Origin of the sequence: Spirosoma sp. KCTC 42546 (genome assembly GCF_006965485.1) — a bacterium.
Lineage (GTDB): Bacteria > Bacteroidota > Bacteroidia > Cytophagales > Spirosomataceae > Spirosoma.
Map to the genome: position 1 here is coordinate 6357714 of NZ_CP041360.1, position 57671 is coordinate 6415384.

Annotated in this window: 38 protein-coding genes (2 of these 38 cut by a window edge); 18 read left to right on the forward strand and 20 right to left on the reverse strand. The window is 49.4% G+C overall.

The genetic code is table 11. The annotated features are described in order from the left end of the window. The 10 genes from EXU85_RS26235 to EXU85_RS26280 all read right to left on the reverse strand — a co-directional run. Positions 1 to 787 carry the 5' portion of a glycoside hydrolase family 28 protein gene (locus tag EXU85_RS26235; protein ID WP_142774925.1) on the reverse strand. It extends 725 nt beyond the left edge of the window, so the window shows 787 of its 1512 coding nt (coding positions 1-787); its start codon is at positions 785 to 787; its stop codon lies off the left edge, out of view. 22 nt (positions 788 to 809) lie between these two features. Continuing rightward, the gene (locus EXU85_RS26240) at positions 810 to 2441 is read right to left on the reverse strand and encodes a glycoside hydrolase family 28 protein (RefSeq protein ID WP_142774926.1); all 1632 of its coding nucleotides are present in this window, start codon (positions 2439 to 2441) and stop codon (positions 810 to 812) included. Between the two features lie 114 nt (positions 2442 to 2555). Then, positions 2556 to 4082, reverse strand: a complete 1527-nt coding sequence (locus tag EXU85_RS26245) for a hypothetical protein (RefSeq protein ID WP_142774927.1) — start codon at positions 4080 to 4082, stop codon at positions 2556 to 2558. Between the two features lie 90 nt (positions 4083 to 4172). Continuing rightward, positions 4173 to 5693, reverse strand: coding sequence for a hypothetical protein (locus EXU85_RS26250; RefSeq protein WP_142774928.1), 1521 nt, complete (start codon positions 5691 to 5693; stop codon positions 4173 to 4175). 83 nt (positions 5694 to 5776) lie between these two features. After that, complete coding sequence (locus EXU85_RS26255) at positions 5777 to 6928, reverse strand: hypothetical protein (RefSeq protein ID WP_142774929.1); 1152 nt, start codon at positions 6926 to 6928, stop codon at positions 5777 to 5779. 49 nt (positions 6929 to 6977) lie between these two features. Further along, positions 6978 to 7910, reverse strand: a complete 933-nt coding sequence (locus tag EXU85_RS26260; RefSeq protein WP_142774930.1) for an alpha/beta hydrolase — start codon at positions 7908 to 7910, stop codon at positions 6978 to 6980. Between the two features lie 13 nt (positions 7911 to 7923). Further along, the gene (locus tag EXU85_RS26265) at positions 7924 to 10719 is read right to left on the reverse strand and encodes a hypothetical protein (RefSeq protein WP_142774931.1); all 2796 of its coding nucleotides are present in this window, start codon (positions 10717 to 10719) and stop codon (positions 7924 to 7926) included. Beyond that, positions 10716 to 11414, reverse strand: coding sequence for an SGNH/GDSL hydrolase family protein (locus EXU85_RS26270; protein ID WP_142774932.1), 699 nt, complete (start codon positions 11412 to 11414; stop codon positions 10716 to 10718). The genes EXU85_RS26265 and EXU85_RS26270 overlap by 4 nt, the downstream gene beginning before the upstream one ends. A 51-nt stretch (positions 11415 to 11465) precedes the next feature. Continuing rightward, positions 11466 to 12878: a RagB/SusD family nutrient uptake outer membrane protein gene (locus EXU85_RS26275; protein ID WP_142774933.1), complete on the reverse strand. Its 1413-nt coding sequence runs from the start codon at positions 12876 to 12878 to the stop codon at positions 11466 to 11468. Positions 12879 to 12892: 14 nt separating this feature from the next. Further along, complete coding sequence (locus EXU85_RS26280; RefSeq protein ID WP_142774934.1) at positions 12893 to 16033, reverse strand: TonB-dependent receptor; 3141 nt, start codon at positions 16031 to 16033, stop codon at positions 12893 to 12895. 278 nt (positions 16034 to 16311) lie between these two features. Here EXU85_RS26280 and EXU85_RS26285 point away from each other — a divergent pair, with 278 nt between their 5' ends. Together EXU85_RS26285 and EXU85_RS26290 are read left to right on the forward strand one after the other, a co-directional pair. Next, positions 16312 to 17082, forward strand: a complete 771-nt coding sequence (locus EXU85_RS26285) for an SDR family oxidoreductase (protein ID WP_142774935.1) — start codon at positions 16312 to 16314, stop codon at positions 17080 to 17082. Positions 17083 to 17169: 87 nt separating this feature from the next. Then, a complete protein-coding gene (locus EXU85_RS26290) occupies positions 17170 to 17910 on the forward strand; it encodes an IclR family transcriptional regulator (RefSeq protein WP_142774936.1) in 741 nt (246 codons plus the stop codon). A 322-nt stretch (positions 17911 to 18232) separates the two neighbouring features. Here the strand turns inward: EXU85_RS26290 and EXU85_RS26295 are convergent, their stop codons facing one another. After that, on the reverse strand, positions 18233 to 19135 hold the full coding sequence (locus EXU85_RS26295; protein WP_142774937.1) for a hypothetical protein: 903 nt from the start codon (positions 19133 to 19135) through the stop codon (positions 18233 to 18235). A 342-nt stretch (positions 19136 to 19477) separates the two neighbouring features. Between EXU85_RS26295 and EXU85_RS26300 the strand changes: the two genes are divergently transcribed. Beyond that, positions 19478 to 21298: a hypothetical protein gene (locus tag EXU85_RS26300; RefSeq protein ID WP_142774938.1), complete on the forward strand. Its 1821-nt coding sequence runs from the start codon at positions 19478 to 19480 to the stop codon at positions 21296 to 21298. A 63-nt stretch (positions 21299 to 21361) separates the two neighbouring features. Here the strand turns inward: EXU85_RS26300 and EXU85_RS26305 are convergent, their stop codons facing one another. Both EXU85_RS26305 and EXU85_RS26310 read right to left on the reverse strand, forming a co-directional pair. Next, positions 21362 to 24919 carry an NHL repeat-containing protein gene (locus EXU85_RS26305; protein WP_142774939.1) on the reverse strand — a complete coding sequence of 1186 codons (3558 nt, stop codon included), beginning with the start codon at positions 24917 to 24919 and terminating at the stop codon, positions 21362 to 21364. 116 nt (positions 24920 to 25035) lie between these two features. Then, complete coding sequence (locus tag EXU85_RS26310; protein WP_142774940.1) at positions 25036 to 26721, reverse strand: PQQ-dependent sugar dehydrogenase; 1686 nt, start codon at positions 26719 to 26721, stop codon at positions 25036 to 25038. A gap of 265 nt (positions 26722 to 26986) precedes the next feature. Here EXU85_RS26310 and EXU85_RS26315 point away from each other — a divergent pair, with 265 nt between their 5' ends. The 6 genes from EXU85_RS26315 (at position 26987) to kdpA (ending at position 37119) form a co-directional block, all read left to right on the forward strand. After that, complete coding sequence (locus EXU85_RS26315; RefSeq protein WP_142774941.1) at positions 26987 to 28000, forward strand: zinc-binding dehydrogenase; 1014 nt, start codon at positions 26987 to 26989, stop codon at positions 27998 to 28000. Positions 28001 to 28106: 106 nt separating this feature from the next. Further along, positions 28107 to 29423: an MFS transporter gene (locus EXU85_RS26320; protein WP_142774942.1), complete on the forward strand. Its 1317-nt coding sequence runs from the start codon at positions 28107 to 28109 to the stop codon at positions 29421 to 29423. Between the two features lie 134 nt (positions 29424 to 29557). Next, positions 29558 to 32122, forward strand: coding sequence for a TonB-dependent receptor domain-containing protein (locus tag EXU85_RS26325; RefSeq protein ID WP_142774943.1), 2565 nt, complete (start codon positions 29558 to 29560; stop codon positions 32120 to 32122). 55 nt (positions 32123 to 32177) lie between these two features. After that, entirely contained in the window at positions 32178 to 32891 is a 714-nt protein-coding gene (locus EXU85_RS26330) for an outer membrane lipoprotein-sorting protein (RefSeq protein WP_142774944.1), read from the forward strand. A gap of 210 nt (positions 32892 to 33101) precedes the next feature. Next, entirely contained in the window at positions 33102 to 34901 is a 1800-nt protein-coding gene (locus tag EXU85_RS26335) for an ATP-binding protein (protein WP_142774945.1), read from the forward strand. Between the two features lie 502 nt (positions 34902 to 35403). Next, positions 35404 to 37119, forward strand: a complete 1716-nt coding sequence (kdpA, locus tag EXU85_RS26345) for a potassium-transporting ATPase subunit KdpA (RefSeq protein WP_142774946.1) — start codon at positions 35404 to 35406, stop codon at positions 37117 to 37119. Here kdpA and EXU85_RS26350 read toward each other — a convergent pair. Further along, positions 37106 to 37456 (reverse strand): DUF6516 family protein, encoded by a 351-nt coding sequence (locus tag EXU85_RS26350; RefSeq protein WP_142774947.1) that lies wholly within the window; start codon positions 37454 to 37456, stop codon positions 37106 to 37108. The two genes, kdpA and EXU85_RS26350, sit on opposite strands and share 14 nt — an antisense overlap. Continuing rightward, entirely contained in the window at positions 37453 to 37749 is a 297-nt protein-coding gene (locus EXU85_RS26355; RefSeq protein ID WP_142774948.1) for a hypothetical protein, read from the reverse strand. The genes EXU85_RS26350 and EXU85_RS26355 overlap by 4 nt, the downstream gene beginning before the upstream one ends. 31 nt (positions 37750 to 37780) lie before the next feature. Here EXU85_RS26355 and kdpB point away from each other — a divergent pair, with 31 nt between their 5' ends. The 5 genes from kdpB to EXU85_RS26380 all read left to right on the forward strand — a co-directional run bounded on the left by kdpB (position 37781) and on the right by EXU85_RS26380 (position 45213). Continuing rightward, entirely contained in the window at positions 37781 to 39865 is a 2085-nt protein-coding gene (gene kdpB / locus EXU85_RS26360) for a potassium-transporting ATPase subunit KdpB (protein WP_142774949.1), read from the forward strand. An 18-nt stretch (positions 39866 to 39883) separates the two neighbouring features. Further along, a complete protein-coding gene (locus EXU85_RS26365; RefSeq protein WP_142774950.1) occupies positions 39884 to 40447 on the forward strand; it encodes a K(+)-transporting ATPase subunit C in 564 nt (187 codons plus the stop codon). A gap of 229 nt (positions 40448 to 40676) precedes the next feature. Then, positions 40677 to 41798 (forward strand): porin, encoded by a 1122-nt coding sequence (locus EXU85_RS26370; RefSeq protein WP_142774951.1) that lies wholly within the window; start codon positions 40677 to 40679, stop codon positions 41796 to 41798. A 398-nt stretch (positions 41799 to 42196) separates the two neighbouring features. After that, a complete protein-coding gene (locus EXU85_RS26375; protein WP_142774952.1) occupies positions 42197 to 43327 on the forward strand; it encodes a sensor protein KdpD in 1131 nt (376 codons plus the stop codon). Positions 43328 to 43431: 104 nt separating this feature from the next. After that, entirely contained in the window at positions 43432 to 45213 is a 1782-nt protein-coding gene (locus tag EXU85_RS26380; RefSeq protein WP_142774953.1) for an ATP-binding protein, read from the forward strand. A gap of 12 nt (positions 45214 to 45225) precedes the next feature. On the opposite strand, the gene EXU85_RS26385 is transcribed toward EXU85_RS26380, so the two are convergent. From EXU85_RS26385 to EXU85_RS26405, 5 genes are all read right to left on the reverse strand, one after another. Continuing rightward, the gene (locus tag EXU85_RS26385) at positions 45226 to 48690 is read right to left on the reverse strand and encodes a PVC-type heme-binding CxxCH protein (RefSeq protein ID WP_142774954.1); all 3465 of its coding nucleotides are present in this window, start codon (positions 48688 to 48690) and stop codon (positions 45226 to 45228) included. Between the two features lies 1 nt (position 48691). Beyond that, entirely contained in the window at positions 48692 to 49939 is a 1248-nt protein-coding gene (locus EXU85_RS26390; RefSeq protein ID WP_142774955.1) for a GDSL-type esterase/lipase family protein, read from the reverse strand. Positions 49940 to 50114: 175 nt separating this feature from the next. Beyond that, positions 50115 to 51056 (reverse strand): DUF4886 domain-containing protein, encoded by a 942-nt coding sequence (locus EXU85_RS26395; RefSeq protein WP_142774956.1) that lies wholly within the window; start codon positions 51054 to 51056, stop codon positions 50115 to 50117. A 311-nt stretch (positions 51057 to 51367) separates the two neighbouring features. Beyond that, positions 51368 to 53023 carry an SMP-30/gluconolactonase/LRE family protein gene (locus EXU85_RS26400; protein ID WP_142774957.1) on the reverse strand — a complete coding sequence of 552 codons (1656 nt, stop codon included), beginning with the start codon at positions 53021 to 53023 and terminating at the stop codon, positions 51368 to 51370. 55 nt (positions 53024 to 53078) lie between these two features. Further along, positions 53079 to 54728 (reverse strand): DUF4980 domain-containing protein, encoded by a 1650-nt coding sequence (locus tag EXU85_RS26405; protein WP_142774958.1) that lies wholly within the window; start codon positions 54726 to 54728, stop codon positions 53079 to 53081. Positions 54729 to 55324: 596 nt separating this feature from the next. Between EXU85_RS26405 and EXU85_RS26410 the strand changes: the two genes are divergently transcribed. From EXU85_RS26410 to EXU85_RS26425, 4 genes are all read left to right on the forward strand, one after another. Beyond that, positions 55325 to 55615: a hypothetical protein gene (locus EXU85_RS26410; protein ID WP_142774959.1), complete on the forward strand. Its 291-nt coding sequence runs from the start codon at positions 55325 to 55327 to the stop codon at positions 55613 to 55615. Positions 55616 to 55746: 131 nt separating this feature from the next. Next, a complete protein-coding gene (locus tag EXU85_RS26415) occupies positions 55747 to 56094 on the forward strand; it encodes a hypothetical protein (RefSeq protein WP_142774960.1) in 348 nt (115 codons plus the stop codon). Between the two features lie 242 nt (positions 56095 to 56336). Further along, positions 56337 to 56669, forward strand: coding sequence for a transcriptional repressor (locus EXU85_RS26420; protein ID WP_142774961.1), 333 nt, complete (start codon positions 56337 to 56339; stop codon positions 56667 to 56669). A gap of 234 nt (positions 56670 to 56903) precedes the next feature. Next, on the forward strand, positions 56904 to 57671 hold the 5' portion of the coding sequence (locus EXU85_RS26425) for a TonB-dependent receptor (protein WP_142774962.1). Its footprint extends 1524 nt past the window's final position; the window shows 768 of its 2292 coding nt (coding positions 1-768); its start codon is at positions 56904 to 56906; the stop codon falls past the right edge of the window.

The following is a 57671-nucleotide window of genomic DNA, read 5'->3' on the forward strand; positions in this document are numbered from 1 at the left end:
CAATGCAGTTGGTAATGGTAATATCGCGGCAGCTTTCGCCGGGTGATAAGCTTTTCAGGCAAATGCCGTCGTCGCCACTGGTAATGAAGCAGTTGGAAACGCGCACAACCTGGCAATCAACCAGATCCATCCCGTCTGTATTTCGGCCTTTGGCGTCCGCATGACGGGATTTTTCGATGTCTTTATTTTCCCTGCTGTCGACTGTAATTCCGTCAATGACCATGTTCCGGCACGACTGGTAAAACTGCACCCACGATCCCGAATTGCGCAGCGTAACCTCCCGAACCTGTAGGTTATCACAGTTCCGAAAATGGAGTATACGGGGTCTGCCACTAAAGGAAGGCGACAGATAAGGCCCGTTAAACTCATCGCCCCGACCATCTATCGTCCCTCGTCCGGCAATTGAAATGTTGTGCGCGTCTTCCGCGTAAATGAACATTTTATCCGTCACCAGCTCCCCTCCGTAGGTCGGATAGTTTGAGGGAATGCTTGGGTAATCCGCTACGTTAGCGCTCCCCAGCAAGGTAGCCCCCGCTTCGACGTAGAGCGTTACGTTACTTTTCAGGTAGATCGTACCCGACAGAAACGTGCCGTTGTGCAGGTACACTTTTCCACCGCCCGCTTCGTGGCAGCGGTTGATAGCTAGTTGAATAGCCTTCGTATCCATCGTTTTACCATCACCATTGGCCCCATACGCAAAGGCATCCCATACACCGGTGGGTTTCTGGCAAAAACCGGCCGTCGTGAGCATCAGGCAGAAAAAAAAGATAGTGGCTAGGCTATTCATGGAAGCAGGGAAGTTTAACCGATTACTGGATGGTTCCAGATTCTTTGACGGATGCTTTTAAGGATGGGGCTTCTAAAAAGTACATTTGCGCTGATTGCCCCAACTGATTATTTATCAAGGCAATAGCGGATGATTTATCACCGTAAATCGATAGAAATGAGGTAACAGCTGCCGTTGGTCGCGAATCGGCAATAAGCGTTTTACGGGTATTGATAAGTCGAATCAGTTCCGGTGTTTGCGCTACACTCTGCGCTTTTAAGCCCCTAATTTCCAGCTCTTCCGTATCATCGAAAACCATCGCCGGTCGTTGATCTTCGTTCGCGAAGCGCAACTGTACCTGATCGAACGTAACGTTTCGGGCGTGCCGAACGTAAAACCCATACGCAGGCAACGTAGTACCGAACATCGTTCCAACCGGGTAAGCATCTGATTTTTCAGGTACCGCAGTTGGCTTAAACCCAGTAATTCCCCCTTCGAATTCGAAGTTCAGATTGCGAAGGGTCACATGCTCAACCGGATAGTCGGGCAGGCCCGTAATTGAACATCCCAAAGCGGCCAGTCGGCTCCCTTGGATATTGGTAATCAGGATGTCTTGCAAAGCCGGTGTATTGTTGGTTGTGTTTGTACCGAACTTCTTGTTGCGGGTGTTGAGTCGAACAAAAATTCCGGCGCGTTTTATGTTCCGCAGGCTAATGTTTGAGATTGTTACACGCTTTATCTGAGCGCCATCTACCGTCATAATCGCCAGACCATCCCCCCAGGTATCGAATACGGTGCAATTCTGAATGACGATGTCCTCAAAACGACCAGCGGTTTCGGTGCCAATCTTGATGCCACTAGCCCCGGAACTGACGTGACAATTCGTGATGCTGATATTCCGGCAAACTTTGTCGGGCGAAAAACTTTTGATACAGATGCCATCATCGCCACTGGTAATAAAACAGTTGCTCACGCGCACAAGCTCGCAATCGACCAAATCCATGCCGTCTGTATTTCGGTGCTTAACGGCGTGTTCGCGATTCGGATTCTCAACGTCTTTGTTCTCCCGGCTGTCTACCGTAATGCCATCAATCACCAGGTTTTTACAGGCCTGATAGGTTTGCACCCAGGAAGCCGAGTTCTGTAGCGTTACTCCTTTGATCAGGACGTTTTCACAACCCCGTATGTGAAGGATTCGCGGGCGGTATTTAAATGATGGGCGCAGGTACGGATCATTGGGACCTCGGTTGTCGAGTATATCACCTCGTCCGTCGATGGTTCCTCGCCCTTCGATACTGATGTTTCGACAGTTTTCTGCGTAGATTAAGGCTTTGCTGGTCAGCGGATGTTCGTCGTAGGTTGGGTAATCGGAGGTCTGGTCTGGAAAGTCAGCGACTTTAGGGCTTCCTAGTAACGTAGTCCCTGCGTCGAGGTAAAGCGTTACATTACTTTTCAGGTAAATCGTACCTGATAGAAACGTACCATTATGCAGATATACTTTCCCTCCTCCGGCTGTATGGCATTGATCAACAGCCGTTTGGATAGCTTTGGTATCCATCGTTTGGCCATCACCTTTGGTTCCATACGCCAGCACATCCCAAACCCCAGAAGGTTTCTGAGCAAAGGCGCTGGTCGTAAAAAGCAGGCAGAATAATAAGTGCGTTGCGTATGACATTTAGTTTTGATGGGTTTGAATTTCACCCCTAAATCCCCTAAGGGGACTTTGTCTATGAGCGAACCAAGTCCCCTTCAGGGGATTTAGGGGTCGCGGGCGACTTTGGGGGTTAGGTTACCCAGTTACGTTACTTTTTTCCATGATTAGCATAGGATAATCGTACAGCGGAAGCTGACGGAAAATCTGGGCTTCGGCACCAACCCGCCATTTGTCATTGTCGAATAGCTTCTCCTGATTCGGAATTTCGAGGATTTCACCGGATAGTGGGTCAACCAGAACCGGGTGTGTAAAGCCACGATCTTCCCAATCCCAGAGGAACAGGTGAACGCTGTCGGCGGGCGGGTTGTCGGCCGCTTTTTGGTCCGACCAATAGGCCAGCACCAGACCATTATCGGTGTTCAACGTAGCGGTGCAGACGCCTTCCAGACTCTTTTTCGTTCCATTGCCAAACGCCTGATATTCTTTCTCCGTTGCGGATTCCTTTCCCGACAACGTATTGACCGTAGCACTGCGGGTATGTACGTCACCATGTACCAGACTACCTAAATGTTGTAGCGCCTTATAAGCGATTTTAGGCTTGATTTCGGGCTTCTGCCGCAGAATACCTTTGTAATTCGTGTTGCCTGATCCTTTTGGGTAATCGTGCAGATCGACGATCAGGAACCACAACGTCATCGGCAAGTTCAGCGAGCAATCGGTGAGCAACCGACGTAGCATGACTTTGGCCTGAATAGTTTCCGTCCAAGGGCCTTCGCCCGAAAACCCGGTGCTATTCGGATCAGATGGGAAGCCGTTTTCGCCCTGCCAGATCTTGATGTTCGGATTATAGCGGTCAATTAACTGGCGTAGTCCTTTCGTCCGCTCGGTATAAGCTTCGGGCAAGGTTGTGTAGGGGTGGAACGAAAAAATATCGATCAAGTCCGCTAATCCTGCTTTAAATAATTCCTGCACGTACAGAATGGGCATTCGCGAAACCACACCGCCGACAATGATGGCGTCCGGGTTATTTTTTCGGATCAACGGCGCCGTTTCCCGTACTAATTGCACGTATTTTTTAGGGTCGGGCTTATCTGGTTTCCAGAAACCCGACAGGTTCGGCTCGTTCCAGATTTCGTAGTGCTGTACTTTTCCTTTGTAGCGTTTGGCAACGGCCACCACAAATTTCTGCCAGGCGGCATTGGCCACGGGGTTGGCCGTTGATGGATAGAAGCCAACTTCGCCCTCCTGATAATTCGTGTTGCCATACCCCACGTTAAAGAATGGCTTTACACCCCGGCTCACCAAGCCATCCACGCTTTCGTCCAGCCACGCCCAGTCGTACTTGCCTTTTTCGCGCTCTACCCGTGCCCAACCCGTCTGCAAACGTCCCCATTTGACCGGCAGATCGTCGATCCAGGGATAGACTTCTTTCGGTTTCCACAGATCCCGATCAAGTGTTTCGCAGCCGATACCGAAGGGTGAGTTTTTGATTTCGGTTGGTTTTTTCAAACGAACGGTGCCGATTTTTTTCAACGGTGCAGACGCAGAACCATCGCTCACGGGCATTGTTGACTCGGCCAATCCTGATGTTGGATCGGTTAGTGAAGTCGATAACGGAAGGACGGATAAGGTCTTTAGAAAGGTACGGCGATTATTATCCATGATTGGTTTCGGTTTTACCCCTAAATCCCCTGAAGGGGACTTGGCTCGTGCTTAGACAAAGTCCCCTTCAGGGGATTTAGGGGTAATTATTCACACCACGTTACTTTTTTCCATAATCAGCATGGGATAGTCCTGCAACGGCAATTGCCGAAATACCTGAGCCTCCGCATCCACTCGCCATTTGTCTTTATCGTATATTTTTTCGTGTTCCGTCAATTCGAGAATATCACCCGAGATTGGATCGACCAGAACGGGTTCAGTAAAGCCCCGGCCTTCCCAGTCCCAGAAAAATGCGTGAATCGTGCGGGCCGCTGGTTGGTCGGCCGCTTTGGCTCCCGACCAGTAGGCAAAAACGGTTCCGTTATCCGTATTCAGAACCGCTGTACAAATACCGTCCAGACTCTTTTTTAACCCATTCCCAAACAGGCGATACTCTTTCTCGGTAGCGGGTTCATTACCGGCCACGGCGTGTACAATTGAACTGCGGGTGCGTACGTCGCCGTGAACCAGGCTGCCCAGGTGTTGCAGCGCTTTGTAGGCAATCTTGGGTGTAACCTCTGGCTTTTGCCGCAGGATGCCTTTGTAATTCACCTTCCCGGAGCCTTTTGGGTAGTCATGCAGATCAACAATGAGAAACCAAAGCGTCATGGCGATATCCAGCGAACAATCCGTCAGCAACCGTCGCAGCATGATCTTGGCCTGAATGGTTTCCGTCCAGGGCCCTTCTCCACCATAACCCGTGCTGTTTGGGTCGGATGGAAAGCCGTTTTCGCCCTGCCAGATTTTGAGTTTCGGATTGTGCTGGTCCAGCAATTTGCGTAGCGCTACCGTACGCTCCGAATACGATTCAGGGATGGTTGTGTAGGGGTGGAACGAAAAAATGTCGATCAAATCGGCCAGACCGACCTTCAGCATTTCCTGTATGTAGTAGGTCGGCATCTGCGAAACGACACCCCCTACGATAACCGCTCCAGGGCAGTTTTTTCGGATTATGGGTGCCGTTTCCCGCACCAGTTGCACATACTTTTGCGGATTGGGTTTATCCGGACTCCAGAACCCCGCCAGATTGGGTTCATTCCAGATTTCGTAATGCCTGATCTTGTTCTTGTAACGTTTGGTCAGGGCGGTCACGTAGCGTTTCCAGGCCTCGTTTGCTTCGGGCGAGTCCAGCGGATGATACCCAACCTCCCCCGCCATGTAATTCGTGTTGCCGTAGCTGACATTGAAGAATGGCGTTACACCCCGACTTATTAAGCCATCTACACTCTCATCCAGCCAGGCCCAGTCATACTTCCCCTTTTCCCGTTCAACCCGTCCCCAGCCCGTTTGCAGCCGTCCCCATTTGATCGGCAAACTATCGACCCAGGGATAGACTTCTTTGGGCTTCCACAGGTCCCGATCAAGTGTTTCGCAGCCGATACCGAAGGGTGAGTTTTTGATTTCGCCTGGCTTTTTCAAGCGAACCGTCCCGATTTTTTTCAAGGGGGCAACGGCTGGATTATCACTCGCAGGCGTTACTGATTCTGCCAAGCCCGATTTTATATCCGTTAACGAAGTCGATAACGGAAGCACTGAGAGTGTCTTTAGAAAATTACGGCGGTTGTTTTCCATACGTTGGTTTAGGTTTGAGCATTATCCCTAAATCCCCTGAAGGGGACTTTGCTTATGCTTGAAAAAAGTCCCCTTCAGGGGATTTAGGGGTAATTCAATGGTTCGTTGAACACATTGCAGACGTGTAATGAATGACTGTTAAAGTGATACGGGCCTTCATAGCCGGTGTCGCCGAGCAGGTGGCTTACCAGCGCGATGGAAAGTGGATAAAACCAGGAACCCAGCATAATGTGGGTGCGATTTGGGTCTTCGTCGCGTAGTTCCGCCCGGGCAGACGTTTCGCCTTCCTGCCAGATCCAGTGAGGGCGCGGCACCCAGTCTTTTGGCTGGCTATCCCGACGATGCAGCAACCAGCCAACGCCATCCGGGCTTTCATGCTGAAGCGCATGGGCCAGATAACGACGACAAGCCGCTTCAACATCGTCCCGACGATAGTCAGTCAATGAGGCTAGATTAACTAATTGATAGGCCCCATCGAAATCGGGGCAGTCAGAGCCACCTGGCCAGAACGAACCATCGGGTAACTGGCAAGCCAGTGTTGAATCGATGGAACGTTCCAGGTGCCGAAGTGGCCAACCTAAGGCGAAATAAATGGGCACGACGTGAATGGTACCAAATAAACCATTCGCGCGATCTGCACCGAACTGCGTCCCCCAGTAACCGGTCTGGCTGTCCTGCAATTCTTCGAGCGCCGGAAACATCGCTTTCTCCATCAGCGAATCCACTTCCGATGCCCCAAACCAATCCCGCAGCGCAAACAGAGCCGTAGCGGCAGCCAACACCTGGTTACCTGCAGACCATGAATTACGCCAGTCGTAGTGTTTTACCCAGCGGTACAGCCGGTCGGCATTGAGCAGCGGCTCCAGGAAGCGAAGTTCCCGTTCGGGCTTACGATCGAGCATGCGGAGCGCCCAGATGTTCCCACGGGTGTAATGCCAGACGGGTTCCAGTTCGTCCAGCGTCCGGAAACGATTGAATTCCGAGGCTTTTCCTGAGAAAAAACCCTGTTCGGTCTGCCGACTCTGGAATTGATTCGCCCAGCTATCCAGATCGGCGGCTGGTCGGTTCTGTAATTCACCAAATAAATCCAGCACATGGGCGGCATGATAGGAGCCGTAAAAGCTTTCACCTTCGTCCTTTTCTTTGCGGTACACACCGGGTTTATCGCCAATTTTCATGGCGTTGACGAAGTTCAGCGATGCTTCCTTAATGCGTTGATAACCGGGCGTTTCCATCTTATTGTTAGTTGTATTCGGACTATAGTTTACGTATGTCTTTTCCTGATCAGGACCGATGTAAAAAGCCTCGATTGCGCAGCCAGATTTCCAGTTGCGTCATCCAGGAATCGGGTAGGTCAGGTTTGATGCCGAAGCCGTGACCTCCTTTTTCGTAGAGGTGTAGTTCGGCAGGTACATTCACCTTTTTGAGCGCTTCGTAAAAACGGATGCTATTACTGAATGTCACCGTCGGATCATCACCAGCATGGACCAGGAATGTCGGAGGTGTAGCGGCTGTTACGTGTTCTTCAGGTGAGTAATCGGCCAGTTGCCCGGCGGCTGGATGATCGCCCAGCAGGTTTTTTACCGAACCCTGATGGGCAATGTCGGGCCGGAAGCTGACGACAGGCCAGCATAAGACCAGAAAATCGGGCCGTAAGGCGGTAGTGTCTTTCCCCAGCTCAAACACCTTTGAAAACTGAGTTGCTGCCATAGCGGCTACGTGGCCACCCGCCGAAGAACCCAGGATACCGATCCGCCTGGTCTGAAGCTGCCATTCCGCTGCCCGCTGACGCACTATACGAAGTGCCTGCTGAGCATCCTGAAACGGTCCCACTGCCCGATCCTGCATCAGGCCATCGGTGGGTAACCGATACGTTAAAACGAAGGCTGTAATGCCCCATTGATTGAGTCGCTGGGCGATGAACCGGGCATTTTCGGTATTCAGATTCCGGTAGCCACCACCCGGACAGATGATCAAACCTGTCCCATTGGGGGAGGCAGCCCGGTAAACGATCAATCGCGGAACAAGCACATGGGATACGGCTGTCAACCGTCCAGTCTCATCGTATGTCCGTTTTTCGGGCTGTGTACTGGCCACCGAGTTTGGAACACCGTTTGGATACAAGGGCACTTCTGGCTCTTGCTGGGCCATCATTCGCCCAGGCAGCAGGAGGGCTGCCAGCAGAAGATAGGGTATTCGTGCCCTTGTTGTGTTCATGACGCGTTAGAACTTATTGGTTTTCAGACAGGCTAATGATCGATCGGTCGGCAATCAGAATGGGTGAATCGTAGAGCGGAATCTGACGAAATAGATTCTCCTTTTTCCGCCAGCTATCTTTCGGAATTTCATACACAGTTCCGGCAATCAAATCCACCCAAACCGGGTTTTTGAACCGGGCATTGGCAAAGGTGAGATCACACAGGATTTGCTCGTTGTTGTTGGACGGTACGTTGTCTTTGATCCAGACCGTTACGGCCTGAAGCTGGCTGGCTTTATCCGCAAAGGCATATACTGATAGGCTGCTGTTATCCTCTTTTTTAGCCGAATACGGATACGTATCTAAGCGGCCCAGGCGGTCGTCGAATACCGAAATCAGATTCTGAAACGCGTAATAAGCGGGTTTGGCATAGGCCACGGTCATATCCTCTTTCGCTTGAAGCAATCCTTTATGGTTCCATTCCTGCGGGGTTTTGGCATCCATGATCGTAAAGCAGCACGACTCTTTATCATGGCCCAAATCGGTTAGCAGTCGGCGCAGAATGTGTTTTGATTGTGTCAGTTCCGTCCAGGGATAGTTGTTCATGGCGAAATTTTTATTCCACTCCGACGGGCAACCAGCTTCACCCTGACGAATCCGGATTTTCGGAAGACCAGCGCTCCGATTGTATTTGGCCACAACCTTCTCCAGTTCGATCTCGGGTTCCCGGTTGTCGGGATTTGCAATGTGCCGGTGATGACTGATTTCGTCTACTAAATCGAGCTTGCCTTTTTCCTTAAGGATTTTCAGTACGTTATCGGCGAATTTGTAATCGACTCCACTGCCGAGGGCAAACGCAATAATACGTGCCTTAGGTTGTATTGATCGGACGGTTTCGGCGCTCGTAATAAAGAAGTCGGCATAATCAGGAATGGCAATCTTATAGTTTGGTTCGTTCCAGATTTCCCATTCAGTTACCTTATCGCGATAGCGATTGACGATAGCGGCCACGTAATTCTTCCAGCCTTCCAATGCTTCGCCCGAGTAGGGAATTGCTGCATTCAGCGTAGTACCACCCCCGCCCGAATAAATGGGATTGCCGTACGACAGATTGATCCAGGGCGTTACGCCTTGTTTCACCATGTCGTTCACAATCTCATCCAGCCACGCAAAATCATACTGTCCCTTCACCTTCTCGCACTTTGCCCAGCCCGACTGAATGCGCGCTTTTTTGACACCGAGTTTGCCCAGATAGTCTTTCCAGTTGGCGTAAACCGTGTAATCCCGGTCCATGTATTCGGCCCCCACCGACCAGTTAGACGAACGAATATCGCGTGACTGTTTTGGGGTTAGTTTTCCCAGATAGTTAAAGTTCGGATTGGCCGATTGACCCGTAGGCGTTGTAAGCGATAACGCCGACTTTTCGGCAATTACCAGGGGATAATCCACCACCGGAATGGCGGTAAATGTGTAGCTATTGCCCGATTTTTTCCAGCCGCTTTTCGGGATCTCATACACACGTCCTGTGATCAGATCGGCCAGAACAGGCGTAATAAATTTCCCTTCAATCGTTACGTCGGTCAACTTCGGCTCATAGGTTTCGGCGGGTCGCGCTTCACCACTCCACAGCGTAATAAGGCTGCCCCCATTTTTCCGGTGGCGGTACTGAAAAGCGGATACGGTTGCCTGGCTGACAGTCGGTCTGGCTTTATCAAGAAGCTCAAGCTGGTCATCGAACGTAGTAAATACATGTTGGGCCGCTTTGTAGGCTAGTTTAGGCCGGTCGATGGTTTTGTCGGGGTTGGTTTTTAGCAAGCCTTTTGTATTGACACCCGTCATATGGTCGCCCGCTGCGTAGTGAATATCGCTGATGGTAAACAGGTTGGTTGCGATACCCCGGCCATGATCGCCCAGCATTCGGCGTAAATCCCATTTGGCCTGGCTAAGTTCGGTCCAGTCGTACTGTCGTAGTGCCCCGATAGTGACGGCACTTGCCGTTGACGGAGCACCGTTTTCGCCCTGCATGAAAATAACGTTTGGATTATACCTCCAAACCAGTTTGCGCATTTCTTCGATCTTTGGGTACGATTCATCAGGATTCGCGGCATAGCCGTGATAGGTTAGAATGTCGATCAGATTGAGCGCGTTTTCCTTTTTGAGCCTGTCCAGGAAAGGTTTCATGAACGTCTCGCGTGGCACCCCGGCCATACCCAGCGCAATCAGTTTGGCATTGGGCTGAATCGACTTCACCAGCCTGGCCGTTCGGATGTAAAATACAGCCACTTCGTCGCCGGTATTCTCTTTATTCAGATCCGGTTCGTTCCAGATTTCCCACTCTGGCACCTGAGCTTTATAGCGATTCACGATGGCTTTCACCCAATTATCCCAGGCTGTGAGTCCTTCCTCCGACGTTGGAATCCGGCCGCCTAACTTCGGCTCGCCACCACCCGCGTAAAGCGGGTTGCCATACGACAACTCGACCCAGGGTGATACGCCCCGTGCGTGAGCATCCGGGATAACGGCATCGAGCCAGGCAAACTCATACTCATCCTTTACTTTCTCGCACTTGGCCCAGCCGCCCTGCAATCGGATACGTTTAGCGCCTAATGGCCCCAGATACGGTTTATAGGACTGATAATCGGTGTAATCGCGATCCAGGGTTTCGCCCCCAATGGACCAGGTTGAGGCATTGATTTCTTTCGCTGATCGCGGACGCAACTGCCCGATCTCCCGAAAACCTTTGGGTTCGGGAGGAGCCTGGCCAAAAGCTGTTGGCAGGCTTATACTGAGAAGACTTACAGCGAGAATAGAGTGATTGAGTAGGCTCATTTTCGTTTAGGCGTTAAGGGAAGCAGGCCTTGTAAAAAACCAGCGATGTAGCCCGCCTGTAATTGCATAGCCGAATCATCGTAGTGCACATGATCCACGAAATGCTCGCTGCCCAGACTCCGCGTGAAGGTGTACAGGTCAATGATCGAAACGCCATGTTTCCGCATTACGTCATCCGCAATGGCATTGTAGGCATCCAGATCACGGGCATACCGTTTGAACGCTTTCGAGCGGGTGTTATGCCGTTCGTCCTCCACCGAAGTGGTACGCATCCATACCAGCCGGATATTCCGTTTATGAAGCAGTTGATAAATGGCTTCCAGGTTTTTGCGATAACTGGCCGAATCTACCTGAATCGCGTTCGTTTCCGGATTTCGTTTAATGTCGTGCAGGCCACAGTTCAGGAGCAATACATCCGGTTGAAAGGACTTGTCGGGCGCTTTCAACTTCAGGTATTCCAGTACCATACGGGAATCCCCCCCGTTGGCTCCGACGGGTACGTCCAGATTTTTGGCGGCCTGTCCATCATCACTTTTCCGATCGTACTGCCAAACGCCCTGTACGTATTTTTCCAGGAATGGCCCGTATCGCATCGAAATACTGTCGCCAATGACGTATAACTTCGGCAACGATGGAGCAGCACCGAGGAGCAAATAAGCAAGCAGAACAATGGGTATGATTTGGGAAAGTTTCATGCACCAAAAGCGTTAAAATCGTAATCAACTGTGACCTGATTAAGCATAAGCTCAGTAACCCGGATTCTGCTTCAGGCTTTTATTTAGATCAATCTCCCGCTGTGGAATCAGAAATAGCGTGTTGAAGTCCTGAACTTTAAGCCCTTTCGCGTTCATAACTGTAACGTACCGGCCCGTCCGAACCAGATCGAACCAGCGCTGATTCTCAAAGGCAAACTCAACCCGCCGTTCCTGCTCGATGGCCAGTCGGAAACTGGCCTGATCCGCGGCTTTCGTATCTGCCAAACCGGCTCGCTTACGGACCTGATTCAAATAGGTTACGGCCTCCGGATTAAAGTCCACTTCGTTGAGCGCTTCTGCATACATGAGCAGTACATCGGCGTACCGAAGCACGGGGAAGTCGATATCGGAATCGCTGGCTAAGGCACCGAACTGAACGTATTTGCTGACGTAACGCTGATTAACAAGTTGCCCGGTAGCGTCGAGATAGGACGATTTCATCGAGAAGCTTTTGCGCTGATCACCAGCCTCGTAAGCCGTTTCCATATCGGCCGTTGGGTACCGCATACTACCGCCGGTAATGCGGGCTCCTTCGCTGGCCTGCACAGGTCCGAAACCGCTTCCCTGACCTGTATTGCCCGATTTATATTGGACGTTGAACAGGATTTCGGCGTTGGTTGGGGTAGCATAGCTGAACACATCGGCGTATTTGGGCAACAGCTGATACTTGCCCGACGTGATGACTTCTTTTAGTTTAGCAGCCGCCGTAGCCCAGTCTTTACGCGTCAGATACACCTTACCCAGCAGGGCCTTGGCTGTGCCTTGTGGCACCCGCCCAATATCCGCAGTTCCGTAGGAAATCGGTAGCGCTTGTTCCGCACTTTGCAGGTCGCTGATGATCAGCTTATACACGTCCTCGGCTGGTGTCCGGGTTAAACTGCTGGCGCCATCGGGGGTTGTAATTTCAGTAGTGATCAGCGGAATATCCCCAAACAGGCGGACCAGGTCGAAATAGAACAGGGCTCGTAAGAACTGCGCTTCGCCTTTGTACTGCATTTTCAGGTTATCCGCAATTTTGGCGCTTTCAATCCGGGTCAGGATAGCATTGGCGCGGCTGATACCTCGGTAGTGATCCCGCCAGGCCGAGAAGATAATGTCATTGAGCGAGGTATACGTATGATCGACGAACTGAAAATTATCGACGTTAACAGCCTGTCGGGTGTTTACGCCAAAGTCGGTGTTATCAGTCGATACTTCACCCATCCAGTACAAGGATGTGCCGTATACGCCCGACAGTTTGAGCGCATTATAGGTACCGACAACCGCATTATTAAAGTCGGCGGCCGTCTGATAAAAATTGGTGGTGTTCCGATCCGTTTCCGGCGTGAGCGACAGAAAATCGTCGTTACAACTGGCTAGCGAAAGCAGACTCAATAGCGGTATAAAAAGATGCTTGATTTTCATGATAGATGGGCTGGCTAGAAGGTGAGACTTAAACCAAGCGTGTAGGAACGAGCGGGTGGATACCCCAGGTAATCAATGCCGGAAGCCAGCATATTGTCGCCCGAGTTACTGATCTCGGGATCGTAGCCAGGATATTTTGTGAAGGTGTACAGGTTGTTGGTGGTCAGATAAACCCGTCCACCCTGCATCCCAATCCGTTTCGCCAGATTTTGCGGCAGATTGTAATTCAGCGTTACGTTCCGAATCCGCAGATAAGATCCGTCGAAGTTGAAAAAAGAGCTGTAACGCAGGTTGTTATTCAACGCGCCCCGGATAATGCGGGGAGAATTGCCATCGCCGGGTTGCGAGGGCGATTTGTAGTAGTTTTCGATGACTTCGGCGAGGTTGTTCTGTACGCCATGATACCCACGCACAAACACGGCACCCGCCCAGAATACGTCTTTGCCCTGAACACCGTTCATCAGAATGTTCAATGACCAGTTTTTATAGGTGAACGTATTGTTGAAACCGTAATAGGCTCTGGCCTGCGGATTCCCCAGAATAGTCCGGTCGGCGTCGCTGATTACCCCGTTCCCGTCGATGTCTTTGTACATGAAATCGCCGAGCTTAGCCCCCGTTTGTTTAGCATGCGTTGATAGCTGTTCCTGGGTCGTGAAAATACCTTCAACCTGGTGGCCGTAGAAACTACCGATGGGTTGTCCTACCTGCGTGATGCTGACATCGCCCCGGCCACCGTCGGAGAAGAGCTGTTCACCTTCCGTACCGAGACGTAGCACTTTGTTCCGGTTGAAGGTGATGTTGAAGCTACTGGTCCAATTGAAATCACGCGTAGCGAGCGGTTTGCCCGACAGTGCCAGTTCGACGCCTTTGTTTTCCAGTTCGCCGATATTGACCCAGGCGGAGGTATAGCCCGTTGTCGACGGAATGGCTTTATTGAGGAGCATATCCGTGTTCCGACGATTGTAGTAATCGCCGGTGAATTGCAGACGACCATTGAAAAAGGCCAGGTCCAGACCAATATCCACCTGCTTGCTGGTTTCCCAACCCAGGTTATTATTTGTGAAACTTGCTTGCGATAGTCCCGGAACCTGCGTGTTACCCAGCACATAATTGGTTGCCGACAGTAAGCCCAGGTAGCGATAATTGCCAATGGAGTTGTTACCGGAAAGCCCATAACCGGCCCGAATTTTGAAATCGTCGAATAGATTCAGGCTTTTCAAAAAAGGCTCTTCTGATAAGCGCCAGCCGACGGAGAACGAAGGGAACGTACCCCAGCGATTCGCCGAACCAAACCGGGACGAGCCATCCGAACGAACGGTCGCGGTTACCAGATAGCGGTCATTATAGGCATAGTTGACCCGGCCGAGATAAGACATCAGCGACCACTGTCCTACGCTATAGCTACCACCCGTAATCTGTCCACCATTGATATTTTCGAGGAGGTCATCGGCAAAGTTCGTGGCGTTCGTTGTGGTTGCGGTTCCGGTTGATTTCTGGATGGTGAAGCCACCCAGCGCATCGATGGAGTGAGCGCCAAAGTTTCGGCGGTAATTGAGCGTATTTTCATTCAGCCAGTTCACATCCGACGAATTGACGATGCTGGCGGTGGCTGGTGATACGGAGGCACTCGTCGATAAGGTCGACGGTTTAAAACTATTCGTTGTGAAGTAGTTAAAATCCGTTCCTACGCTCACTTTGAACTTAAGGCCTTGGATAATCTCATATTCACCAAATAGATTGCCCAGTATCCTGAATTGCGAGTTGGTGCTTTTATACTCGTTAGCGGTTTGAACCGGATTGGGGATAGCCCCCATCCCTAGGTTTGTCAGGGCATTGGTATTGCCATAGGTACCGTCTGGATTGTAAACCGGAATCATCGGAGGCATAGACAAAGCCTCGGCTACAATATTAAAATCGCTGTAGTGGCCTGACGATGGTACGTTGTCGGTGGCCGTATACGTAGGTGCTAAATTCATGCTGACCTTTAACCGGGGAGTAAGCTGACCGTCAAGATTGATGCGGGCTGAAAAACGCTCAAAACCGGAGCTGATAAGAATCCCTTTCTGGTTGAAATACCCGCCTGACATAGCATACCGTAACTTATCATTGCCGCCCGTGGCGCTGATCTGATAATTCTGGATGGGAGCTGTACGAAAAATGACCTTTTGCCAGTCGGTATCCACCTTTGGGAGATTGTTCAAGTCCTGCCATTCTTCCGGTATCCGGTAGGAAGTAGACCGTACGCTGTTAGGGTCGGTGATTTTAGCGTTAGGACCGCCATTGTCGAGCCACCCATTGTTATGCCCTTCAATGACGAATTCAGCAAATTGCCGGGTGTTCATCATCTTTAGCAGTCGGGCGGGTTGCTGAATACCGGTATAGGCATCTACTGTAATCTGCGCCTTGCCTGATTTGCCACGCTTGGTTGTCACAATAACGACGCCATTAGAGCCCCGTGACCCATAAATAGCAGTGGCAGATGCATCTTTTAGCACTTCGATAGATTCAATATCACCCGGATTGATGGTGTTCAGCGGATTCCCCACGCCCGCATTGTTGATTGGAAATCCATCGACGACAAACAAGGGGTCATTCCCACCGGACACCGAACCTATACCACGTACCAGAATATTCGTATTACCGCCTGGTGCACCCGATGTGGAGGAAATCTGTAAGCCAGGAACCTGCCCCTGCAACGCCTGATCCAATCCCGAAACGGGCAAACGCTGAATGTCTTTAGCGGTTACCGAAGATACGGCCCCGGTCAGGTCTTTTTTCTGCTGTGTACCGTATCCCACCACCACCACTTCGTTCAGGGCTTTATTGTCTGGTGCCAGCTGAACATTAATGACTGAACGATTATTAATAGCAACTTCCTGACTCGTATACCCAACATACGAAACAACCAGCGTTGCATTTCCAACCGGTACCGATAGTCGATAATCACCTTTGGCGTCGGTGGTGGTACCATTACTACGGTCCGCCGATGCGGTATTCTTGACAAGTACAGTAACACCCGGTAGGGGCTGCCCCGATTCGTCGGATATCCGCCCTGTAACTGTGTTGTTAGATTGGGCTAGCAATTGGCTTATGGTCAGAAGCCAGCTCAATCCTAACAGCCAGGCTCGACTTCGATAGAGTGAAAGGTTATGCATGAGAGTTTAGTTATTATTCATCATTGATAAATTAATATTTATCAATGCAATACTATATTCTAATAGGGTATTTGTCAACTTTTTCACTTATTATTTTTTTTATAGAACTATTCTCATTTGACACACTACTCGAATAATTATAACCTACTCTATTTTTACCGCTAGTAACCTCAATTTGTACTTAGAAAAGTACAAATAGCTCATCTTATACTTAATTATACTCTTTGTAATTCCACTTTAATCATGTAATCTTGCGATTACTATCACAATGATACAGTATGAGTATTTTGCAATCTTTTGATTTATCGGGTAAGACAGCAGTAGTTACAGGCTGTAAACGAGGAATTGGCCGAGCTATGGCAGTAGCCCTGGCCGAGGCAGGCGCTGATATACTTGGCGTATCCGCATCGCTCGAACTTGAAGGCAGTGCCGTTGAACAGGAAGTGCGGAAACTGGGTCGATCGTTTCGGGCCTATCAGGCTGATTTGAGTAGTCGGTCGGGCGTGTATACGTTCCTGAAAGCCTTGCAGAACGATGGCGCAGTGGTTGACATTCTGGTAAATAATGCCGGAACCATTCTACGAAAACCTGCCGCCGAACACCCCGATGACTATTGGGATACCGTCATCAATACCAATCTAAACGCTCCCTTTATTCTGACTCGCGAAATTGGTCGGGGTATGATTGAGCGGGGTTCTGGCAAGGTCATTTTCACGGCTTCCCTGCTGACCTTTCAGGGCGGCATTACCGTACCTGGCTATGCGGCTAGCAAAGGGGCTATTGGCAGTTTGGTAAAAGCCTTTGCCAACGAATGGGCGTCAAAAAATGTCAATGTCAACGCCATTGCACCGGGCTATATCGCAACTGACAACACCGAAGCCTTACGCCAAGACGCCGAACGCAGCCAAAGCATTTTAGCTCGTATACCAGCGGGGCGTTGGGGTGAGCCGGAAGATTTTAAAGGGGTTACCGTTTTTCTCGCTTCTGAAGCCTCCCGATACGTTCACGGCACCGTAATTACAGTAGACGGTGGATGGATGGGCCGATAATCCGTAGGATGTATGCTGTATAACGTCGACGTTTACAGCATACATCCTACAGCATACCTCTCATATCTCACATCATACATAGTCAACATGGTATTAGTTATTGTAAAGGCACTGGACATTCTGGAGCTTGTGGCGCAGGATCCTGGCCGGGCACATTCGCTCACGGAGATTGCCGAAACACTGCAAATGAACCAGGCAACCTGTGTTAACATCCTGAAAACACTCGTTGATAAAAACTATCTGGAACACTTGGGCCGGAAGAAGGGGTACCGTTTGGGGCCAATGGCGTACAACCTGACGAACAATCTTTCCTACAGCCAGGATTTAGTGCTGGTGGCAAAAGATATTATGCAGGACTTGACCCATCGGCTCAACGAAACGTCTATTTTGGGGATTATTCGCAATCAGAAACGATTCATTGTCCATTTAGTCAATAGTGATCAGGATCTCCAGGTACGAAGCCGCACGGAACGCAACATTTATGAAACAGCATCAGGGCGATTACTACTGGCCTTCATCTCTGGCAAAGAGCTGGAGAGTCTAATTAACTCTATTGGCTATCCCACCCCTGACATTTGGCCCAATGCTACCACCCCACAGGGTTTAGACGCTGAGTTAGCAAAGATTCGCGTTCAGGAGCTCTCCATGACTCGCTCTCAAACGCATATCATTGGTCTGGCTGTACCCATCCGTCGTCAAAATCTGGTGATTGCCAGCCTAAGTATATTCCTGCCCGAGATTCGCTGTAGCGCCAGTCGCCAGAAAGAAATTGAATTGGAATTACGATCAGCAGCCCAATTAATTAGTCGGCGACTTTCTGTGTCCTAACTCTCGTACGCCAGGGATTAAGTCATCCTCTGTATGCAAGGGTGCCTGCACAATCCGATGGTTTCAGGACGGGTCAACTATAAAACCGTTCAATAAAACTTCCGTATAGTAAGAGCATCAACCTTCTTGCCAAATCTTCCACAATATCTCCTTTAAGACTGTCTCAAATTATTAGCTCATAAATCAATGCCTCACCTTTCTTTACTCAGTTTGTAATACATTGTATTGAGCTGCGGTTTTCTTCTACAACTGGCGTTAGCAGCCCTCATCGCGCTGCCCGTAACCTACCTTTTCTTCGAAAATGGGGTACTCACCCGTTGACTCAAAAAGACTCATACTCAAAATATAAAGTTCCTCTTACAGAATGGTCAGGCAAGGGACTTCGAGCGGTCCGACTGATAGGCAAGCCTGAACTAGTATACGTATAGCTATACTCATTATAGCCATCGGAGAGGATATTATTCCGGCTCAGCGATAATAAATTGGCGATACCGTCATTCTTGGGCGGATAGACAAAAACCGATATAGGAGCAATGGTGACGGGGTCTTGGTTAAGGGTGGCAATAGGCATGATGATTCCGTAAAAGGGGTTTATTTTGGAATCATAGGTAAACGTATATTCGAAAGATTGACCGCTCGGGACAAAGGTTACATGGGCTGTTGTTAAATTATTATTGGAATATAGGTACTTGCTCGTAAATTGAACTGACTCATAGCCATTATAACTATCAACCTGATTTCCATCTAGTTGATTGGCTGCATCATAGTGGGGTTTACATAGAAAAAGAAGACCATTGGCCGCATTATTGACATACCGTATTTCCGCAATTTGGCCCGCCCCTGTATAGCTAAAAGTATAACTGTCGGTTTTCGTTATTGGCGGTTCCTGGGGTAGTACAGGTAGTATAATCTGGATAACCCGTTGTATCTGACCTAACCGATTTTGATTATCATAGATATAGGTGCTTTGCTCCCACCGAGCTGAGTCTGACTTTTGTGTTTTAATGCCGCTTAGCCTTCCTTGTTGGTCATATTGAAACTGACTAACCAACTGTAAACTACCACTTTGTTCGGTAAGGGTTTTCAGCCGGACTCGACTTGGACTTAATCCCGGAAACCGGTGGTCATTACAGGCAAAAAGGGTGGCTATCAGTAGGAAACTAATTAACCTCAACAGTATAGGATGGCTAAACATGATCGTGAAAATTGGTTTTGAATCAGTCATTGATTACCTATACAAAGAACACGTTTGGGAAGGTGGGCTACTATGATGATTATCAGGAAGTCATATGATATTAATCGAATAACGGCCTTCTCAGGCGATAATCAGCTAGTCAACTAGGAAGGCCGTTATTCGATTAATATCATGTGACACTTTTTTCTACCAATATCTTGATGCAATATCCGAATTTACCGTCTCGCGAGACGCCCGTGTAAGGAAACCATTGGGGCTTTGCATACCAGGAAATCTTTAGCTACCTGTTTAGATAAATTTCTACCTATAGACATAAAAAGGCAAAAATGTCTGGCTCCATATTAAATAACGCCCCTAATACGTACTAATAGAATGAAACAATTATTGACCCTAAGTTTTAGTGCCTTAATCCTGACGCAAAGCCTGTCCCAGACACGCCCACCTGTTTCAAATGAAACAGTCAATTTTGGTAGAAAAGGTGATGGTTATTATTGGGAAAAAACTAAAACAGGCGTTGAGCGGCCCATACGAGTTGAGCCTAATACGAACCGCATTTCAGTTTTTCAGACAATAAAGGAGGTTCGCTCATACACTCTTTCTCCTAAGGTAGCGCCGAAAGTAATTAACCTAACCGACCAAGGAAAATCGGGCTATTATGTCCTTGACTCTTTAGATCATAGTAGTAAGGATAATACAGGAACAGTGCTGGTTACTTCTTCCGGGCTTCGTTACAAACGTCATTATGAAGGCGTAATCCAAGCGGAATGGTTTGGTGTAAAAGCCGATGGAACGACCGACAATTACACAGTTCTGAATCTGATTAGCAAGACCTTTCCTGCCGGTATTACCATTATGCTACCAGTCGGTAACGTCACTTGGTCAGGAACTTGGTCAATTAGCCCTTATATGAAACTTATTGCTCAGGGACGAGGAGCTACTACCTTAACGAATACGAATGATGGTGTATATGCCATTGAGTGCCTGACAGCTCTGATGGACTCTCCCTATGATGTCAATGCCAGCTTGCAGTTGGAAGGCTTTACGCTAGTCAGTAAATATGGAATTCGCCTGAATCAGCCGGGTAACTTTGCTACTGTTTTCAACAAACTGGGGCACATTAAAAAGCCGATGATTCTGAACGTAGATTTTGTGGGGAAATATGGGCTTAAGGGTAACATTGACCCAAATGCAGTGAGTGATATACCCATTATCGAATCCGACCTGGAAGCCTATGGAGTAGGGTTAAAGCTTATAAAAGTTTTTGGGGGAACCTATCAGAACCTCCGCTTTCAGAACTTCGGTACCTGTGCAAGTCTGGACGGCTGTGATATTAATCTATTTAACACATGCCGTTTTGAAGGATCCGGCCGACATATATATTCTTATGGCCACAATACATATGGGAGCCAAACACTGTATTTAAACTGCGAATGGATGCACTGTCTACGGGTAGGTGGATTCTATACCGTTAACACACAGTTTGAGCATATTCAGGGAGGGTATTTTGAGTGCTATACAAAAGCAGCCCAGTACATCAAGACCGAAAACGATCGGGAAACCCTCATAGAAGGCGCTCGGTTTGATAACACACGTCAAACAAATACACCCATTTTCAGTTTTGCCCCTGCCTATGGCCTAATGGTGCATAGCAATAGATATAATCCTAATGCTTATGCACAGATTATTTCATTTGACAATAAATATTACACTAGTGCAATGCCGGTGTTAGCCCAGTTTTCGGACAATGCAATTACGTTCCCCCCAATCAATCATGCTGGCGTACTGACCGATCACTATGTAACCAGCCGAATTTCCCCTACCAATTATACGGTTCTCTATGGTGTAGGCGCGGCTAACTGGCCTTTCAAAACTGGTGTTGGTGGGCGACCTGCTTTTCAAACTACGACTAGTTCTATCATTGTTCAATTTGATGCTCAACGTCCCTTATCCGATTCTCTCCGTTTAGCTATAATGGTTCGTAAAATTGGATCGAAACTTGGCTATTTAAAGGTTAAATGGGGTAATGCATACGTATTTCAAAATCATATATCAATCAGCAATGCAACCATTCCCCAAATGGTGACTATCTCCATTGCCAGACCCAATGGGCAAGCTATAGATGCTATTATTGAGATTGAGATGGATAATACGAGTGCCGAGTTTTACCAATTTGATTTGATCCCTCTGTATTGATAGGGCATTTACTCCAGATATTCTTAGGGAATACCTGGATGTAGCTTAACTAGTTCCATTCATTTACAAGCCACTAATAATTCGAGCGTAGACATTATTTAACAAGTTGCCATCATAAGTCATGGTCAAATCATCGGCTACGTTCACCGTCAGACTAGCTACGCTACCCGAGTTGGCATTCGTCCGGGTGATCTGGAACCCTATGCTTGATTGGCTGCCACCGCCAATAAAGGCACCGTTGTTCATGGTCAAGGTCAGTTGGCGATCGTCCAGCGAGTTGATCAAACTCCACTGCGTATTATTGACCGTCACCGGGTTCTGAGAACCGCCTGAGATATTGATACTGGTCAGGGAATTAGGGAAGGCCAGGGTGTAGCCCAATGGAGCGGTGAGGGTGATGGTGACCTTGCCTGAGGAAGTGGGTAGCCCCCCTACTTCGAATAGATTGACCACAAACTCACCGACTGTGCCCGCTGCTGCGAAGTTAGCCTGAGGCAGGAGCAGAATCAGCGCCAAGTCGGGCCCTGCCACCGAAGCGCTGGTACTAGCAGTGCAACCTGAAGGACCGGTGAGGGTTACTGAATAGACTCCACTGGTGGTAACAGAAATTGTGGGTGAGGTCTCTCCGGTAGACCAAAAGAAGGTGCCGGTTCCTGTTGCCGAAAGGCTGGCCGTTGGGCTGGCGACGGTAAGGATAGAGGAGCTGGGGTTAATGCTCAGGGAAGGAACTGCTAATCCACTGCTGATGGTGATGGTAGTTACACTAAAACAACCGGATGCATTGGTAACCGTCACAGAGTAAACACCAGCGTTATTGACCACTGCTGTTCCGTCCGTGGTGTTCTGGGAAACGATTCCCAGGATAGAGGTTCCTGGTCCGGCAAACTGGTACTGAGTTCCTGATCCGCCAGAAGCATCTGTGGCGGTTAAGGTCAGGCTGGTTTGTGCGCAGGTGAGGGTACTGGTTAGTACTCCGTTCTGGTTGGTAGCAACTAAGTTTGGGGTGGGTGGTGCGCTAAGAGTCACGGAGTTGGTGGTCGTAACGCAGCCGTAACTAGCGGTGACCAGGGCCGTGTACACCCCGGCCGAGGTGGGCGTATATACCAGGCTGGGAGGCCCTTTTTCACACAACACGACACGGCTGTTGCCTTGATCCACTACATACAGCCCCGTCTTTTCATCCATATAGAGATCAGTAGGACTATTTAGCACATTCGTAGTATAATTGTCCTGGAGTACGGTAGTACCACTACTGGCTCCTGGAGTCCACCATTGAATCCGGTGGTTGCCAGTATCAGCTATATAAATCCCATCAATGGGATCAGCATGCACACCATTAGGATGAGTTAGTTGATTGGCTGCATTGCCCGCTCCATTTCCTCCGGCCACAGTGGTACCACTGGTGGCTCCCGAAGCCCATTTCTGAATCCTATTGTTACTCTCATCGGCCACATACATCGCCCCGCTAACATCCACATACACATCAGTAGGGCCATTCAACTGATTAGCGGCCGAACCTGCTCCATTTCCTCCCGCCACAGTGATACCACTGGTGGCACCTGCTACCCACTTCTGAATCCTATTGTTGAGATAATCGGCCACATAGACGGTTCCGGCATCATCGACAAACAAACCACGTGGATAATTCAGTTGATTGGCGGCACTACCGGCATTCCCCTCAATGCCCGCCACGGTAGTGACACTAAAGCCTCCTTCCGTGATTTTTAAGACTCGGGACAGGTTTCTGTCCGATACATAAATTGCCCCACTCGCATTACCATATATGCCACTAGGCCTGGCGGACATATCAACGGATACTGTAAATAGATTAACCAGCGTAGTAGTAGTAGAGGATCCCGCAGCCCTTTGCTGGACACGATGATTAAATTGATCCGCCACATAGATTGTTTCACTGGCATCCACATACACGCCAGCAGGGACATTTAGATTATCAGCTCCTGTACCCGGTCTTCCGCTACTCCCAAATATGGCACCATTCTGATAAGTCAATGTCGAACTGGCTGTATAGGCCAGGGTATTGCCGTTGAACCACTGAACTCGATTAATCGCCTGATCACTGACGACCGACAGACTGGCGACGCCAACACAACTGCCCAAGCTCGTGCTAATGGTTGGAGCAACACAGAACGTGAAACTGGCCGTTGCCCAGCAGCCCGCTGCGGTGGTACCAGTGACCGAATAGATGGTTGTGGTGGTGGGAGCGACCGTAATATTCGTACCGGTTTGACCAGTGCTCCATTGGTAGGTGTCAGCTCCTGATGCGCTGAGGATACCTGATACAGAGCTAATGCTAATGGAGAGAGGATCAGAGATGGTCAGCGCATTAGTGGTGGCTGTACATCCGTTAAACGAGGTAATCCGGGCCGTATAAACACCACCCGCTGTGGTGGGGGTATAGGCCAGACTGGCTGGCACTGTAGCCCACTTCTGAACACTATTATTGGCCGCAGAATAGATGGCCCCGCTACTACCATCAACAACCATACTACGGTTTGATCCAGAAGCTACAATACTCCCTCTGGTGGCACCTGCCTCCCATTTCTGAATCCTATTGTTGCCCGCATCGGCCACATACACGGCTCCGGCACCATCTACATAAACACCAGCAGGAAGATACAACTGATTAGCGGCTGACCCTTGTCCATTTCCTCCGGCTACGGTAGTACCACTGGTAGCGCCTGCTGCCCACTTCTGAATCCTATTGTTAAAATTATCCGACACATACACTGCTCCACTGGCATCTACAAATACACCATTAGGATGATTTAGTTGATTGGCTGCCGATCCACTGCTACCATTAGTCCCAGCCACGGTAGTACCACTAATGGCGCCTACCGCCCACTTCTGAATCCTATTGTTAAGATTATCCGACACATACACCACTCCGGTAGCATCCACAAAAAGGCCTAATGGATAGGCCAGTTGATCATCTCCTGTTCCAGGGGTACCATTTCCGGCCACAGTGGTGCCGCTGGTGGCGCCTACCGCCCACTTCTGAACCCGACTATTGTTCATATCAAGCACATAAACGGCTCCACTGCCATCGACCCAAACATTCGAAGGACTATTTAATTGATTATCGGCCGAACCCCGTCCATTTCCTCCAGCTACGGTGGTACCGCTGGTGGCACCTGCTGCCCATTTCTGAACCCGATGGTTGCCTTTATCAGCTATATAGAGCGCTCCGGTACCATCCAGATATATACCATAAGCTCCATTAAATTGATTGTCGGCCGAACCTGCCTCATTTTCCCCAGCCACGGTGGTGCCGCTGGTAGCCGATTGTGAAGTGGCAGTATAAACCAGAGTACTACTGTTATACCATTGAACCAAGGCTGGTGTTTGGTCACTATTAGCCAACAACATAGTGCTTCCTGCACAATTACCTGGACTGGTATTGGTTAGGTTGATTGAATAGGAAGTACAATTGGTCTGCGCCTGGGCTAGCCAGGGCAGTAAAACCAAAAAGCCTAGAACGATCACACAGCGCCTTTCCAGCATCAGTCGCCTGGCGATAGTCAGTTGCCTGCTTTGGTAGGGTATTGATTCAAGTAGGTGCTCAATTCCATTGAGCAGGTGATATGGTGTAGAAAACAACATAAAGGTTGAGAGATAATTGGTGGAAAAGAAATGAAAAAGAAAAGAAATATAAGTACAAATTGGTATACCGTTACCTAAACTTCTTAATTAACCGAGCTCAGCCAACCAATTCGCCACTACTTTGAAACTTTATACATCATCCCGTCGGCCTTGGTGAACAGATAAAGTTCACCAGCGGCATCCTGCCCGATTCGCAGATCCACTTTATTGGCTTTGCTCAGTTCTTTCAGGGTTGTCTGTTTACCATCCATAGCGATGGAAATTTCATGAATCGTAGCCTGCGAGCCTTCTTTTACCTCGTTGAGATTGACGTAGAAAACCCGTCCCCTCACGATTTCGCCAAAAATATATTTGCCTTTCAACTTCGGTATCTGGCTTCCCGTGTATTCAAAGCCGCCCATGATGGCGTTTCCCTCGTCGTGATCGAATTGAACCACCGGGTAGGTATATCCATAGGTAGCGTCATTTTTAGGCAGGGGATACACGCTGTTGGTTCTGGCAGGCGACTCAATGAGAAAGGTACCCTCCCGATCGGGCCAGCCGTAATTTTTACCGGGCTTCAGCAGGTAAATGGATTCGACTTGCCGTTGTCCTATATTGGAAACCAGTATCCGCCCATCTTTCGTCCACGAAATTCGGTTCGGGTTACGAAACCCTTCGGCATATACTTCATCCAGTCCATCTTTATTAACATACGGGTTGGAGTTCGGGATACCATATTTCCCATTTTTACTTGTTCTGCCCGTGGGGTCTATCCGAAGTACCTTTCCCCAGATATGGTTTTTGTTTCTGGGAATAAACGGGTATCCCTGTTCAACGGCACCACCATCGCCCATGCCAATGTAGAGTAGCCCATAATCGGGATCGGCTGGCTTTGCGTAGGGGCTGAAGGCAATTTCCTGCATGCCATGAATCTGGTCGACTACATTTACCCGAAGCAATTCGCGGGATTTTCCGCTAAAAACGCTCGAGCTGGGGTTGTCCACCGTCCATTCCGTAACTACCCATTGCAATCGGACGGGGATACTGTCGGCATACGTAAAATCTGCTTTTACGGTCGTATTTGGTTCGGAATGGGTCGTATAAAAAAGCCCATTTTTAGCATAGTCTGGATGAAAGGCAAAGCTGCCTAAGCCCGTTGCCAGGCCAGGCGAGTTGGTGAAGTTTTTAAAATGGTCTGTGGCCTCAAAATACACCTCGGGCTGATAGTTGTTAGTCAATCTGTAGATTTTTCCTTGTAGGTCTTCGACCAGAATTTCCTTTGTGATGGGATGAACGCCCATCTTATTGATCCGTGTGCGTGGCTGCGTTTTGTTCGTAAACGGGAACTGGGTTATTTTCTGGATAGTCAGAACAAGATCCGACTTGGCAATCGAAGGAACTATCGGGTTTTCTAAAGCAGCTTTACCGGAAGAAACCGCAGCTTTAGGAGCGGGCTTGTCCAGAATAAAGGCTGTTAGATCATTGATGTCTTTTTCGCCTAACTGCTTAAAATCAGGCATTAATGTGCCAAATTTTTTGAATTTATCTAAAGCCCGGGCAACCCTTGCATCAATCATTGTCCTGGGACTTTTGATAAATTCGGCCATATAGCCTGGGGCCACGATTCCTTTCAATCCACCAAGCTGTGGACCAATACCATCCTGTTTGAAATTATGGCAACTGGCACAGTTAGCGTCAAATAGAGCTTCGCCCTTTAGTTTATTCTGTGCCCATGAAGCGTCAATGCCTACGAAAGCAAGTAGTACATACACAAATAATCTGCCTACAGTGAACTGTAACGAGTAGCTAGGTTTAGTCATAAGTTAAACGCGAGGCTTTGAACTATCAGCCGAATGAATTTGGCATTCATTTGTACAATAACAATCGTTTTCGGGCTGTACTAACTAATTTTTCAGTAAATCTTAGTAGAAAGGCTCTCAATTGGCGGTCATAACTATTCGTCCGGTACTTTTTGGGCAATTCTTGGTACTTTTGAACCATTTTACGCAGGAAAACTAGCAGGGTAGTCATCTTTGATTGCGTATAAGTATTCAGTGTAGAAGTAGATTCTATTGATCGCAATTTATGAAAGCTGCTTTCCTTCAAGCGCCTAAACACATTCATGTACAGGACATTTCTATCCCAGAACCAGGCTTTGGCGAAGTACGTATAAAGTTGAAACAGATTGGTATTTGTGGCTCTGATGTACACCTGTTTTTGGGCCATCGCCAGTTAGACACGCCAACTGTTATTGGCCACGAAGGGCTAGGCTATATCGATAAAATTGGGACGGGTGTCTCGGATCGTTCACTGGGCGAACGGGTTGTTATTGAACCCAATATTCCCTGTCGGCACTGCCGCTATTGTGTATCTGGCCGGGGTAACATCTGCATCAATAAGCGGGTCATAGGTCTGAATGAAGCCGGGTGCTTTGCCGAATACGTTGTAGTGCCCGCCGATTTCTGCTGGAAGGTACCCGATAGCATTTCTGACGACGATGCCGTGACCGTTGAGCCCATGGCCGTAGCCTTACATGCGCTACTAACCTCCAGTGCCAAACCCGGCGATACAATTGCGGTCATTGGCCTGGGTGCCATTGGATTATTGGTTACGCACCTGGCGTTATCTCTTGGCTATCAGGTATTCGTAACCGAAATCAGTTCAACTAAAGTACGATTAGCCGAAAGTCTGGGCGCTATTGCCCTTTGCCCAACGGGAAGCCCGGCTGAGCAACAGGCGGCTTTAGCGGAGGCCTGGCTAGCCAACGATGTGTGCGCCGTATTTGAATGCGCAGGAGCTGCGGCTACAGCATCTCTTGTAACGGCGGCAGCGCCCCGTGGGTCAGAAATTGTGCTGGTGGGTCTGTCGGGACATGCAGCTACGTTTACGCCACTCAAAATCGCCCGCGAAGGTATTCATATCGTTCCGTCCATCATTTATGACCACCCGGTTGATTTTAAACGGACACTCCAGTTGATGGCAGCCCGCATCATTCGTCCAGGCTTTATCATCTCCCGAAAAATTGAACTCGACAACCTGCAATCCGCTTTGGAACTGGCCGCGCTGGGTGAAGACAGCAAAATTTTAATTACTATATAAAAATGATTGTAACACAGAGATATACGGAGAGAAAAGGGGATAAACAGAGTTAGCTATTTTCTCTCTGTATCTCCGTGTATCTCTGTGTTACAACTTTTCTCCAACTATGCTTACCAAACCCGCTCCGCCCGACCTGAAAACACTGCTGGACACCCAGCCAATGAGTTCCTTTCAGATTCTGATGGTAGCCATCTGCTTTATTCTGAATATGAACGACGGTATCGACGTGCTGGTGGTGTCGTTTACGGGCTCGGAGATTGTCCGCGAATGGTCGTTGTCGAAAAGCGAGTTGGGGTATATTTTCAGTGCCGGGCTAGCGGGAATGACGGCGGGCTGCTTTTTGCTGGCTCCTTTCGGGGATAAAATTGGGCGTCGTACGATGTTTATCATTGCTTTATCCCTAATTACCACCGGCATGCTGCTATCATCTCTGGTAGGGGCCTATTACCAGTTACTACTCTGCCGACTCATCACTGGGCTGGGCATTGGCGGTATTCTGCCCTCTCTGGCAGCGGTGGCGGCTGAGTTTTCCAATAATAAACGACGCGATTTCAGCGTGGGCTTTGTCCAGGCTGGTTGGCCAATCGGGGCTATTCTGGCGGGCTTTTTTACGGCCTGGGCTATTCCCTTGTTTGGCTGGCGGTCAGCGTACTTAGCTGCTGGATTGGTTTCGGCACTGATGCTGCTGAGCATTGTCCTGTTCATGCCCGAATCACTGGCGTTTCTGATCGGGCGGCAGCCTAAAAACGCCCTCCGTCAGGTCAATCAGCTACTAACTCGCATGGGGCAGGCCAGCATTAGTGTGCTCCCTCCTACGGCCACCAGTCACGCTGCGGTACCAATTAGCGACTTATTTACGCCGGAATACCGGGCATCGACGATACGCTTGTGGATCGGCATTTTCTTTGGGATGATGACCTTATATACCGTTATGAGCTGGGTACCCACACTGGCTAAAGATGCGGGAATGCCATTTGAACTGGCTACTTATATTGGCACAGCGCTAAATCTGGGGGCCTTTAGCGGGAGTCTTTCGTTTGGGCTACTGGCAGGTCGCATTGGGTTGCGTAAACTGATACTTCTGTTTATGGTCATTGCCTTTGGCAGTATGGTTTTGTACGGCAATCTCTCGATGACCTATTGGCTGATGTTCATGATGACGTTCTTCATCGGTTTTTTTGTGCAGGGCGGCTTCAACGGTTTCTACCCGACCACGGCCCGCGTATACCCGGCCCGCATGCGCACCACCGGCGTAGGGCTGTCCATGGGTATCGGGCGATTCGGTGCTATATTAGGGCCCACGCTCTTTGGGATGCTGTCGGATGCGGAACTCAGCAAATCACTGCTGTTCGTTCTGTTCTCAGCTCCGCTGCTGGTGGCCGGTGTCATGGCCTTTACAATTCCTTCCAAAAACCTGGATTGATGGCTTTTACTAGATTGCGATCTGTCTCTCATCAGCATTAAACCTATATCCATCCGGTTAAATCAGCGCTTCATCCAGTTTCGCTTTTGGACATTAAAACTTGGGGTAACCTTTGTTAGGTCAAAAGCAATCTCATGAAAACGAACGTTCTACTTATCGCTGTCTTTTTACTAACTCTCGGTTTTGTTTCTCCCCTCCGTGCTCAGTTCCCCACAATGGGCGGCTCTACACAACCAAAAGCCCTTCCTGGTACGGCTGGAGATCAGAGCCCCAAAGGGAGCGCCAAAATCATTGGCTCCATCCTTGATTCGACTCAGGCAAAAGGGGTTGAATTTGCCAGCGTCGCCCTCTACAATAAATCAACAGGTAAAGCTGTAGATGGTACGGTAGCCGACGAGAAAGGTAAATTTGCCTTAACGAAACTGGTTGCCGGTGATTACCGGATTCTGATCAGCTTTGTTGGTTTTCGCAATAAAACGATTGAGAACCTGACCCTGACAAATGGTCAAAGCCTCGATCTGGGTGTTATCAAACTGGCTTCCAGTGTAAAAACCCTGGAAGAAGTGACCGTGGTCGGTCAGGGCGCCATGATTGAAGAGAAGGTGGACCGGCTGGTTTACAATGCGGATAAAGACATTACCGCTAAAGGTGGTGATGCTACCGACATTCTACGTAAAGTGCCCCTGCTCACGGTTGATCTGGATGGAAATGTATCCCTGCGGGGCAGTTCCAATATACGGGTGCTGATTAACAACAAGCCTTCTACTATCGTGGCCAGCAGTGTTGCCGATGCCTTGAAGCAAATCCCTGCGGACCAGATTAAAACCGTCGAAGTAATTACCAGCCCATCGGCCAAGTATGACGCGGAAGGTTCGGGTGGTATCATCAACATTATTACCAAAAAGAACAGCTTACAGGGTCTGAATCTGAATGTCGATTCGGGTGTGGGTAACCGGGGTTCGATGCTTTCGCTCAACGGCAACTACCGCAAAGGCAAAGCAGGTTTCACGCTGGGTGGCTTTGGCCGGGCAAGTTACAACACCATCACCAAAACCAACCTCGACCAAACCAGTCAGGTAAACGGTGTGTCGACGCTGACCCGTCAATCGGGCGATGGCCACAGCTCATTCCTGTTCGGGCAATATAACCTGGGCTTCGATTATGACCTGGCCAAAAACCAGAGTTTAACGGCGGGCGTACGGTATGGTGCGCGTAACATGCTCAGTCAGCAAGATTTAGTGACGCAATTATTCACCAACGGAGTGGCTGGTTCAACGGCTTACCGGAACGTGGATGCCAAGAACCTATCAGGCACGGTAGATGCGAACATTGATTACCTGCATACCTTCAAACCCCAGCAGGAATGGAGTATTTCGACGCTCTACAGCCGGAATGACCTGACCAACAACTTCGACGCCGACTTACTGAGTGGTGCCCGTGAGCTAACTGGCCGTCAGCGAAACCTGAACAAAAACGTTAACCAGGAATTTACCCTGCAAACGGATTACCAGACGCCGATCAAGAAAAACCAACTCCTTGAGTTTGGGGCGAAAGCTATTCTCCGGGAGGTCAATAGTGATTACAAGTATTTGCTGGCTGGCCCATCGGGCACGTTCACGACAGAAGCCAACAATACATTGGGCGAGCTGACGTACCATCAGAACATTGCTGCCGGGTATAGCTCATACACCTATACGACTAAAAACCGCTACACATTTAAGGGTGGATTGCGTTATGAGCACACCTTCATTGATGCCAGCACCCGCGAAGGTGGTAATCTGGGAGTTGGCGATTATGGCGTATTGGTGCCCAGTGTGAACGCATCGAAGACCTTTAAAGGAACTACGTTTAAGCTCGGTTTCAACCGCCGGATTCAACGTCCTGGTCTTCAGCAGTTGAACCCTAACTTCAACGCTGCCAACCCGCAGAACATCACTATTGGTAACCCAACCCTACGTCCTGAATTAACTAATAACTTTGAACTGGGCTTGAGCAAAACCATCAAAAAGACGTTCATCAACGCTACGTTCTTTGGCCGGGTAACCAACAATGCCATCACGCAGATTAGCCGGCCTTCCGATACCCTGGCCGGAGCCATCGTCACGACCTATCAGAACATTGGCCGTCAGTATACCTATGGCACTAACATCTTTGGTAATGTGGCGGTGACCTCAAAAATTAATGTCGGCGTGTTTTTGAACACGTTCTACACCAGTCTTACAGGCCAAACGGCGGGTGCAGACGGTGTATCTACAACGCTGACCAATACAGGGATTAACATAAGTGGTGGTTCCTTTGCGTCGGCTCAGTTTAAAAATGGCTGGGGCGCACAGGCCTTCGGATTTTTACAGGGCTCGCAGGTGCAGTTGCAGGGACGCCAGGGTGGTTTCGGCTTCTACACCGTTGGGGTTAAAAAGGACTTCAACAGTAAAAAAGGTAGCGTTGGTATAGCCGCAGAAAACTTCCTGAATAACCGGTTCAACATTCACACGGTACTCAATTCGCCCCTGTTCAGTCAGGTCAACGATGTGTATCTGTATAACCGGGGTATCCGCCTGACGTTTACTTATAAAATTGGTAAAATGACCATGGAAGCTCCTCGTAAGAAAGCTAAGTCTGTCAATAACGATGATGTCAAAAGTGATGGACAAACACAATCAGGCGGTACAACCACAGGTGGAGGACAACCTCGTCAGTAGATTATAGGCCATTCTTATTTCTTACCCTAACAGTTAACTTAATTAGGCTTACCCGATGAAAATCAACACACTTCTGGCCTCAACCCTGGCCATCTTCGTCTCGATCAGTGCCAGTGCTCAAACCGTGGACGAAATCATTGACAAACACGTTGCGGCCCTGGGTGGCATGGACAAACTGAGCGCCGTAAAAACGCTCTATACCGAACGGTCACTGTCGGTACAAGGCATGGAAATCCCCAGTAAATCAACGGTTTTGGTCGGTAAAGCATTGCGCACCGAATCGTCGGTAATGGGCAACTCAATGATTCAGGTGGTGGATGGCACAACAGGCTGGATGATTCGTCCGGCCATGATGGGTGGCACGGGCGATCCTGAGGATATGCCTGCCGACCAGGTTAAACAGCAACTGGGCCAGCTTGATCCATTCGGGCCGCTGATAAATTACAAAACCAAAGGCAATACGGTTGAGTTGGTCGGCAAAGAGAAAGTAGACGGCAAGGATGCCTACCATTTGAAAGTGACCACCAAAGAAGGCCAAACGTTGGATGAATTCATCGATGCAACTTCGTATCTGGCGAGCAAAATCAAAATGACGATGAATGGTCAGGCTGGTGAAATAAACTTTTCAAATTATAAAGATGTAGATGGGATCAAGTTTGCCAACACCATGGACATGACGTCGGCACAGGGGAACCTCACCTTTACAACCGAGAAAGTGACGGTTAATGGCAAAGTAGACGAGTCTATTTTCAAGAAACCAGCCAAGTAAGCCAATCTCTGGTAACGATAAGAACGTACTTCCTAGTGACGAAGTTAACCGGGTTAATTCGGTTAACTTCGTCACTATTTTTTGTAGATCAAATCAGCTATTTACAACTAATAAAGTAACTAAAATCGATTCGACACACCTGAATCTGACAACTTCGTAAACATTTTCCCTTTTGGTTTGTCTAATTTTAACTAGCCATACCTCGCACTCTTGAGAACATTTAATACCAACTATAACTATCCTTTTCTGAGCGGAGGTGGTGAACTGGGTGAACTAATCCGAACCTACGATTGGTCAACATCGCCCCTGGGTACACCAGACCAGTGGCCCACCAGTCTGCGTACGCTAGTCAATATGATGCTTACCTCCCGCTTCCCAATGCTCATTTTCTGGGGACCGGAATTGATTACCTTTTATAACGACGCCTTCCGGCCCAGCCTGGGCGACAATGGAAAGCACCCTTCTTCTTTAGGGCAACGGGGCGAACAAAGCTGGGCTGAATCCTGGCCGGTTATCGGCCCTATGATTTACACGATCATGGCCGGTGGAGATGCCGTATGGTTTGAAGACCAAAAGCTGCCTCTATATCGGGATGGCCAGATGGGTTATGCTTACTGGACGTACAGTTTCAGCCCCCTTATTGGCGACACTGATTCGGTGAATGGTGTTCTGGTCACCTGCTCGGAAACCACCAAAGCGGTAGAAAGCCTGCAACAACTCAATGAGACAAATGCGGAACTGAAACAGTCGCTGGAGCAGAATATTGCACTACGGGAGGAGCAACATGCCTCCCAGCAACAGACAAAAGAAAGCGAAGCCAAATTCCGAACGCTGGTTGAACAGGCGCCCATAGCGGCTTGCCTGTTTATAGGCCGGGAACTCCGCATTGAGATTGCCAACCAGATCATGCTTCGGTTCTGGGGTAAGGACGCTTCTATTCTGGGGCTACCCCTGGAAAAAGCTCTACCCGAGTTGAAAAGTCAACCGTTTCTAAAAATCCTCGACGATGTTTTTACCAGTGGAACGACCTATGAGGCCTGCGATACCCGCGTTGAGCTAATGGTCGATAATCATCTGGGAGCATACTACTTCGATTTAACGTACAAGCCTCTATATGATGCTGACGGCAACGTTTATGCCATTATGGCCATGGCCATTGATGTTACCAAGCCGGTTCAGTCCCGAATTACGTTAGAAGAAAACGAAGCCCGCTTACAGGAATTGTCGATGGATCTGGAGCGGCAAGTTCAGGAGCGCACTCAGCAACTGGAAAACTCGGTTCAGGAACTGAAACGATCCAATGAAAACCTCCAGCAGTTCGCTTATATTGCCTCCCATGACCTACAGGAGCCACTGCGTAAAGTCCAGCAATTCGGGGATTTGCTAAAGAATCAATATATAGATACGCTGGGTGATGGGGCTATCTATTTGGAACGAATGCAGTCGGCGGCCAGCCGCATGTCTACCCTGATTCGAGATCTGCTCAGTTACTCGCGCATTTCAACCCGCCAGGATCACACAACGTTAGTGTCGTTGCAACAGGTGGTTACTATGGTCCTTGTTGATTTAGAACTGCGCATTCAGGAAACAGGGGCGCTTGTGGAGGTGGAGGGCTTACCCGAAATTTATGGCGATCAGGCTCAGCTGGAGCAGCTTTTTATGAATCTCATCAACAATGCGCTGAAGTTTCACAAACCGAAGACCAGACCCGTTGTGACTATCCGTGTTCAGACCTTACCCTCTGTAAAGCTCCCGGCTTCGATTAAATTGGCGCGCCCAACCCTGGCCTATCACCGCATTGATATAGCAGATAATGGCATTGGGTTCGATGAAAAGTATCTGAACCGCATTTTCCAGGTCTTTCAGCGCCTACACGGCAAAAGCGAATTTGCCGGTACAGGTATCGGACTGGCAATCTGCGAGAAAGTAGTATTTAATCATGGTGGCGCCATTACCGCCCGTAGTAAGTCTGGTCAGGGAGCCACCTTTAGCGTGTACCTCCCCGTATAAGATCTCAGTTTTTATTATTTATTGTTCCACGAACGCCCGGGTAGTAAGCCGGGCGTTCGTGTTTTTGAGCGGCCCAAAGCTCGTAAGTCAGACCTCTATTGATGCGTTCGGCTTACCAGAATGAAAATCAACCCTACCATTTTGGTAAGATTTTCTTCCCAGACAATTTCCCCTCTCTCGTAGAAAAAATAGGCAATTACCTGAATTTCATAATATTAAGAAATCAGTAACCGATGAATTCAACTACTGGACAGCTTTTTGGCATACTGAGTTCGAACTAAACAGTATCACTCCAAACTATGGGTACGCTTCTGCTTCTAATCGGTTCGGCACTTTTATGCTTTGTCATTTTCTACAAAGCCATCGAGTGGTTCGAGCACATTTAACTAACCATCAATCACCATGATTACGCTCGTTTTTATTGTTGCGCTGCTGGTTTTCGCCTACATGCTGTACGTGCTGATTAAACCGGAAAAGTTTTAACCTATTTCTCTACTACACAATGACAACCGAATGGATAGGCGTTATCGTCATGTATGGGCTCACGGTCCTGCTGGCAATTCCGCTGGGCAAGTATCTTGCTAACGTATTTAAAGGCGAACCCACCGCGTTCGACTTTATGAAGCCGCTGGAACGGCTCATTTACCGCATCGGCGGTGTTGACGAAACCGCCGACCTGACCTGGAAACAGAATTTAGCCGCCCTGCTGACCATTAACCTGGTGTGGCTGGTGCTGGCGTTTGTACTGCTCCTGACCCAGGGAAGCCTGCCGCTCAACCCCGATGGCAACCCCTCGCAGACTCCCGATCTGGCCTTTAACACGGCCATCAGTTTCATGGTCAACTGCGACCTGCAACATTACTCCGGCGAATCAGGCTTGACGTACCTGACGCAACTGGCTGTAATCCTATTCCTGATGTTCACCTCGGCAGCCACCGGGATTGCCGCAGCGGTACTGTTGTTCAGGTCGTTCATGCCGAAGATGACCGAAACGGTCGGCAATTTCTACGTCCTGTTCACCCGCTCGATCACGCGTTTGCTGTTACCCGGCTCCCTCGTGATTGCCCTCATTCTGGCTTTCAACGGCACGCCGGCCAGCTTCGACGGGAAGGATACGATTGTGACCCTGCAGGGCGATACGGTTGGGGTTTCGCGCGGGCCAGCCGCGGCTATGATCGCGATTAAACACCTGGGCACTAATGGTGGAGGCTGGTTCGGCGCCAACTCCGCCCACCCACTGGAGAATCCGAACTACCTGACCAATATGGTCGAAATGATTGCGCAGATGCTGATTCCAATCGCCATGATCTTTGCGCTGGGCTTCTTCATCAACCGCAAACGGTTTGCCTGGGTGATTTACGCGGTAATGACCATCGGGTTTCTGATCCTGGTCATCCCAACGATCTTTAGCGAACTGGGTGGCAACCCGGCCATTGCCCACATGGGCATTGCGCAGCCAACGGGAGCTATGGAAGGCAAAGAAGTGCGGTTTGGCCCCCTGGCCTCGGCCTACTGGAGCATTGCCACAACCATTATTTCGACTGGCTCAGTCAACTCCATGCACGACTCGTCGATGGCGATGTCGGGGATGATGGAACTGCTGGGGATGATGGTCAATGCCTTTTACGGCGGTGTCGGTGCGGGTCTGTTGAACTTTTATTATTTTCTGATCATCGCCGTATTTATTTCGGGACTGATGGTGGGCCGAACGCCCGAACTGTTTGGGCGAAAAGTAGAAGCGCGGGAGATCAAGATCGCGTCGATTGTGGCCTTACTGAGCACGTTGCTGGTAAAAGGGGGGACTGCCCTGGCGACCTGGCTATTTATCAATCATGGCGATTCCGCCTGGGCCGTGCAGCCCTCAGCCTGGCTTAACAACCCTGGCTTTCACGGATTTTCGGAGATGCTGTACGAGTTCACCTCGGCCAACGCCAATAACGGCTCAGGCTTTGAAGGATTGGGAGACAACAACTTCTTCTGGAACTTCTCAACGGGTATCGTCCTGATTCTGGGTCGGTTTATTCCCATCATTGGCCCCGTGGCCATTGCGGGCCTGCTGGCCCGGAAGAAGTACGTTCCTGAATCCTCGGGGACGCTACCGGTCGATACACCCACGTTTGGCCTGATGATTTTCGCCGTCATCTTCATTATCACGGCTCTGTCGTTCTTCCCGGCCCTCGCGCTGGGACCACTGGCCGAGTATTTTAGCCTGAAGTGAGTTGACTGGCAATGAAAGCAAGCACCTTATTCAATGTCATAGGTTCTGACGATTGTACGTTTTCTTCGGAACCAATGTGCTGGTGGTGAGGTGAAGTTGGCAAATTTACTTCGTGAGCATTATCCCAACGCATGAGTAGCTGATGATTAGAAGTTTGCCATTGATAGGCATAATCAATCCAGCCTGATGATAAAATATAATTCTCGCGAACGTGTAAAACAGATTGATCTATAAATGTTATGCGACTCCGAATTTGGGTAACCCCCGGTCGAAAGACTGGCTCAAAAGGACTAGAGAAAGCAATGATTGACTGGAACGGGCTAAGATCAAAAATCATACAGTTAACCGAACAAGGCGTTTTTCAACAGTGCGAATCACCTCTAGCTCGGCCCGCCAATCCATACTATCATCCTCGCGTTCAAACAGCCCAAACTGGGTCAGTTCATTAAACTTCGCAGCAAATTCAATGTAGCCCATACCGTATTTTTTCTCGAACCTGTCTACGGCCTCTAAACTGATTTTTAGTTCTCGCAGCAGCTCTTCACGGGCTTTCTTCACGGCATAATCTGCCATCGACGTATAGCCCATTTCCTGAAAAGTACTCTCTAAGGCCACCTGTTCAACTGTCATAACGAATCACATTTTTTCAAAGTTAACAAAAATGGCAAAGCAATCATCCTCCCCTAGTTTGTTCCAGCGTGAGCTTGTTGGAACGGCCATTCGGGAGTCATTTATCAAATTAAATCCGGCCATCCTGATCAAGAATCCGGTGATGTTTACCGTCGAAATTGGCACCCTCATTATGGTGTTCGTAACGGTTTACATCGCGTTTTCGGGCGATACGACGCAGGGATCGCTGGTGTATAATAGCATCATTACCCTGGTTCTGCTCATCACGGTACTATTCGCCAACTTCGCCGAAGCTATTGCCGAAGCACGGGGCAAAGCACAGGCCGAATCGCTCCGCAAAACCCGTCAGGAAACACCCGCTAAAGTCATTCGGCGGGGCGGCCCTCCGTCTGTAGGCAACTATAAACTGGATGAAGTACAGCTCATTTCATCGGCTCAACTGGTTAAAGGCGATGTGTTTCTCTGCGAACCGGGCGACATTATCCCCTCCGATGGCGAAATCATCGAGGGTCTGGCCACCATCGACGAATCGGCCATTACGGGCGAATCGGCCCCGGTGATTCGGGAAGCGGGGGGGGATAAGTCGTCTGTAACGGGTGGTACGAAAGTGCTGTCGGATCGGATTAAGGTACAGGTAACCACCCAGCCCGGAGAATCCTTTCTTGACAAAATGATTGCGCTGGTGGAAGGGGCTACCCGGCAGAAAACGCCCAATGAGATCGCACTGACCATTTTACTGGCAGGCTTTACGCTGATTTTTATCATCGTCTGCATTGTTCTCAAACCCTTTGCCGACTACGCCAATACGCCCATTACGATTGCCGCGCTGATCTCGCTCTTCGTTTGTCTGATTCCAACCACCATTGGTGGGCTGTTATCTGCCATCGGGATTGCCGGTATGGACCGGGCTCTTCGGGCGAACGTCATTGCCAAATCAGGCCGTGCGGTAGAAACAGCGGGTGATATTGATACCCTACTGCTGGACAAAACGGGAACGATTACCATTGGTAACCGGAAAGCAACGAGCTTTTATCCCGCACCGGGCATTGCCATCGACGACATGATTCGGGCATCGGCGCTGAGTTCACTGGCCGACGAAACTCCGGAAGGAAAATCCATCGTCGAACTGGCAGGACCGAAAGTAACCACCCGACTCTCAACGGAAGGCTCGACGCTGATCAAGTTCACCGCCGAAACCCGTTCTTCGGGTATTGATATGCCAACGGGCAAAAATGGCTCGATGGTACGGATTCGGAAAGGGGCCACGGACTCCATTCGGAATATTGTGACGCGGGCCGGAAACGCATTCCCTTCCGAGACCGAAGAGCAGGCGAAGAAGATTGCGGCTAACGGTGGAACACCGTTGGTGGTCTCGGAAAACGAGGTGGTCAAAGGCGTCATTGAATTGCAGGACATTATCAAACCCGGCATTGCCGAACGCTTCGACCGACTGCGAAAGATGGGCGTTAAAACCGTGATGGTCACGGGCGACAACCCCCTGACGGCTAAGTTTATTGCTGAGAAAGCGGGCGTCGATGATTACATCGCCGAAGCCAAACCCGAAGACAAAATGAACTACATCCGGCATGAACAAACCGGTGGCAAACTGGTGGCCATGATGGGCGACGGTACGAACGATGCCCCCGCGCTGGCCCAGGCCGATGTAGGTGTCGCGATGAACTCGGGAACACAGGCCGCTAAAGAAGCCGGTAACATGGTAGACCTGGACAACGACCCCACGAAACTGATCGAAGTGGTTGAAATTGGGAAGCAGTTGCTCATCACGCGGGGTACACTGACAACCTTCTCGATCGCCAACGACGTAGCCAAATACTTTGCCATTGTACCGGCCCTGTTCACGCTGTCGATTCCGGCTCTGCAAGCCCTGAACATCATGGGCTTACACTCGCCTGAATCTGCGATTCTATCGGCCGTAGTTTTCAACGCGATCATCATCCCGATGCTGATTCCGCTGGCCTTAAGGGGTGTGGAATACAAACCAATTGGGGCTTCGGCCCTGCTTCGCCGGAACCTGTTCATCTATGGTCTGGGCGGCATTGTTGCCCCCTTCATTGGCATTAAACTGATTGATCTGGTCGTCGGACTATTTGTATAACAACACAACAACAAAATCATGAAAACTCACATTGGACCAGCCATTCGACTCACCTTGGTCATGCTGGTATTACTAGTCGTTATTTATCCCTTGGTTGTGGCCGGTATTGCCACGTTAGCCCCCGGTGGCGGCAAAGGAGAGACCGTTACGGTCAATGGCAAAGTCGTTGGCTATAAGCTGATTGGCCAGAAATTCACGGAAGATCGCTATTTCAACAGTCGCCCTTCGGCGGTAGAGTACAACGCAGCCGGGTCGGCGGGTTCCAACAAAGGGCCTTCTAATCCGGATTATTTGAAGGCCGTGCAGGCTCGTATCGACACCTTTCTGGTACACAATCCAGGGGTTAACAAAGCCGACATTCCGGCTGAATTGGTAACGGCATCCGGTTCGGGTCTTGACCCCGACCTTTCGCCCGCCGGGGCTACCATTCAGGTGGCCCGTATTGCGAAAGTCCGTGGTATCTCTACCGAACGCCTTACGCAGTTGGTTGATCAGCAAACAGAAGGCCCATTGTTAGGCATGTTCGGTCCTGCCAAAGTCAATGTGTTAGCCCTGAATGTGGCACTCGATCAACTGAAGTAAGACGTACGAGCTAAACTTTGTCGATTCTACTGGATGCTATGGATTCTATTGATGTTGGTTAGCAGGTGTGTAGCGGCTACAAAATCTACAGTATCAATCAAAAATCCACAGCATCCAGTTAAGTCGAATGACAACAAAACCATGCTAGTGGTGTCGGTTACTTTTAACCGACATCACATAAACCAGCCGCAGGAATGAAAACAAAATCGAATACAACAAAACCATAAACATGAAACGAGTTTTAACGACATCGGCCTTTGTGGCTGGTGTTATCACCGCATCGATGGCGCAGATTACCGACACGACCAAGATCGCTGCGCCCAGATCGGGGCTAACCGTATCGGGTTATATCGAAGCCTATTATAGTCACGATTTTACGGCACCGAAAACCAGTCAGGAACGTCCCGGCTTTTTGTACAACCACAAGCGAAATCGCGAAGTAAACGTCAATCTGGCGTTCCTGAAAGGTGCTTATACCAGCGAACGTGTTCGCGCCAATCTGGCTATTCAGGTCGGTACCTATGCGCAATACAATTATGCAGCCGAGCAGGGATTAATGAAAAATATCTACGAAGCCAACGCAGGTGTCAAACTGAGCAAAACGAAAGATCTGTGGCTCGACGCGGGTATATTCTCTTCGCACATTGGCTTCGAAAGCGCCATCTCGAAAGACTGCTGGACGCTGACCCGGAGCATTCTGGCCGAAAATTCGCCGTATTATCTGTCCGGTGCCAAGCTGACCTATAACACAGCCAATGGGAAATGGACACTCCTGGGATCGGTGTTGAATGGCTGGCAACGCATAGCAAAATTACCGGGTTACAGCGGCCCTGCCGTAAGTACGCAAGTGCAGTATCGCCCTTCATCGAAAGTAACGCTGAACTGGAGTACGTTCATCGGCTCCGACCGGCCGGATTCGCTGAAACAGGGACGGTTCTTCAATAACTTTTACGCCGTCATTAACCCGACTGGAAAATTTGGGGTGATTCTGGGCTTCGACATTGGGGCCGATCGGAAGCCAATTGATCAAACTGGCAACCGGGTAGGCACGGGCAGCTATATCTGGTATTCGCCCGTGGTCATCGCTCGGCTTGCTACCAGTGATAAGAGTTACCTGGCAGGGCGGATTGAGTACTACAATGACAAAAACGGGGTTATCATCAGTACGGGTACGGCCAATGGTTTCCAGACCCTCGGCTACTCACTCAACTATGATTATGCCATTTTACCCAATGCGCTTTTCAGAATCGAAGGCAAGGTTTATAACAGCAAAGACGCCATTTTTGAAAAGGAAAATGGATTGAGTAAAACCAACGCATCACTAACAACGAGTTTGGCCATTAGTTTTTAAGTGATTTGGCTGTAACCACGGGCTTTAGACCGTGTTTTATTTTAAATACGGTCTAATTGATTTGTATCAAAGAATCGCCGTTTTGATTTCAGTAACTGTCCTACCCCCTAAAGGGCATAGCTGTTAAGTGCTGAATTTAGGTTAGTGAAATTAACTTTTTAAACGCCTGTCCATTACCCCCCACCCCCTGAAGGGGGAGAAAATCCACTTCGGAGTACTCCCCCTTCAGGGGGTGGGGGGTAAAATAAGACAATAAAAGAGGCTGATTAAGTAAAGAAAATTCAGCACTTAACGGCCTGCCTTTTAGGGGGTGGGGGGTAGAGCGACTAATTCATTTCGGCGTTTAGATTTTTCAACTTAATAAGCCCTTGGGTACATAAATACGGCCACCTACTACTATGCAACCCGACGACCGCGATCAATCCGCCGACCACTTCCTCCGGCTCATTAAGGAGTCCAGGCGGGGTAAGTTCAAAATTTATATTGGTATGAGTGCGGGCGTAGGCAAATCCTACCGCATGTTGCAGGAAGCCCATGCGCTGTTGAAAAGCGGCATCGATGTAAAAATTGGCTTTATCGAAACCCATAATCGGGCTGAAACACATGCCCTGATTGACGGACTACCCATCATTCCCCGACGAACGCTATTTTACAAGGGTCGCGAGTTAGCCGAGATGGATGTGCAGGCCGTCATCAACATACACCCGGAACTGGCCATTGTGGATGAGCTGGCGCATACCAACATCCCCGGCTCTAAAAATGAAAAACGCTGGCAGGATGTACTGGAAATTCTGGATGCGGGCATCAACGTCATTTCGGCGGTCAATATTCAGCATATTGAGAGCTTGTACGATGATGTTCACCAGATAACGGGCATCGACGTAACCGAGCGGGTGCCCGACCGGGTGCTGCACCTGGCCGACGAAGTGGTGAACATAGACCTAACCGCCGATGAGCTCATCAACCGACTTAAAGAAGGGAAAATCTACGATCAGGCGAAGGTGGCCACGGCGCTGACCAATTTTTTTCAGGCCGAGAAAATCCTGCAACTGCGGGAACTGGCCCTGCGGGAAGTAGCCACCGCCGTTGAACGAAAAATTGAAACCTCGCTCCCACCGAACGTACAGACCAAGCCCGAACGATTCCTGGCCAGCATCAGCTCGAACCCCGACATTGCCCGGCGGGTCATTCGAAAAACAGCACGGCTGGCGGCTTATTTTAACTCCCGCTGGTATGTACTGTACGTACAAACACCCGCCGAATCTCCGGATCGCATTCGGCTGGATGTTCAGCGCCATTTGATCAACAACCTGAAACTGGCAACAGAATTAGGGGCGGAAGTGATTCAGGCCAGGGGCGACAATGTGGTAAACTGCATCATGGAGGAGGTTGAAAAACGGAAGGTAACAACGGTCTGCATTGGTAAACCCCATTTCAACCTGATTCAGATTATTCTGCGCACATTTGCTTTCAATCAGCTTCTCTACCGGCTTTCTGAGTCAGATACAGACCTTATTATTCTTTCCTGATTAAAAATGGCTTCTTTAGATTCTATTGACTCTCGGATGCCTAGAATCAATAGAATCTAAAGAAGCCACAGAATCAATAAGAATCCGCATAACCCTCATTACCTATGACGCTCAGAACCAAAATATCACTCTCACTGGTCTTTCTCTTTAGCATTATTCTGATGCTGGGCGGATTAGGAGCGTTTTACCTGAATCAGTTGGCAGAAGACTCCAGGGCAATTTTGAAGGATAATTACATCTCGCTGGAGTTCGTCAGCACTATGCAGAAAGCCTTAACTACGCTCGACGACCCCGATGCGCTGGCTGATTTTGAGTCAAGCTTAAAAAAACAGGAAGCCAATCTCACAGAGGTCGGCGAATCTCAGGCCACCAGAGCAGTGCGCCGGGAGTTCACTCGGCTACGGGCGGGCGCTACCGATCTGGCCACCATCAACCGTATCCGAATGCATCTGTTTGCCATCGATGATGTAAACCGACAGGCCATTGTCCGAAAAAGTAAAACAGCCGAACAAACGGCAAAGGATGCGTTGCTCTGGCTGGGCAGTATCGGTACGTTCTGTTTTCTGATTGTTTTTTCGTTCGTCATTAACATTCCCAGTTACATTGCGGGTCCGCTTCGGGAGTTAACGCGCGGTATCAAACAGATTGCCAGCCGCAATTTTGAAGAGCGATTGCATTTTAGCTCCAGTGACGAATTTGGGGAACTGGCTCGCTCCTTCAACTCTATGGCCCAGAAGCTGGATGAATACGAACACTCCAATCTGGCCAGGGTGCTGTTTGAGAAGAAGCGGATCGATACGCTGGTGGAGATCATGAGTGAAGGTATCATCGGTCTGGATGAGAAACGTCGGATCCTGTTTATCAATCCGGTAGCCGAGCGCTTGCTGGGCGTAGAACGAAATCGACTCATCGGCCAATACGCCCCCGACATAGCTACCTCCAACGATTTGTTACGGGCGCTTATTCAGGACATTATGCCCGACTCGGCTGCACTTCACGCCCAGCCTGCATCCGACCTGCTACGGTCTGAAACAGGGGGCGATCTGCTAAAAATCTATGATCCCGGCCTGAATGGCAAAGGGAAGGAAAGTTATTTTACGAAGGAGATTCACGCGGTAGAGGTAACCCCCACCGGCGAAACCCAGACGGTGCAGGCGGGTTACGTGATTATGCTGCTCAACATTACCTCCTACAAAGAACTGGATCTGGCCAAAACGAATTTTATCGCCACGGTTTCCCATGAATTAAAAACGCCTATTTCGGCCATCAAAATGAGCCTGAAACTCCTGGCCGACAAACGATTAGGCACCCTGAACAGCGAGCAACAGGAAATGGTGAACCACGTGGAGGAAAACACCGACCGGCTATTACGATTAACCGGCGAGTTGCTGAATATGGCCCAGGTGGAATCAGGACAAATTCAGCTCCAGATTCAGGCTACCAACCCGGCCGAACTGGTACGGGTAGCCACCAGCGCACTCCGAACGCAGGCCGAGCAGAAACAGATCAGGTTTGCCCTGAACCTGCCCGCCGATTTACCCGCCGTGAAAGCCGACTCCGACAAAGCTTCCTGGGTCCTGATCAATTTCCTGTCGAATGCAATACGGCATAGCCCTGAACAGGCATCTATCGATATTACGGCTCGTCAACTGGGTGATCAGATTGAATTTACCGTGCGTGACTACGGCCCCGGACTCCGGGACGAACACCGCGACCGCGTTTTTGAGCGCTATTTTAAAGCGCCGGGGCTGAATGGCCCCTTTAGTGGAACGGGTCTTGGACTAGCCATTTCCAAAGAGTTTATTCAGTCGATGGGTGGGCAGATTGGGTTGCACGCAGAGGTATCTCCAGGGGCCGCATTCTATTTCCGGCTGGCCATTGCCTGATGGCCTAGACAATTACCGTCCCATAACCAGCCTTGTTTGCGCAGGAGAGCTCTCCGCATCCTGTAACTGAATGCTCAGCGGATCGTCTTTATGTACCGATCTGTCAATAGCCACCGTAAAGGTGTGAATCCCTTGGGACAGATCGACCAGTAGGCCACTCCCAGTCAGTTTGACTGGCTTTTGATCCACCCAGACGGTTAGCCCTGCCGTTGTGTTCAGCGCCAGACTTACATTTCCCTTGCTAACTACTTCAATGTCAAACCGAACAATGCTGTACGGTTTGTTCGCGTTTGTAACGATGACGGGCAGTTCATCAATGGGCAAATCACCCGAAACTTTACTGTAGGCGGGTTGTAGTGCTAGTTTGGTCGACTCCTTCACAACAGTGCCCACGCCTTCCTCTTTGAGCTTCCGGGCCAGTTCTTTTGTGCCCGAAACGGTGTTCCAGCGACGAATAAAACGGGCGGTGGGTACCCGAAACTTGCCCGATTCGCCCATTTTGGAGAGGAAGCCTAACAGGTTGATAAACTCTTCTTTATCCAAACTGGCCGTTAATCCCGCAGGCATCAGTGAACCTGGTACTTTTTCAATGCTGTTGACCTGACTTTTAGGGATGGAAACCTCTAAACCTGATACGTCACGTATCACCAGTTCAGACGTGCCGTTACTCACCAGATAGCCCAGTTGTTCGCTTCCATCTTTTTTCACCAGCCGTTGTAGCTCGTAGCCTTCTTTGATGGACAGGTTCGGGTAAAGAATGGACCGGGTGATGGTTTCGATTGGTGAGCTTGTACCAAGACTGCTTAAGTCGGGTCCGATACGCCCCCCGGCTCCGCCAATGGCGTGGCAGGTCAGACAGGTCAGGTTGCTTTTCCGGAATACCAGTTCACCTTTCACCGGATCGGCAGTTTCTTTCACCACTTTGGCCAGGCTGGTTATTTCCTGCGCCGTAAGTTCCTGCGGCATTTTTTCAATGGGCAAAACCCCACCAGAGGCTTCCAGTGCCTTCGCCAGTAGTTTAACATCGTCGCTGTTACGCCGATTAAAGGGCACACTGCGCTGCATAATCTGCCGACTGGCGATGGCCATTTTTTCAGGTATTTTCCGGGCCGTCAGTTCGTCGGCAAGCGCCTGTACCCCTTGTTTGCTGGTTAAAAAGGCTTTGAGCAGTTCAGTCACATCGGTTTGTTCCGGTACGGTTCGTAACAGGTCAGCACTGATCCGGGCGGCTTCCGTGGCATTTACGGAAACGAGTTGCGATGCAGCCGCCAGTCGTAATTCGACCGGATTTTTAGCCGTTGTCAGGCTAATCAGCGAGGCTTTGGCTTTATCGGTCTTTAACGTTGCCAGTGCGCCCAGCGCGGCTTTCTGAACGCTTTTATCACCCTTTTGGGCCAATCCTACCAGCGTTCCGGTCAACTCGTCCAGATGCCATAAGCCGATCAATCGAATGGCGCTTGTTGCTACGGCCTCGTCGTCGCTGTCGATAAAGTCCGTAATTCGGTCCAGTTGTCCGGCTGGTTTGACACCCCGACGGGCGGCTTCTTCCAGCGTACTGAGTACCATAGCAAGCTCGTTAGCCGTACTGCTTTTAACCTGTATCTCTTTTCCAAACAGACCGCCCATGTCAGCCGCACTGCCGAACTTCGCTATCGACCCGAGCACGTCCTTCCTGTAGTCTTCCGGCACTTTACCCTGCTGATACAGTTGCCTCAACTGCGTCACCGCTTCCGGGCTGCTCACCGATTTCAGTGCGAAAACGGTTTTGCGGGCATCGCCAAAGAAGTTGGGATCGGTTTTCAGGCGGCTTGCCCATAGGGGTTCTCCTTCGCGAACGGTTTGCCAGAGCGCATAATCCAGGAACTCGTCCATTGGATTGTCCAACACCGATAAAGCCGTCCGGACAGCGTCGGGCGTTTTTACGTTTCGTAGCGCAATAACGGCCTCCATCCGTACCTGTGGATGTTTATCTGCTACCGCCTTGGTAAGCAGTGCCGGTACGTTGGATAGCTTAGGATACCATAACTCCAGGGCACGTAAGGCCGCAGCCCGTGCTTTATGGTTTTCGGCATTCAGCAACCGTAGCAAAAGCGGTTCGTTCACCACCTCAAGCGTTTGATAGAGCCAAAGAGCTTCCAGCAGATTATGTTCGTAGTCGGGGTTCGTTTTGTCCAGTTCCTGAACCCATTTCTGAAGTGCGGGAATTACGTCGGTAGCGCCACGCGCTTTCAAGACCTGTTTCGCCTGCCCACGGGTCCAGTCTTCGGGTAGCTTTAGGGCGTCTAACAGGTCGGGAACACTGGCTTTTGTTAACGCGGGCTTTTTGACCAACGGGCGATTTTTAGCAACAATTCGCCAGATTCGGCCGTGCTGCTGATCCCGGCGCGGGTCGTGAAAATCTACTTCGCCGTGCTGAATGATTGGGTTATACCAGTCGGCTACGTAAATGGCTCCATCCGGCCCAACGGATATATCGACGGGACGAAACGCGACATTATCCGTCCACATCAGATCCTCCATCTGCTTGGACGCGTATCCACTCCCCTGCTCTTCCAGCTTAAATCGGTTAATCCGATTGGCCCGGAAGTCGTTGGTAATGACGCTCCCCTGCCAGGATTCCGGCAAATGCCGACCCGAAATCATTTCCAGTCCGCTGTGTTTGGGCTGTCCCGGATTTAAGCCCCTGAGAATGCGGGCGGCACCCGGCGAGGTGAGAAACGTAGCCCCCGGAAACGCATAATTGATCCCTTCGAAACCGGCTCCATCGGTCAGGAAGGTTTGCCCCCAACGGTCAAACTGCAATCCCCACGGATTGACCAGACCTTTAGCATAGATATCCAGTTCGAGGTGTTTGGGATTCAATTGCCACACGCCACCCCCTTCCAGCCGTTTGATACCGGAGGGAGTTTCCACGTGGCTATAGATATAAATAGACTGGTTGAAATACAGCAGACCTTCGGGTCCCCAGCGGAACGTGTGAATCAGATGGTGGGTATCCGCAGTACCGAATCCGTTTAAAATCCGGCGCTTTTTGTCGGCTTTCCCATCGCCATCCGTATCCATAAAATGCAGGATTTCGGTTGAGTTAGCTACATACACACCGCCATCGCCCGGCAGGATTCCCGTGGGCGTTAACAAGCCTTCGGCAAAAATGGTCGATTTGTCGGCCTTGCCATCGCCATCGGTATCTTCCAGAACAAAGATTTTGTCGTTCGCCGTTTCGCCCGTTTTCAGGTGCGGGTACGCGGTGCTGCTTACTACCCATAAGCGGCCGTCGGCATCCCAGTTCATCTGAATGGGTTTGGCCACCAGCGGTTCAGCGGCAAACAGGGTCACTTCAAACCCATCAGCAATCTTGAATGACTCCAGTTCACGCTTCGGGTCGGGGTCGGGATTGTCTTTTCGATTATCCTGGTTGATGGCCGAGACACTCAGCAGAACGACAGAAAACAGGATAAGTCTACTTATTACGTTCATACTACTTCAAAAAGGAAAGTTGATACACGCTGGATTTGGGCTTGCGGGCTACGGCAATCTGTCCTTCCAGCCACTTAATGAGAATACTTTGTTCTTCGAGGCCTTTCACATGACGGCCCTGCTCATAGGAGCGAAATCCAAGAATATAGGTCGTGTTTAGTGGGCGATACTGGAAGAAAAACAACTCATTCTTTTTCAGGATCATCTGCCGGAGTTCACGCACCTGTTCAAAATTACTGCCCTGCCGGATCGCAACGCCTTCCTCCCATTGTTTCGCCGAAGCGGTTACTAGTTCCTCGTTATCGGCGGTGAGCGTATAGAACCCCTTTTTCAAACCCGTTAGTTTAAGCACCTGTGCCTGATCGGGTAGCCCTTTTGCGTCTGCTGGCGTTGGGAGCGGGAGGGAGCGTTCGTCGATGGTGAAGCGCAGGTTTTCGTTCGTATTGCCAGTGCCCAGCAGTTTAGCCGGTCCCGAAGTCTCCGCAGTTTGTTTTGATATGCTGATCGAGATGGGAGCCGTTCGGGCTCCTAGTCCCAGACTTCGTTCAAGGATCATGGCCAACTGATAGTAGCCGGTTTCGTTCAGGTGAATACCGTTATCGGTCAGTGGCGTTTGTTTGCTGATCTCCTGAATCGGCTTAAATATGTCGATATAGCGTTTGCCGCGCGCAGAAGCCATTTTTTCAATCGCCGACGCATAGACTTCCAGCATGGCATTTCGCTTCGCCAGGCTTTGGGCGGAATCAGCGGCCAGGATTGGAATCGGCGACAGCAGAATCGCTTTGGCACCTAGCTGATCAATTTTGTCGAGCAGCTTGCCTAATCCTTCGGTAAAACTGGGCAGACCAGCCTCTCCATCCTGCGCTTCAATGCCACCGTAGGCAACAAAAACCAGGGTTGGCTGTGCCTTGGTAATGTGTTCCATCAGCAAGTCATAGCCCGTGGGTGGGTTGGTAATCGTGCTACGAGCTACACCATATACGTTGTCGCCAGTCCAGCCAAGATTTCGGTAAGTAACGTCACGATCGGGCCAACGGGTGGTGAGGGCTAATTCCAGATAACCGTATTGAAAATCATTTTCGAAGAGTGAGTTTCCCAGAAACACTACCCTGTCGCCATTTTTAAGCTCAAACGGGGCGTTTGCCGATTCAGTACCAACTTGTGGCTTATTCTGAGCAACGGCCAATCCGAAGGGGAGGAAAAGGAACACCAACAAACGATACCCAAGCGTGGCCTTAATCTTTCTCATACTTTTTTAGTCGACGTCAAGAGGGTTTCGATTTGGTTGGCGGTGTCAGATACACCATACGCCATATCTTGGAGATATGGCGTATGGTGTATCTGACACCGCCAACCAAATCTATTTTTACTCCGAAATATCCCTTTCGGAAGTGCTCTATAAAGAAGAGAATACCGGTACGGTCTTACTCTTTCTTTTTCTCCTTTTTAACGGTTGCCCAGGCTGTTTTCCGTAACTGTTTAGAAAAAGCCGGATCAACCCCTTCGGGACTAAATGTCAGTTTAACTGGTGATTCGTTATACAGAAACCCATACCATACCAAAGCCCCTAAGTAGCAACCCGCATCGTTCGCATGGTGCGAATCAAAGGCCAGTTTCCCGTTATCCCAGCGATACCCCATATGCAGGGAATGCGTTTGGTCTGGTAGGTTTGGCGCTTGAAGCTGACGGAAGTCAACGGTATTATCCGCCTGGTACGCCCATTTCTTCTTCGCATTCATCTGATAAAAAGCATCGCCATTGGGAATGACCGGAATCCCCAGCTCGTTCGCAATCGTGTGATAGGCCGCTCTTGATTTCTCCCACATTTCCTGTGCACTCTTTGCCGAATCTCCTTTCGAAATTTGACTAAAATCCTTTGAGTCGGCCCGGTACGCCCAGGTCTGATGAAAGACTACGTTAGCCCGAGGCTGTAGTTTTTTCACGTACTCATACAACTTACGAGCGTAGGGTCGATACGTTTCCACATCGCCGGAAAGGATGGAAGCCTGCTGAATGGTAACCACATCCCAGACGCCGTCTGACAAGAGCATCTTCAACGATTTTCCGCCATAGGGTTTCCCCTCGGGGTCATCGGGATTCCGTTCTGCTGCTTCGGCATGGTTCCAGTGCCGCTGTAGGGAGCTCCCACCAATTTCGGCACGCCCAATCACCAGGTTATGTCCACCCTCTTTGCTTAGTTGCGGCAGGTATTTCGTTGCGTTTTGCGAAAAACTATTACCAATCAGAAATAAGCGCAATGGCTGTTTCCCACCGTTGGTAACGGACTGCGAGAAGGCAGTTCCGACAATAAAGAACAGTATAATAAGGAGTCCTGCCTTTTGTCTGGTATGTCTGAGATCAATCATTTTTGTTATGGAGAAAAGTAGCCAGGACGTCCACGTCTGGGCTAATAAATCAGTATTTGTTCTACCCGGACGTGGACGTCCAGACTACTTCCGTTCTCCGTTCTCGCTTGGCTTTGCCGAGTGAGGGGTATTGGTTCAAGGGCCTCTGGCCGGTGCATTGCGACAGAAACGGGCCAGAGGCCCTTGAACCAATACCCCTCACTCGGCAAAGCCAAGCGAGAACGGGAGCTAATAAGTCCGTATTTGTTCTGCCCGGACGTGGACGTCCTGGCTACTCCCGTTCCCAACAGAATCCAAACCTGCTTAAATACTTATAACCTTGGCGCAGTAGGTTTAATAGGTGCTTCCCAGGCATTGGCGCCTTTGACATATAGTTTACGTTTGTACACCTTATCACCGCAAGTTGCGTAGAGTATATCGAAATTCGATCCGCCAAAACAGATGTTGGATACGTTTCTGTTGGGAATAGGCAGGATGGCATTGACCCGACCTGCCTGATCGCATACCTGAATTCCCAATCGCGAGGCAACGTATAACCGCCCGTCGCGGTCCGTTTTGAGGCCATTCGCCCCAGCATCATCGGCGGTATCTGGTGCGTGAAGCCAGTAATATTTCTGCTTATTAGCCAGCGTGCCATCCGGCTTGATTGAAAAACTATAGACCCAGTGCGAGCGATTGTCAGCCACATATAACAGCGTTTGATCGGGTGAAAGCGTCACGCCCGTGGCCGACATAAGACCCGTATCGACCTTGCTCTTTTTGCCATTGGGTTGAATCAGCCACACGCTACTCGGCTCGTTGGCATGCTGAGCCGGGCTGGTGAGGTACCCGTTTCCATTGCTGGCTACAACACTGAAATTCCCCTTGAGTCCGTTGGCGACCGAGCTAGTTTTACCATCATCCCGGCTTAGTTTATCATCCAGGCCTACCTTCCATAGTTTTCCAGCCGACCCATCCGAAAAAAATACCTCGCCTTTGGCGTTGGCACTAAGTCCTTCGGCGCGTCGATAACCTTCGCCAACCAGTTGCCAGCCTTCATTGGGCAGTAAAATATCGGTAAGCATCTGATTTTTAGAAGTCCCTGTTTTTACAGGCTCGGGCCATCCTTTCCACAGATAACGCATGGCATCGGGAAAAATAGCCGTTCCATGTTTGCCATTGTGAGCTCCTTCTCCCCAGACGTGCTGTACCTCATAGCCCGAAAATGTGAGCGCGCGTTCCATCGTCTGGTTCGCCATCCACCAGTCGCCAGCGTAGATGTTGAGGTCGTTAGTACCATCTTGTAGAAAAATACGGAGTGGTTTAGGCTCCGTTTTACGGACCAATGTATGTTCCTCATCGGCCCCGCGTAACCCAACGTATGTACCAATCGTACTGAATACCCGACTAAAGGCGTCTGGGCGTTCCCAGGCCGCGGTGAATGCACAAACCGCCCCGCTGCTTGATCCGCCAATGGCGCGATCGTTACCATTTTTAGATAGGCGTATCGCTCGTCCGTCAGTCGTTTTTCTGGTTTCTACGTCGGGCAAAAGTTCGTCCAGCAGGAAACGGGCATAATTATCGCCCAATCCATCATATTCAAAACTACGATTGAACCGATCGAGCGCAGCGTCTGGATTAGCTGCTTTAACCCGCCCATGCATAACGAATACGCCAATGGTAACAGGCATTTCTTTTTTATGAATCAAATTATCAAAAACGGCCGGGGCCTGCCACTGAATACCGTCCTGATTTATATAAACGCAGGCGGGCTGAGAGGGCTTGTATTGGGCAGGTACATACACCCAGTACTCACGCCAGGTACCCGGAAAGATTGTAGAGGTTTCAAACGTAAATTTGAGTACTTCGCCTTTGGGAACACCCTCCTGAGGCTGGGCATCGGGATGAACCGGATACGATTCGGTTGGTTGGCCCCAAAGTAATAATGGGGTAAAGACCAAAAGGCAAAGCAGAGAAAGCGCTTTCATGTACGTAACGTTTAGGCTTATAAGATAAATCCTATGGTTTCTTCTGAAGCACCTTCTACTTCCAGATCGACTTGACCCTATACAGCGTAAAGTCCTTAACATCAATTCGATTTCCCCAAAACAATAGACCTTCTTTATTGCCTGAGACAGGCTTTCTTTCCATCGAATACGAGTAAGCCCCACCATCAATGAAGACTTCTATGGAGGTTCGGTCCACATAAATATCGGCCGTAAGCTCCATGCTGGTCATGTTTTCCGGCGAATAGAATACCTTATTTACCAAGTTGGCATTCAGATCATAATCGAGTATTCGCTGGCCGAAAAGAGACAAGCCCGCACTGGTTGCATGCGACAGTTTAACGGTTGTTTTTATCCTGAACTGGTCGAGCTGATTAAACGATTTCAATTTCTGATTGGCATCATCGGCGCTCAGAGACGCCCCGTGCAGAATTGGTTCAACGAGTTGTTCCGTTTCCTTGACCGGTACGCTACTCAATCGCAGGCCATTTTTGGTTGTGTGAAGCCTGAGTTCAGTGGGTAGAAGCATCATGTGGTTAAAGGGCATTCCGGGCTGCGGAACCCGGCCCCAGCCAATCTGAATGCGTCGGGGATCACGTTCGGGCATATTGGCAAAAGTTTGTGCCGCATAGATGGTCCCGGTTGTATAGTAGTGTTTCCCCGATTCGGGTGTGAAGGTTTTCCCATCGAATGAGCCGATCATATACGTAGTCGATGCCCCATACATGACCCATTTCGTCTTACTTTTATCGCCATCTATGGGTAATTCGAATAAATCAGGGCATTCCCAAAAACCCGTCACATGGCTCGCATACGTCCATTCCTTCAGGTTTCTTGAGGTATAAATCGAATGCCCGTCCCGTTCGTTCAGAACCATTACCCAATGGTTGCCTGGCTTATACCAAAACACCCGTGGATCACGAGTATCCTTGCTGCTCCATTTCGCTTTCGAATCAATCAGTGGGTTACGGTCGTATTTTGTCCAGGTGCGGCCTTTATCCAAACTATAGGCCATGCACTGAACTTGTTTTTCCGGATTATCGACGGTAAAAAAAGCAATCATGGCGGGTATGCTCCCTTTGTTAAATCCAGCGGTATTGTCGTAGTCGATTACGGTTGAGCCCGAAAACATGGTTCCCATACTATCGGGAGATAGGGCGGTTGGCAGTTCCTCCCAATGGATCATATCCTTGCTTACTGCATGCCCCCAGGACATGTTTTCCCATTCCCGTTCGTAGGGGTTATGCTGATAAAAAAGATGGTACTCCCCTTCATAGAAAATCAGTCCATTCGGGTCGTTGATCCAGCCCCGGCGGGTTGAGAAGTGGTATTGCGGACGGTTCGTTTCGGTATACAGCGAATCCTGACCAGCAATTTTATCGTCCTGATAAATTTTACTCAAGCCCTCTAACTTGCCATCGTAATTAATGGTGATGGTTTTCCCCTGAAGAGCAGCCATATCGCAAAACACCCAATAGTCGGGCTTATCGGCCGCCAGGCGTATCTTAAACGAGCGCTCCTGTTTGTTATTGATCAGGAACTGCATCGTTCCCCTAGTTTGAGTTTGGGAGACCGGCAGATTGAGGTATCGTTTCGTGATTGTTAGGGAAAGCGGTTGTGCCAGAAGTGAACGACTGCCGGATATAATCAATACGGCTAGAACTATACGGGTAAAAGCTAATTTCATCTGATCAGGGTAATTATAAGCTTGAAGCAGCTACTAAGTCAGTTATACTTTTTGAGGTGTAGATCGTCCTTAAGGAATGGAAGTTAGTTGCTGACTGGGAAGACCTTTGTTGCACAGGTTATCTGCTAACACACCTGATTACTCTACAGAAGTTGACATAGTTCATAAGCTTTTCCAGCTTTGCGTAACCCCATTAAATTATTTAGATTTTTTCTAAATAAATAGGGCAATTATTTGGAATGAGTATAAACAAGAATTACGTTTGTAAGGAATTAAGCGGGTGTGATTTATTTTCTGCCCAGCTTGATCGAATAACCGTAGTCCACTGGAATCCACATCAACCACGTATTCAGTTTTTAATGCCTTCGACCAACCTCAGATTTAGCTTTTTGCTTGTGAGCTATCTGGCTTAAAGCAATTACTGAGGGATGCTAGTGTAATTGTACACTAGCGGGAAGTCCTGAAAAAACTCGGAACTAAGTACGTTTCAGTTCTTCAATAAAACTCGATTGAGTACCCAAGCCCTAAGCGTGGCGGCTGCTGTTTCAGATTAATGCTCACATCAGTCGCCCGCTCAGGCACAAAACCTGGTAATCATGAATAACTGGATGAAATGCCCTTTACAACTGGCCAAAACACAGCATGGGGAGGTTGTACTCCACAACGATGCCGAATTTCAGTATGCTTTCCGCTTTGGCTCTATACACCGGCTACTCACCGCTGAACAGTTTCACCTTCTTTATCATTCTGCATTGAGCATTGACCTTAATCCTGTTTCAATGCCACCCAACCAACCGGATAGCAGAATGGTATCACCCACTACAGCCATGTTTACACTGTTTGGCCCATTGACCCATGTTGAACTTTTAGAGTTAAAACCCTGCTAGGCCAAGCAACTTTGTTGATCACAAGCTTAGCGAGAGCTTACGAATCCATTAACTAACAATTGGATAAAACAGGACAGCTATGTGAACTGGATCGGCTCCTGGAGCTACTGTTTCTTCTAAACTAACCCAGTATGAACCAACGAAAAGAACCTCTCTTTCAAAGTTGTTACGGGCAGGCTACAGTTTGTCGTCGTAGTGGTGGATTCTGGCTTGATTTCGGTGAAACCCAGATTTGGCTTTGTCACGAGCGCTTACGGCAATTAGCCCGCAAGGTAAATCACCTGGTGAACGTTTCGGAACGGCCACACGGCCAGGCATTTTCCCAGCAACTATTGTTGTGTCTACCTGGCTCGTATGACACTGTGTCGGTTTTCTCCTTTGACGAATTGCTGGATTTGCAGGCTTTAGTCAATGGCTCACTAGCGATGGTAGATCTGTACGATTTCCTGCACGTTAATCAACTCCATATTGCCAGTTGATGTGCGTGCAGGAGTCTGGCTCGGGTAACTATCCGCACCAGCCAGAGTAGCCTGTATCGGCAAGTATAAATACTTATACGTATATAGATACACGGTAGAAAAAGAACGCTCAGCATATAAACCTGAAAGTAGTATCGCTATTGACTAAACCTGCGGAGACTACTGATAGCAATACCGATGTGCTTCTATTGATAGATACCAATTGATCTGTACCCGCATCTCTACCTATACACGTAACGAGTATGAACTATCAGACTGGATTGGCTAATGAGATAGCCATTGATCCGCAGGAATGGAGAGAACGGTTAACGAGTTATTATCGTGAAACAGGCACCAGATCGTCCGCAAAGCAGATATCGGTAGCCATGGCTCTTGGCGAACAAATGGCCTATACAAATGCAGATACCTTATGGCTGTTTATGCGTAGACAAAAAATTCAGATTAGTAGGGCAACTGTTTATAAAACCCTAACGTGGCTGGTTGGGGCTGGTTTTGTTCATAAAAAGGGGAATGGCCATCGAACCGCCCTGTATTTAGTGAATCAAATACAGGCCAGATTTTTAGCTACAGAATAAATTATTCAGAAAAATTCTAAATAAGGCTTGTTTACAAGCGCGGCATCCCTACATTTGTGCATTATTTTTAATTTGTCTAAATAAAAACCATTATTGATTGGCGCATGCCTTTTGCCAAACAGGTGCCAACTCTGAATGCTACGCTGTTTGCCAAAGTACTGATATTCAGGAAAAAGGTTCGTGAATTAGATACTAGTAAGCCGATTGACTCCCCGCTATTTTGACATAATTACTATGAAAAAGAAGTATACCCGTCACCTATATACAGCATGGTTTCTGTTCCTACTCATGAATACAACCCGGCTCTGGGCGCAACAAACCGTTGGCAGCATAGAGGGCACAATTTTGCTGGCTGATGGCACACCCGGCGCATTGGCTACCGTACAACTTAAGGGTATCAAAAAAGCCACAATGGCCAATGGAAATGGCCAATTCACCATAACTGGCCTGCCGGTCGGCAAACATGAATTGCAACTATCTATGGTCGGCTATGAGTCTGTTAGCCAGATCATTCAGGTTGAAAACAACAGGCCGACCAACGTGACCATCCGCCTGAAAGCTGCCAGTAATGCACTCGATGAAGTGGTTGTAACCGGGCAATATGAGCCGCAGTCAATAAAAAAATCGGTGTATCAGGTTCGGGTGATCAGTAGCGAACGCATCCGTTTACGGGGCGCGCTGAACGTAATGGGCGTATTGAATAATGAGTTAGGCTTCCGATTCTCCAATGACCTTACGCTAGGCACAACGGATGTTCAGCTAATGGGTATGGCCGGGCGTAGCGTGAAGATCCTGCTGGACGGGTTGCCGATGGTTGACCGGGGCGATACGCGGGAAAGCATCAACCAGATCGATATCAACAGCATCGAACGGATTGAGATTGTCGAAGGGCCAATGTCGGTTTCGTATGGCTCAGATGCGCTGGCAGGTGTCATTAACATTATCACCAAAAAACCAGGTGCCGAACGGCTGGGAATCACGGCCAGAATTCAGGAAGAAACA

Coding starts and splice junctions, on each gene's coding strand:
- EXU85_RS26260 (WP_142774930.1), bottom strand. CDS start 7,910: ATGAACACAACAAGGGCACGAATACCCTATCTTCTGCTGGCAGCCCTC.
- EXU85_RS26325 (WP_142774943.1), top strand. CDS start 29,558: ATGAAAACGAACGTTCTACTTATCGCTGTCTTTTTACTAACTCTCGGT.
- kdpA (WP_142774946.1), top strand. CDS start 35,404: ATGACAACCGAATGGATAGGCGTTATCGTCATGTATGGGCTCACGGTC.
- EXU85_RS26290 (WP_142774936.1), top strand. CDS start 17,170: ATGGTATTAGTTATTGTAAAGGCACTGGACATTCTGGAGCTTGTGGCG.
- EXU85_RS26280 (WP_142774934.1), bottom strand. CDS start 16,033: ATGCATAACCTTTCACTCTATCGAAGTCGAGCCTGGCTGTTAGGATTG.
- EXU85_RS26410 (WP_142774959.1), top strand. CDS start 55,325: ATGAATAACTGGATGAAATGCCCTTTACAACTGGCCAAAACACAGCAT.
- EXU85_RS26380 (WP_142774953.1), top strand. CDS start 43,432: ATGACGCTCAGAACCAAAATATCACTCTCACTGGTCTTTCTCTTTAGC.
- EXU85_RS26375 (WP_142774952.1), top strand. CDS start 42,197: ATGCAACCCGACGACCGCGATCAATCCGCCGACCACTTCCTCCGGCTC.
- EXU85_RS26395 (WP_142774956.1), bottom strand. CDS start 51,056: ATGATTGATCTCAGACATACCAGACAAAAGGCAGGACTCCTTATTATA.
- EXU85_RS26240 (WP_142774926.1), bottom strand. CDS start 2,441: ATGTCATACGCAACGCACTTATTATTCTGCCTGCTTTTTACGACCAGC.
- EXU85_RS26415 (WP_142774960.1), top strand. CDS start 55,747: ATGAACCAACGAAAAGAACCTCTCTTTCAAAGTTGTTACGGGCAGGCT.
- EXU85_RS26305 (WP_142774939.1), bottom strand. CDS start 24,919: ATGTTGTTTTCTACACCATATCACCTGCTCAATGGAATTGAGCACCTA.
- EXU85_RS26385 (WP_142774954.1), bottom strand. CDS start 48,690: ATGAACGTAATAAGTAGACTTATCCTGTTTTCTGTCGTTCTGCTGAGT.
- EXU85_RS26315 (WP_142774941.1), top strand. CDS start 26,987: ATGAAAGCTGCTTTCCTTCAAGCGCCTAAACACATTCATGTACAGGAC.
- EXU85_RS26365 (WP_142774950.1), top strand. CDS start 39,884: ATGAAAACTCACATTGGACCAGCCATTCGACTCACCTTGGTCATGCTG.
- EXU85_RS26300 (WP_142774938.1), top strand. CDS start 19,478: ATGAAACAATTATTGACCCTAAGTTTTAGTGCCTTAATCCTGACGCAA.
- kdpB (WP_142774949.1), top strand. CDS start 37,781: ATGGCAAAGCAATCATCCTCCCCTAGTTTGTTCCAGCGTGAGCTTGTT.
- EXU85_RS26350 (WP_142774947.1), bottom strand. CDS start 37,456: ATGATTTTTGATCTTAGCCCGTTCCAGTCAATCATTGCTTTCTCTAGT.
- EXU85_RS26255 (WP_142774929.1), bottom strand. CDS start 6,928: ATGGAAACGCCCGGTTATCAACGCATTAAGGAAGCATCGCTGAACTTC.
- EXU85_RS26355 (WP_142774948.1), bottom strand. CDS start 37,749: ATGACAGTTGAACAGGTGGCCTTAGAGAGTACTTTTCAGGAAATGGGC.
- EXU85_RS26275 (WP_142774933.1), bottom strand. CDS start 12,878: ATGAAAATCAAGCATCTTTTTATACCGCTATTGAGTCTGCTTTCGCTA.
- EXU85_RS26370 (WP_142774951.1), top strand. CDS start 40,677: ATGAAACGAGTTTTAACGACATCGGCCTTTGTGGCTGGTGTTATCACC.
- EXU85_RS26285 (WP_142774935.1), top strand. CDS start 16,312: ATGAGTATTTTGCAATCTTTTGATTTATCGGGTAAGACAGCAGTAGTT.
- EXU85_RS26250 (WP_142774928.1), bottom strand. CDS start 5,693: ATGGAAAACAACCGCCGTAATTTTCTAAAGACACTCTCAGTGCTTCCG.
- EXU85_RS26390 (WP_142774955.1), bottom strand. CDS start 49,939: ATGAGAAAGATTAAGGCCACGCTTGGGTATCGTTTGTTGGTGTTCCTT.
- EXU85_RS26320 (WP_142774942.1), top strand. CDS start 28,107: ATGCTTACCAAACCCGCTCCGCCCGACCTGAAAACACTGCTGGACACC.
- EXU85_RS26265 (WP_142774931.1), bottom strand. CDS start 10,719: ATGAGCCTACTCAATCACTCTATTCTCGCTGTAAGTCTTCTCAGTATA.
- EXU85_RS26295 (WP_142774937.1), bottom strand. CDS start 19,135: ATGACTGATTCAAAACCAATTTTCACGATCATGTTTAGCCATCCTATA.
- EXU85_RS26400 (WP_142774957.1), bottom strand. CDS start 53,023: ATGAAAGCGCTTTCTCTGCTTTGCCTTTTGGTCTTTACCCCATTATTA.
- EXU85_RS26420 (WP_142774961.1), top strand. CDS start 56,337: ATGAACTATCAGACTGGATTGGCTAATGAGATAGCCATTGATCCGCAG.
- EXU85_RS26330 (WP_142774944.1), top strand. CDS start 32,178: ATGAAAATCAACACACTTCTGGCCTCAACCCTGGCCATCTTCGTCTCG.
- EXU85_RS26245 (WP_142774927.1), bottom strand. CDS start 4,082: ATGGATAATAATCGCCGTACCTTTCTAAAGACCTTATCCGTCCTTCCG.
- EXU85_RS26405 (WP_142774958.1), bottom strand. CDS start 54,728: ATGAAATTAGCTTTTACCCGTATAGTTCTAGCCGTATTGATTATATCC.
- EXU85_RS26270 (WP_142774932.1), bottom strand. CDS start 11,414: ATGAAACTTTCCCAAATCATACCCATTGTTCTGCTTGCTTATTTGCTC.
- EXU85_RS26310 (WP_142774940.1), bottom strand. CDS start 26,721: ATGACTAAACCTAGCTACTCGTTACAGTTCACTGTAGGCAGATTATTT.